Source organism: Streptomyces sp. NPDC012637, from assembly GCF_042954805.1.
Taxonomy (GTDB): Bacteria; Actinomycetota; Actinomycetes; order Streptomycetales; family Streptomycetaceae; genus Streptomyces.
Genome location: NZ_JBIBDS010000006.1, coordinates 1 through 56,497 on the forward strand (window position 1 = coordinate 1; position 56,497 = coordinate 56,497).

The following is a 56,497-nucleotide window of genomic DNA, read 5'->3' on the forward strand; positions in this document are numbered from 1 at the left end:
GACGTCATCACCGTGTTGATCGGGACCAACGACGCCCGAGCGAGCCTTGCCGGCTACCACGTCGACAAGGCGATGAAGCGCAAACAACTCGTCGAACGCCCGTCAGCCGGCTGGTTCCAGCAGTGCCTGGGAGCCGTCGTCGAACGACTGCGAGCGGAGACCGACGCGACGATCGGTCTGCTGTCGCTCCCGGTTCTCGGCCAACAACTCGACGGAGCAGCGGCGCAGGCATCGCAGCGGTACAGTCGGATGATCGCCGAAGTCGCCACCACCAACGGGGTGACATACCTTCCACTCCACGAGCGTCAGATCGAGGAACTCCGCCAAGCGGACCCACCACCGATTCCCTACCGGGAAGTGACCCCCGCAGCGGGCCTCGGCGTCCTCGTCCAACACGCCGTGCTTCGCCGCAGCCTCGACACGATCTCACGGCGTCGAAACCTCGTGCTCACGACCGACCACATCCACCAGAACAGCCGCGGCGCCACCCTGATTGCCGAGGCCATCGACGCCGGTCTCCTGACCCGGAACGCGTAGCTCGTTCCCAAGCCGCAGCCAGACGGACGCCCACTCCTACACGAAGGCGGCGTGCGATCGAGACGCCAGTGCCAGCGGCGAGCACGCCGGCACCGGCGATGCGGCCCCTTGACCCACCTGGCTCGCTTGAGGTGCTCACCACAAGGCAGGGGTCGAACATGGGTTCGCACAATGCTCGGTCATGAGCTGCGGGAGCGATGTGACTCGCAGCGATCGGTGGTCATGCGCAAGAACGCTCGTGGGCGAGGCTCAGCCTCATCGCGAGAGGTCACTGCATCGACGGGGTATGCATTGGCCCGGCGAAGACAGCGAGAGGGAACCTGTGAACGGTGAGGGCCTCATGCCGCAGTGGCACTTCTCGGAGGGTGATGGCCTTCCGGCGCGTCAACTTGTAGAGGGGACCTTGGCCCCCATCGTCGTTCTCGACGCGCAGCTGCGCCATCAGTACGTCAACCCGGCGTGGGCCAAGGTCAGTGGTCTGCCCGCCTCGGCGTTCCTGGGACGAACGCTCAGGGAAGTGCTGCCGGACCTTCAGAGCCCGGACGACGTCCTGGTCGAGGTGCTCGCGGACGGGCAACCTCGGGAGGCAACCATCTCAGGAGCGACAGAAGTCTGCTCGCCGCTGGGACAAAGGCTCTGGCGAGCGGTCTACCACCGGGTGGATCTGCCGGGACAAGGTGCGGGGCTGTGCGGGATCGGCGTGGAGATCAGTAGTCTGCGCCGTTATCTGGACGACCTGGAGACCGCGCATCAGCGGCTTGCCCTGCTGGATGCTGCGGCCACGCGCGTCGGCACGACACTCGACCTTGAAACCACGTGCCAGGAGCTGGTCGACCTCCTGGCCCCCTCACTGACCGACGTGGCCGCAGTGGGAATCGTCGAAGAGGAGTTCACCGGTGCTCCCCCGCCGCTTCCCGGCTTCCTGCGGCTGCGTAAGACCAGGGGTGTGGCGCCTCCTGGGATGGAATGGGTGCTGCGCCAGCTGGGCGGCCCAGGGCCGTACGTCGACGTTCCCCGTGGCGTCGCCACACGGCATTGCCTGGACACCGGGCGGCCATGGCTGGGCAACCTGGCCTCGGACGAGTTGTTCCAGAAGGTGACCGTAGACCCTGAACGGACCAAGATCTTCCGCGCGGCTGGAATCCACTCGTTCCTCATCGCCCCGCTGGTCACGGCGGGCCGCCCGGTCGGCGTCGTCCTTCTGGGTCGGGCCGGCTCATCGCAGCCCTTTCACGACGACGACCTCGTCACGATCCAGGCGCTGGCTGACCGGGCCGCCCTCTCCATCGACAGCGCGCGCCGCTACAGCTACGAACACACCATGGCGCTGGAACTCCAGCGGGCGCTGCTGTCCGAACCCGGCACCCCCCACCCTGCTGTCGAGGTGGCCGCCCGCTACCTCCCCTCCGGCCGCAGCGTCCTCGTCGGCGGTGACTGGTACGACTCGATTCCCCTGCCGGGCTCCCGCACCTTGCTGGTTATGGGTGATGTGATGGGCCACGGCTTCCGGGCCGCTGTGGCCATGAGCCAGTACCGCTCCCTACTGCGCACCATCGCCGCTTCCGGCGCAAGCGTCGACAAGATCCTCGGCGAGTTCGACCGCCAGGTCGCGCACCTCGGCCTTGACCGCCTCGCCACCTGTCTCCTCGTGGTCTTGGATCCCGGGGCGGGCACCTGTACAGCGGCCAGCGCCGGGCATCTGCCACCCGCCGCCGTGCGACCGGACGGCGGCATCGAGGTTCTGTGGCTCCCGGCCGGCCCGCCTATCGGCACCGGACTCGGCGGCTACGAATCGCTCATCGTACGAATGAGCCGTGGCACGACCCTGCTGCTCTACACCGATGGCCTGGTGGAACGACGCGACACAGACATCGACACCTCAGTGCAGGAGCTCGAGACGCTGAACCTGCCAGCGGACGGCCCTCTCGACGACATGCTCGAAACGCTCCTGACCCGCCTGGCGAATGGTGCATACGAGGACGACGTCGCGATCCTCGCCGCCCGCCAGCGCGACGGAGGTGAGTGACCCGCACTGCTCAGTCGATGAGAAGCGCTCAGTAGCTGTTTCTGATCCGGGGGCTTGAAGGCGGTCTCGGTCTCGGTGTGCCATTCGCAGCGGCGGGGCATCGGACGGGTACACAGGAACGGTGAGTGACGAGGGCGAGGTATTGCCCGAGCTGTGCGATCTGTGCGGGACCGTGATCCGTGACAGCGAGGAGTGGGACGCGCTGGTGCCCGACTCCTCGGTGATCCACTCGGAGAACCCGAAGTTCGACGGGAAGCGGTGGCTGTAAGAGGTCCTAACAGAGGCTGTTGATCATGTGACTGTCGGCTTGGCTGCTCGTTGGTCTATCCGTGGCGAAGAGGAACTCCCGGCCGTGGAACGTCTCGGACGAACTATGGCTGCTCATCGAGCCGTTGTTGCCGGTACCGGCGCCGAAGCTGGTGTCGGGGCGGCCGCGGGTTCCTGACCGGCAGGCTCTGTGCGGGATCCTGTTCGTGCTCCACACCGGCATCCAGTGGGAGTACCTGCCCCAGGAGCTCGGCTTCGGATCCGGCATGACGTGCTGGCGACGGCTCGCCGCATGGAACGAGGCCGGCGTGTGGGACCAGCTGCACCTGGTCCTGCTCAAGAAGCTGCGCTCGGCCAGACAGCTGGACTGGTCTCGGGCGGTGATCGACTCCAGCCACGTCCGGGCCGCTCGACGCGGCCCAAAAGCGGACCCAGCCCGGTCGACCGAGCACGGCCGGGCAGCAAGCACCACGTCCTCGTCGACGGACAGGGCATCCCACTCGCCGTGTCGCTGACCGGCGGAAACCGCAACGACGTCACCCAACTGCTGCCCCTGCTCGCCAAGGTCCCCTTCGTCGCCGGCCTGGTCGGACGACCCAGGCGACGACCGGACACGCTGCTGGCCGACCGCGGCTACGACCACGACAAATACCGCCGCCTGGTCTGGGCCCAGGGCATCAAACCGGTGATCGCCCGACGCGGAGTCCCGCACGGCTCCGGCCTCGGCGTCCACCGCTGGGTCGTCGAGCGGACCATCGCCTGGCTTCACGGCTTCCGCCGCCTACGCGTCCGCTGGGAACGACGCGACGACATCCACGAAGCCTTCCTCGGCCTCGCCACGTGCCTCATCACCCACCGACACGTCCAACGCCTTTGTCAGGACCTCTTAGGCCTGTTGGAGCCAACGGGCCTAACCGCACGCCTGTGGAAAACCGCCTCGGGGCGCCGTGACGCCGTCTACTTCCCGGGCACGGGCCACCGCGTCGAGGACGGCGGTGGCCCTCCCCGCGAGATGCCCAGATGGTCAAGTACGCCACCGCGCTCCGGCTCGGCACCGCCGAGGCCGAGCAGGTGCTGCGGCGCTTCACCCGCGGCGGCCCCAAACACCCCACCTATCAGGCCCTCGAAGAACTCGGCCGCGCCGTACGCACGATCTTCGCCACCGCCATCCTCGACCGCCTCCTGCACCACTGCGACGTCGTCTCCATCAACGGCCCCACTACCGGCTCAAGAACCGACTCGCCGCCATCGAGCGCGATGCCAACGTGGCCTGATCAGCCGAAGTAGACGTCTCCCCATCGACATCCCGCCAGCTTCTTAACCGGGCCGGCGGGCGGGCAGCCCCGCCTTGGCACGCCAGTAGTCTGCGTTGCGTGGGTCGGCCAGCCATCCGATCAGGCGTTCAGCGCCTGCACGGAAGGTCTGGGGAAGCAAGGCCAGATCAGCGATGTCATGGCTGAAGACATCGACGTCGTGGGTGGCGTGATCGGCGTCGCACCAGCAGGCAACGTTCACCGCCGCGTCGACCGCGAGCTGGCCTAGGTCTGTCCACACGACCTGGAGCAGGAACTCCATCTGGTCGCCCCCGTCAGCATGCTCAATGACGTCCAGGCCGAGGATGATCGGCGTCCCTGGCTGAGGTCCAGGGAAGACCGCGTGCTCCAGAGCCCATTCCCATTCCGCCCCAGCTTCGTTGACCCGAGCCGCATCAACAGCACGGGCCCCGTCCTTCAGGGATTCCACGCCAGCAGGCGACAGGCCGGGAAACAGTGTGGTCAAGGGGATGTCGTCGAAGGCACCTCGCATCATGCGCCGATCATCAGGTCTCTCCGGCTCACAGGCCAGGGTTTCTGCCCCGAGACTCCCTCTTGTCCTCACAAGACGGCGCTTGGATGGCCGCCAAGCTGAGCACGTTCATCGGCTCTGGCGCCGATCTTGTGATGGCTTTCAGCGCCAGGCCGGATTGCGGCTTGGCAGCCAGGCCCCGAAGAGAGTCTCGTACTCCTCGCCTGTCTCGACAGTGAGCACGAAGTCAGGCACGGTGGCGGAAACCGCAGTATGCAGACGGGCCAGCAAACGGGGGCGGGTGGGAGCTCCAAACCCAGCGCAGCGGCAAGGCGAATCCGCTCGGCGACGAGCTCCGGTTCGTCCCGGCGCTCGTCGCGGCCAAGGTGATCGGCGGCCGTCCGCATGACCGCCAGGTCGCCGGCTCCGGAGAACTTCAGGCAGTCCCGCCAAGACGGCAGCCCAACCATGATCTCCAGTGCTTCGCCGAGGTTCTGGCCGATCAGACCGGCCTGTCCCACGGCCGCGCGTACTCGATGCGTTGAGATGATCATGCGCGGTTCAACGACCGCGCCAACACGGAGTTCTGCCCGCCACCCGACAGACCAGCGCTCGGGCACCGGCCGATTCATCTGGTCCGGCCTCGAGGAACACGGACCGCCCCGAGCCCGGGAATGGGGGCGCGGCCGGCGATCCCGCCTGGGACTGACGGCAAACTGCACCGACGGCGGCCCGATACGCACCGCCGTGGTTTCGGTCAGCCCCGGGCGAGGAGCGGGGCCAGGCGGTAGGTGAGTGAGCCGCGGCTGTAGAGCGTGGACCCGGCCACGGCAAAGGGGACAGAGAGGGCAAGGATGCCCAGGAGTTCGGGCCAGTCGCGCTCCTGAACGCAAGCGAAGTCGTTGTCGTGGAGATGCTCACTTGTGATGCGGGCCTTGCAGTCTCTGTCGTTCTGGCCTGCGGTGTACGGCACAAGGAGCATCACCGCGAACCACGCCCACAGCAGGGCAGCGACAGCGCACAGGCCAAACCCCCAGCCCTGCGTGCGGACGGCTGTCTGCCGAATCCGATCAACTGGCGAGAGATCGAGACGGGAGCGCGAGCGGGGTGTGGTCATGACAGAAGAACCTATCCCCCGCCCCGTCCGCGTCAACGGTCAAGGTCCGCCGTCGAGTTCCTGACGGACGAGCAGGCAGCCCGGTACGGCCAGCATCTCGCTGTGGATGCGGCGCCGGGAATCTCCGCGCGGACGTGAAGAGATCCGTGCGGGCGGTTCGTCAGCCGGCCTTCAGGTAGGCGCCGGCGGGCCCGGCAAGGCGACGGCCGTACTTGCGGTTGATGCGGTCCAGGACCGGCTCCAGGCGCAGCGCGTTCTCCCGGGTGGGGTCGAGCGACATTTGGGTGCCGGGGCCGTCGTCGGCGGGGCGGAGGTCTTCGGCGATGAGGGTGAGGCGCCGGATCCGGGCGCGTTCGAACGCCATGGAGTCGAGGATCCGGAACGTCGCCGTGCGCAGTTCGGCGGTGGTTCGAGGGCGCAGGCAGGGCGCGGGTGCGTTCGGTAGTGGCGCCGCCGGCAAGCCGAACGGCGAGCGTTATCTTGCGGGCGCTCTGGTCGCGGCCACGGATCCGCCCGGCGAGGGTGACGACGAGGTCCAGGAGCGCGGCGCGGACCCGCACGGGATCGTTGGTGTCGATGTCGAAGCTGTGCGAGGCGCTGGTGGACTCCGGCATCCGGGCCGCGGTCACCCCGCGCGGGTCGATGCCACGGGCCCTGGCGCGCAGGGCCTGCCGGCCTTGCCGACGAGGAGGCGGCAGAGCACGGATTCGTCCATCGCCGCCAGGGCGCCGACGGTGTGCAGGCCGTACCGCGTCTAGGTGATGGCCTGGGCGGACCGATCCCGTAGATCGCATCGACCGGGAGCGGCGCCAGGAACTGGGTGACGGCGGGGTGGTCGGGGCAGGTACAGGACGCCGCCAACGCGGGCGGAGGCGGTGGCGGCGGTGTTCCAGGTGTCGGCGAAGCAGGCCGGTGATGACCGCGCACCGCAGCCGGCCACGACGTCGTGAGGGCAAGGTCGCGGCGTCGTTGGATAGTCCACCCCGAGCCGCGCCCCGGGAACGTTGCGCAGGTCCAGCAGGAACTGCGCGCACAGGGCTCCAGCGGCGCAGCGTCGTTGGATGGTACGACCCTGAGCCGGGCCCCAGAGACGTCATGGCTGGTACCTCGGCGCGTGTCCGCGCCTGCTGGGTGGCGAACTGCCACAGGCGCCCGGCTCAGGGTTCTCGGAGGTCGCCCTCGTCGCGGAGGTCCTGGGAGACGCCGATGCCGGCCTGCCGGAGATCGGGCTCGGGGTGCTGTTCAAGGGTGATGGCATCGGGCGGTGGCTGGAGCGGCAGAAGAACCCGGGCATCTGGTCGCAGCTTCTCTTCCCGAGCAACAGGAGCGGCTGTCGAAGCCGGGCGTGAAGCCGCCCGTCACCTCGTACGACGAAGGGGACGCGAGCAAGGGACGGCAGGCGTGACCAAGTCGGGTGAATTGCCTTCTACAGGAAGGATTCATCACTTTCACCCCTGCTAGCAATGTGTCCTGCTTCACTTACTGGAGGGATCTCTCATGCGTTTTAAGGCCAGTAGGGCGGTCGTTGTGGCGACCCTGGTAGCGCTGGCAGTGACTGGCGCGCCGACGAGTCAGGCTCGTGGGCGGCTTGCAGAAGACCTTGTCTGGATGGAGAACGTCGAGACGGGCAGGTGTCTCGACGACAGCCACGGTGGCGGGCTCCGCACGCTGGAGTGCAACCAGCTCCGCTTCCAGCTGTGGCGCGAGCTGCCGTCCGAGCACGGCATCGTGTTGCAGAACGAGGCCACAGGCAGGTGCCTGGACGACAGCGAGGCGTTCAAGCTGCGCACTTACGAGTGCAACGGCGGCACGACCTTCCAGTCCTGGAAGCCTCGAATCTGGGAACAGGGGAATGAGTTCCTCAATGCGGCCACAGGCCTGTGCCTGGACGACAGCCTGGGCGGCGGAGTCCGTACATTCCGCTGCACTGGCGGCAACACGCACCAACAGTGGCGGACCTTCGGAGCCACCTCGCCGAGGTCGTCCGGACCGGTGACATCGGCGAGCGGCTGACCGAACAGCTCGGCCACAGCGGCCACCGCCGCTGGGTGGCCGGCCGAGGCGGGCCGGCCGGCCGCACCACCGTAGAGGTCGGTGTCGTGCACGAGGCCGCCGGGTAGCGGGACGCGAGCAGCCGCGTAATCGCACGCACGCTTCAGGCGAACCGAGGCGGGGCTTCCTGTCCCGGAGGTTCTGCCGTCGGACTCGGAGTCGCGGCGGGAAGCCGACTGTCCCCACCGTAAAGGGTCAGGGCGGCACCGTATTCCCGGCGTAGATGCTCGAAACGGCCCGGGTCGACATGCTGGCCCGTGGCTTCCTCGAGGAGGCGATGGTACCGACTCAGGTTGTCCAGCCGAGAGCTCAGTCTGATGGCGGACCGAACGGGGCGTCGCAGCCACCAGGAGCGGATCCACTCGGCCGGACGGGCGATCAGCGCCTCGGCGTAGCCGCCCACGTCGAGCGGATTGGCGGCCGCGTTGACCACGCCGGGCACGATGTCGATGAGCTGGTCCACCGTCCCGGCCGCGGCCTGGTTGTGCGGGTCGAGGTCGCTGCGCAGGGCGTCCAGAGCCGCGTTGAGTCGATGACGGGCGGCCTTGGCGTCGCCCAGGGTCGAGCCGGACTCAAGAGACTGCTGGAGCTCGGCCAAGGCCCGACGGAGTTTGCGGTGCTGGTGGCGCAAGTCGTCCACGGCCATGGCGATGTCGCCGTGTGCGCGGAGGTGGTTGAGGAAGAGAGCCAGCGCGGGCGGCAGGTACAGCGGGGCCGGGTTCTCGTCCTCGTACACCTCGTCCACGGTCGTACGGAAGCAGTCGGCGACGGCCTCGTAGACGCGGTCCTGGACGGTGCGACGCACATGATCCGTGATGAGGTGGTAGGCCGGTAGCCGGTGGAGGGATGGCAGGAACGGCACGCGGAGATGGGCGGAGACGCGCCAGTAGACGAAGGTGCGCAGATGCGAAACGCCTCCGTATATCGCGCCGCTGTGGAAGTAGCCGATATTGGCGAGCATGGTCCAGCCGAGCATGCGCAACGGATCGGACTGGAGCTCGGGGCGCGAGGACCAGATGCGGCCGGCGGAGAGATCACCCTCCACCTCGCCGCGCATGACCGAAGTGATCCGCCGGCCACGAGGATTCGTGGATTCTCCGGACTCATCCCGGTGGGCGAGCAGGAGGCGGACACTGTTGGCTACGTCTTCTCCGGACGCGAGTCCACGTGGGCTCCAGGGCTCCTGGAACGTTTCCGCGTCGCGCAGGAACCCGGTGAGCTCGTCTGCGATGTTCGCTGAGAGAACGCGGGTGTCGACAGGCCGGAGGATGCGACGGTCGAGCAGGACTTGTCGCAGGGGCAGCGTGTCGGCGTCGTGTGGAAGCTGCGCGTCGAGGACGTAGAGCTCGTCGTAGAGCAGCAGCGCGTCAAGCAGCGTCGCCAAGTGGATCAGACGCTCGGCCGTGTCGGACGTCCTCGCCAGCGGGTGACCCATCCTGATCCGGGGCGCATCAGCGCCCAACAGGAGCCGTGCTGCCTCACACAGCATCGTCTGGTCGATCAGCACTCGACTGGGCTTCGAGGTTGCCACGTCGTCTCCCCCTGCGATGACCGGCCGGACTCACCCGCCCATCTTGCACGATGCGTTCCCGCTCAACTCGCGATTTGGCCAGCTGTGTTCGCCGTCCTCGACAGGCAGCGGCGCGAGGGGGAGCGGTGTTGACGGATACCTTTTGTCGTCGCCGCGCATGGCCAGACTCGTTGCCGTGACAGCCTTGACCCCCGCCACGCCGAGGTTGTGCTCCATGCCGATCTCGGCTGCGTTCTCGACCTGCTCAGAGGTGACGCCAAAGGCCTCGGCGAGGGCGCCGGCCGCCATCGAGCAGGCCGAGCCGACTTTGTCCTGGCAGCCGACCTCGGCGCCGGAGATCGAGGCCCAGCACGGTCGTGGCGGCCGAAGCGCAGCTCGTCGCCGAAGCCGGTGAGTGTCCTGGTGAGGTGCTGGTCTTCACCCAGGGCGGCCACCTGTCCTGGGTGGGGGTCTGACAGGATGTCGGCCTTCGGCGGCCTCGGCGAACCCGGCCGCTGATGTACCAGTACTTCTTCGACGCCCCAACCGAGCCATCCCCGCAGCGCGGTCGTCGACCCCCATGCCACCCGGGACGCAGCCAGCCGCCGTACGTGCTCTGCGCGACCACTCACCGCAGGCGCGCGATGTAGGTCCTCGGCCGCCAGCCGCCGCGGGCCGCCGAACGCGTAGGCAGCACCGGCTCGTCGACGAGCGCACAACTCAGGAAGCACTCATGATGGGGGCTACCGCCCGTCCGGGAAGCCATCGCACGTTGTCACCGGGCGGGCCTTTCGTGCACTGGGCAGGGTGGCAGCCCGTGAACCGGGCGTAAGGAAGGACCCAGGGAACGAGAAAGGGGCAGTCCGGCGGCAGTGCCCCCAAAGCGCAAATCGGCACCGGGCCTCTCCCGCGCGCTCCATACCGGCGCGGGCTGGGAGACAACCCAACCGCGGCTGTGGACGTGCTGGGAAAGTCCTTACGGACTCACAGCAAGCCCCCTCCTCCAGGCAGACCGGCTTGTGAGTCCCGCACTCCTCCGGGATCGAGGACGCGGCGCAGCGGCGCGGTGAACCGCTGCGGCTCACCCGGCACCGAGCCCACGCCGTGGCGGTCGATCTGGTCATCCACCCAGCAGACGCACGCCGCCCAGTGGGCCGTCAACTCCATCCGCCGCACCGCCCTGCGGGACGGCGAAGCCGGCCAGCACGTCCAGCCGCATCGCGGCCAGTCTGCGCTCCTCACGGGGCGCCCACGGCCACGCCCGCCTCCCGTGCCCACCGCACCACCGCCGCCGCCACACCACCCGAAGGGATATCGGTCATCCTCCGATCTCGGCAGGGCTCCAGCAGACAAGCCCGGGAGCCCAGGAGCCGACAGCCATCACCGAAGCCGAGCGCCAGGCCACCCGCGACTTCGTCACCAACCACCAAACCGCCGAACTCCCCTGCGACGACCAGGGCCACCGCCGCGCGGTCTGAACAGACGGCCGATGTGAAAACGGGGTGGCGCGGCGACCGGTTCACATGGTGCGCGGGGGTCAGCGTTCGTACCAGACGTCGATCACGTCACGCCGGCACCGTGTGCCGCCGTGACGTACCAAGTCGGTAGCGGACCATCCGCGCCGGCGCACACCCGCGTCTGCCGCTGGCCGCGCCCCTGACCACGGCCGCACCCCAAGCTCGAGCGCGGCCGCGTGAAGATGATGCCTGTCACAGACCGGGCGGCAGCGCGCCGCCACCAGAGTGGTCGATGACGTTGCCGTTGGAGCAGTTGTTCTTGTGGTTGCCGGTCCAGTCGCTCAGGGCAGGCACCACGGCAAGCTCCTGGACGCACACGTCCGCGGCGGTGAAGTTCCAGTTATTCGCCGCGTTGACTCCGCTGCCGAAGTTGCTGTCGTCGTCGGCGAAGGCAGGCGTGGCGGCAGAAAGGGCCGCAGCGGCCAGCAGGCCGCAGGTGATGATCTTTCGCATACCTCCATCAACGCGGTCCGCTCGCACAGGACACGCGACCACGGCCGAATGGCTGCAGTCCGGGCCTGATCCGCGTCGTGCGCCCCACCGGCTTCGGAGGCGGGGCGGGGCAGAGGGCAACGACCGGCCGGGCGGTGGCATGAGCGGCGTCTCCAGCCAAAGACCGAGCCTGCGCCGGCAGGCCGTGATCATTCTCAACCCCAAGCCGTACCGATCCTCCCCAGAGGCCGGTCCTTAACGCGCCAGTCCTCAGTGGACCGTACGCACGCCGGCGACTGCGACCGCACGCGGGACCCTGCCTACACAGCCGCATCGGTGGAGGTTCCGTCCCGCTCTGGGAGCAGCTCGGGCATCCCCTCCAGGAGCACCACGACAGCGACTACGTCACCGGCCCCGGAACGGCCGACCCACGCCGGGTAGGTGCCGTCCCCAGTGGTCGCGAAGGCCATGAGCTCGCCGCCGGAGGCCTCGTCCCAGGTGCGCTGCATGAACATGGAACCGTCGTCGATGTCCTCGTAGCCGTCCAGGTCCGGCTCCCCCTGGATCAGCCCCCGCTCGAAGAGCTCGATGAGCGGCTTCCAGGCCCCGGCGTCGGCGAAGCAGCCGGTGGCGCCGTCAGTGTCGAAGCCGGCTATCTGCTTTTCGATGAACAGGCGGGGATCGTCGTCCGGACCGAGGGCCATCTCCCAGGTCGCTGCGGGTATCTCGCTGATGAGCAGGCGGACGGCCGTGGCTTGCATGGTCGTGACCTCGGCGTCCCGCCACTCGCAGTGGTAGCTGAAGCGGACCTGGGCCTCGTCGAGTACGTACTCCCCGGGCGGGAGAGGGACCGTGATGCGCGGCCCGTCGCCGTGGTCGATGTCCGGGCCGGAGATGGCCAGCAGCCCGCTGGGCACGCGCAGGGTGCCGACCTGGCGCGGCTCCACGACGGTCATCTCGGGGTGGTACCCGTCGGTCACACGCACCCCGGGCCGAAACAACTCGTTGATGGGCCCGGGCTGCGCGGGGCGCGGTGGACGCCAACAGGTAGCGGGGGCGTCTTCGTCACCTGGCTCTGCGGCCTCGGACACCTCAGCTGCTTCGAACACCGGCGGCTCAATGAGCCCGTGTACCCGGGCCGAGAGCAGCGGCCACTCCCCGAAGGCAGGGCGGCCCATCCAGCGCTCGTCGTCCCGGAGCTTGGGCGAGGTGACGTAGGCGCCGCCGACCTGCCCCTGCCGCTCCTCCGTCCGCAGGCCCCTCCCGTCGGGGAAGAGGTCCAAGGTGATGCGTGGGCACGCCTTGTCGAACTCCGCCATCTCTGGGCCTGTGTAGTACCAGCCGACGGAGTACCGGCGCAGCAGCCGCGACGAGTCGTCCAGCAGCCGCATGTCCACATCGTGAGTGCGGCGACCGTGGGCGTCGTAGACCCACAGCCCGACGTAGTGGTCCCGCCAGGAGACCAGCCGGACTTCCAACGGAGCCTTCCTGGCCGGCTCCCGGTACACCACCACGTACGGAAGCCCGGCAGCATCCCGCTCCCGAGCCTCCTCAGCGGACATCGGCCGCCAGGGCGCACAAGACTCCAGGTCCCACGCCTGCGCGTACCCCACCTCAACGACCACTGCCGCTCCTCTTCGTGCAACCTGCCGTGGCTCTGTGCTGAGCTGCAAGGTAACCGCCGCCTGTGACAACGGCCCTATTGGGCGGGCGGCGGCGGGCCAGCTCCGGCGCCGAGACGGTCGTGCCGGTGATCCGGTCCATGGACCGGACAACGAGAGCTTGCCAGCGTGATCGTTGAGCCGCAGACGCCGCTCTGTCATGGACCGCTCAGACGCATGCGCTCAGTGACTCCCGAACTCATCGGCATTGATCAAGCGACAGGTGCCGCAGTGACTCCCGAAGCCGTCGACAAACGACTCCCGTCCTCGTGTACAGAGCCACAGGAACGGCGGCCGGCAGTCGTAGCGCTCGTCCCGTCCACCCCTCCACCCCTGAACCAGCAGGACTTCCTGCACGTCATGTGGGCGTGGCGGATCCACGTCAGCACGGCGGCGGCCCGGAACCGCCCGCCCCCACACGCCGCGCCACGCCACACTGTCGCTCAGCGGCGGGGACCCGGGTCGCCGGCTCGGCGACCGTCGCTCCCCGCTGCCGACGGCCCATAGGGGTTGGAAAATAAAGTATGAGCGACCTGCTTGGACGAGTCCGACGTCGGCTGCTCGGCTCGACCACGAGCTCTTCCTCTCCCCCTCGGCGTCCCCGCTCGGGAAGCCACCAGGAGCGTCAGGAGGACGCCCAGCACCCCAAGGGAGGGGCGCGGCAGCCGCAGCGTCTGTCCTCCCTTCTGAGCGTGCGCAGCGTGGCCGGCGAGGTGTTCCTCCTGCAGCTGGCCGTCGTGGTGCTGCTCGTCGCCGCCGCGGTGGTGGCGCTCGTGGTGCAGGCCCGGAGCGCCGCCATGGTGGACGCCCGGCACCGTACGCTCGCCGCCGCTGGAACGTTCGCGGAGTCTCCGGGAATCGTCGCGGCCCTCCGCAGCCCCCATCCGAGCGCGGTGCTACAGCCGAGCGCCGAGGCGGCCCGGAAGATCGCCGGGGTCGACGGCATCAACGTGTACACACTCTCCGGGGTCACCCTCGCCCACAGCGACCCACGGCAGATCGGGAAGCACGTCGTCGGCCCCTTCTCCAAGGCGGCGGCCGGCCAGTCCTTCACCGAGACCTTCGAAGGGTCCCTGGGACAGTCCGTGGTGTCGGTGGTCCCCGTCAAGGACTCCGACGGCCGCGTCATCGCCATCGTCTCCTCCCCGGTCACGGTCCAGAACGTGCAGAGCATGGTGAACCGGCAGCTGCCGGTCGTCCTCGGCACCGCAGCCGCGGTGCTCGCCCTGTCCGCGGGCGGAACCGCTCTGGTGAGCCGTCGGCTGCTGCGCCGGACCCATGGCCTGGGACCGGCCGAGATGACGAGGATGTACGAGCACCACGACGCGGTGCTGCACGCCGTGCGGGAGGGAGTGCTGATCATCGGCGGCGGCGGACGGCTGCTGCTGGCCAATGACGAGGCGCGGCGGCTGCTGCGTCTGCCCGTGGACGCCGAGGGCCTCCCCGTCACGGACCTGGGTCTGGAGGAGGGAATCGCCGAGCCGATCGCATCGGGCCGTTCCGCGACCGACGAGCTGCACATGGCAACCGATCGGCTGCTGTCGGTGAACATCCGGCCCACCGCCCCCTACGGGCAGGCCGGGACCGTCGTCACGCTGCGGGACACCACCGAGCTGCGCGCACTCTCCGGCAGGGCCGAGGTGGCCCGCGAGCGGCTGAAGCTGCTCTACGACGCGGGGGTGCGGGTGGGAACGACGCTGAACGTCGAGCGCACTGCGGAGGAACTGGCGGAGGTGGCGGTCCCGCGGTTCGCCGACGTGGTCACGGTCGACCTGCTGGACCCGGTTACGCGCGGCGAGGAGCCGACCGAAGCGAGCACCGAGATGCGCCGCACCGCCGCCGTCGGCCTTCAGGGCGACCACCCGCTCTACCCTGTCGGCGAGCTGATCCGGTTCGTTCCCACCAGCCCCATGGCGGCCGGGCTGGCCGACGGCCGTGCGGTCCTGGAAGCGGACCTGCGCGTCACCCACCGCTGGCGGGACCAGGACCCGGCCAACGCACTGCAGATCCTGGACCGCGGCATCCACTCCTTGATCGCCGTGCCCCTGCGGGCCCGGGGCGTGGTCCTGGGGATGGCCGGCTACTGGCGGGGGCAGGACTCCCCACCGTTCGACGAGGAGGACGTGTCCTTCGCCGAAGAGCTGACCGCCCGGGCTGCACTGGCCGTCGACAATGCCCGCCGCTACACCCGCGAGCACACCATGGCCGTCACCCTGCAGCGCAGCCTGCTGCCCCGGGGCGTACCGGAGCAGTCCGCCGTCGAGGTCGCGCACCGCTATCTGGCTGCCCAGGCCGGTGTGGGTGGTGACTGGTTCGATGTCATCCCGCTGCCCGGCACCCGGGTGGCCCTGGTGGTCGGCGACGTCGTCGGCCACGGTCTCCACGCAGCCGCCACCATGGGCCGTCTGCGCACCGCCGTGTACAACTTCTCCACCCTCGACCTGCCTCCGGACGAACTCCTGAGCCACCTGGACGAGCTGGTCGCCCACATCGACACCGACGAGCAGGAGTGGCAGGGGATCACCGGAGCCACGTGCCTGTGCGCCATCTACGATCCCGTCTCGGGGCAGGTGACGGCCGCCACCGCCGGGCATCCGGGCCCCGCTCTGGTCCGCCCCGACGGAACCGTGTCCTTCCCCGAGGTGCCCGTCTCGCCGCCGCTGGGCCTGGGCGAGGGCCTGCCCATGGAGACCATGACGGTCACCCTGCCCGAAGGCTCGCGGCTGGCACTCTTCACCGACGGGCTGATCGAGAGTCGCGACCGCGATCCGGACGCGGGCCTGGCAGCGCTGCGCGCGGCCCTGGCCGGGCCCGCCCGCACCCCGGAGGAAACCTGCACCGCGGTGATCGACGCGATGCTGCCCACCAGGCCCAGCGACGACGTCGCACTGCTGGTGGCCCGCACCCGCCGACTCGACCCCGCTCGGATCGCCGAGTGGGACGTGCGGCCCGACCCTGCGGCGGTGTCCCCGGTGCGCAACGCCTGCGCGCGCCGACTGGCGGACTGGGGACTGGAGGGGATCGCCTTCACCACGGAACTCATCCTCAGCGAACTGATAACCAACGCCATCCGCTACGGCACCGAGCCCATCCGGGTGAGGCTGTTGTACGACCGCAGCCTGATCTGCGAGGTCTCCGACGGGTCCAGCACCTCCCCACACCTGCGCCGGGCCGAGGCCACCGACGAGGGCGGTCGCGGCCTGTTCCTCGTCGCGCAGTTCGCCGAGCGCTGGGGCACCCGCTACACCGCCCGCGGCAAGATCATCTGGAGCGAGCAGGCCCTCCTCGACTCGGCCGCGCCGCCCGCGATGGATCTCGGGGAGGCGCTCCTGGCCGGGTGGGACGACGAGGGGTTCTGAGAACGCGCCGGTACGGCAGCCGCAGGGAAGACAGCGGACACCACCGTCTGGGACTGCGCTGCCGAGGCCACCGAACGTACGCTGGCCTCGATCAGTACGCGACCGCCCGTTATGGAGCCTTTGTGCCCACACCTCGTCTCCGGACAGCCTTCGTCGCCGCCTGCCTGGTCCTCGCGGCGCCCCTCGGCGCCTGCGGAGACAAGCCCACCACCGCTCCCAGAGCGCCCGCGGTGGCCACCTCCGCCGCGGACGCCGGCGGCATGGCGGCACTGACCACAGCGGCGAAGAAAGAGGGCTCGCTCCACACGATCGCGCTCCCGAGCGACTGGGCCAACTACGGCGCGGTGATCGACGGCTTCGAGAAGAAGTACGGGATCAGGGTCACGGTGGAGAACCCGGAAGGGACCAGCCAGGACGAGATCAACGCCCTGAAGGAGCACAGGGGCGGAGGCCGCGCCCCCGATGTGATCGACGTGGGCGGCTCGTTCGCGCAGTCCGCGGCACGTCAGGGCCTGCTCGCTCCGTACAAGGTCGCCGCGTACGACGAAATCCCCAAGGAACAGAAGGACGACCGGGCCCGCTGGTACAACAGCTACGGCGGTTACATCTCGATCGGCTGTGACGCCAAGCGCGTCACGACCTGCCCCGCGACCTTCGCCGACCTGCGCAAGCCCGAGTACAAGGGCAAGGTCGCGCTCAACGGCGACCCCACCAAGTCCGGCTCCGCCTTCGCCGGGGTCTACGCGGCGGCCCTGGCGAACGGGGGTTCCTTCGACGACATCCAGCCCGGCATCGACTTCTTCGCCGAGCTCAGCAAGAACGGCAACTTCATCCCGGTCGAATCCACCTCGGCCACGATCGCGAAGGGCCAGACCCCGATCAGCATCGACTGGGACTTCCTCAACCTCGGTTACGCCGACGAATTCCGCGAGAACGGCACGGACGTCGACTGGCGGACCGCCATCCCCTTCGACGGCAGCTTCGCCCAGTACTACGCGAGCGGGGTGAACAAAGACGCTCCGCACCCGGCGGCGGCACGTCTGTGGCAGGAGTACGTCTTCAGCCCGGAGGGCCAGAACCTCCGGCTCGGCGCCTATGCACGCCCCGTCCTCATGGACGCCATGGAGAAGGACGGCACCCTCGACAAGGCCGCCGCCGAGAAACTGCCGACGGTGGAGGGCACGCCGACGTTTCCGACGGAGGCGCAGAGGGAGAAGGCGAGAGAGACCGTCAACCGCGGCTGGGCCGAGGCCGTCTCGAGCTGAGGGCCAAGGGCGCTCCTGACCAGGCGTGCACCCATCGGTCCTGACGAGCCGCTCGTGGACTTCCGCCGCGGCGCCGCGGTCGCCGCAATCGAGGCGGGCCCCGGGTCTCCTGGCGGCGCCCTCGGGCCGGGGTGCGGGGTCGATGAGATGCGGGCGTCGTGCCGTCCGGGCAGAGTGGGGAAGGACCTGTTCGTACCGAGGTGGTCCCCCTTGGTCCCGCGTGCTGGAGACGGGACGGAACGATGCGAGGATTGTCGTGACGTCGGAGTGATCGATGTTCCGCAGACGGCCGGCCGACAACAGCGAGGACCTTCTGGGCCGGCTCGGGTCGCTGACCGCCAGGGCTCGGGAGCTGGCCGAGACGCAGCGTTCCCGTGTCGAGCTCGCTGTGGCCCTGCAGCGCGGCATGCTGCCCTCGGACTTGCCCAGTTTTCCGGGCGCCCGGCTGGCCGTCCGCTATGAGCCCGCCAACCACGGGCTCAACGTCGGCGGTGACTGGTACGACGCCTTCTCCCTGCCCGGCGGGCGGATCGGCATGTCCATCGGTGACGTGCAGGGGCACAACATCGAGGCAGCCGCCTTCATGGGACAGGTCCGCGTGGCACTGCGCGCGCTGGCCTCCGTCACCGGAGACCCGGGAGAGCTGCTCGGTCGCACCAACGACCTGCTGATCTCTCTGGGCGCCGACCTCTTCGCCACCTGCACCTTCCTGCGGCTCGACCCCGCTGCCGGCACCCTGGAGTGCGCCCGGGCCGGTCACATCCCCCACATCTGGGCCACCACCGACGGCCGCTCCGGCATCGACGACAGCGAGGGCGGGCCTCCGCTCGGTGTGCTCCGCGACGTCGACTACCCGGCCACGCGCCACCGGCTCACCGCCGGCGGTGTCTTCGTCCTCCTGACCGACGGGGTGGTGGAGGGGCCCTCGCTCCACGTCGACGAGGGTCTGGACCGGGTGACGCGGCTCGCCGGGATCACCGCCGTCGCCGGGCTGGACGTCGACGGGCTCGCCACCGCCGTCATGAAGCTGGCGGCCACAGTGGGACACGAGGACGACGCAGCCGTCCTGGTCGTCGGCCATGACGGCGGTCCGGCCCGGGCGACGGTCGAGGGGTGAAGGGGGCTCGTCCCGGGGTCGGCCTGCCCCGGTTCGGGCAGACCTCGGGCTGGTCCGGCCCGGTCCGGTCGCCACCAGCCGGTCCGGACTCGTGCGGCGGCGCCCGACACGCAGGGGTCCTTGCCCGGTCATGGCGGCCCGGCCGGTGTCTGATGGCTGGCGTGTTGGTTATTCGGCAGTTCCGGCCCTTTACCGAAGCGGCGCTGATTTCGCTGGGCGTGGCGGTCTGCTACTACGCGGCCGGACGGCTCGGCCTGCTGGGCCGCCTCGTCGTCGGAGACGTGGTGGCCACCCCCATCTGGCCGCCCACCGGTGTCGCCGTCGCCGCCCTGCTGCTGTTCGGCGCGCGGGTCTGGCCCGGGATTGCCCTCGGCTCCTTCCTCGTCATCGCCTCCCTCACCACCCCTGGACCCACCACAGTGGTCACCGTGGTGAGCAACACCGTCGCGCCGCTCTGCGCCTTCCTGCTGCTGAGGCGGGTCGGCTTCCGGCTTGACATGGCGCGGCTGCGGGACGGGCTCTCGCTGGTCTTTCTCGGCGGGTTCGGCGCCATGCTGATCAGCGCGACCGCGGGGGTCGGACTGCAGGTGGTGACAGGCTCCCTGGACGGGAGCGAGTTCTGGGCCGTGTGGCTGGCCTGGTGGGCGGGCGACACGATGGGGGTTCTGCTCGTCGCTCCGCTCCTGCTCGTACTCGCGGGGGCGGCCGGACGGTTCCGGATACGGCGCTGGAAGGAGGCGGCCTTTCTGGGGCTGGCGACCCTGGTTCTCGTCCCACTGGCCGTGCTCAGCCCGATGAGCCTGCTCTTCCTCGTCTTCCCCCTGCTGGTCTGGGCAGCGCTCCGCTTCCAGCTCGCCGGCAGCGTGCTGTGCGCGCTCTTCGCGTCCGTATTCGCCACCTTCGAGGCGACCTCCGACCGGGGCGCGTTTTCCCAGCTGTCGGACGTCGAGATCATGGTCAAGCTCCAGACGTTCAACGGTTGCGCCGCCCTGACCGCCCTGCTCCTCGCCTCTGTCATCACCGAGCAGCGTGCGACCCGCCGTTCGGTGCGCCGCGCCTGCGAGGAACTGGCGGAGGTCCTGGAGCACCTCGCGGCGGGCGAGCCCTCGCCGGGTCCGTCGGCGGGGCCCCCGCCCGAGCCCACCGAGAGCCGGGCAGCCCCACCCGGCGGACACCGGGATCCGTGACCCTCCGCGTCCGCGACGGGTCCCTTCAACGGTGGCTGCGGCGCTCACGGTCGGGCGGTCCTCGACCTGGACTACGACGACGCAGCGAAGGTGACGGCCCGGACGAAAGCGATCGTCCCGGTCCACCTGTGGGGCAGGATGAACCACCCGTCCAGCCTCCGCACGTTCGCCCCCAAACAGGGGATCGGCCATGGTCGAGGACGCCGCCCAGGCCGCCGGGTCGTCGCGCGCCGGCGTCCCTGCAGGCGCGGTCGGCGAGGCCGGGTGTTCCAGCATGAAGGACGGCAAAATCTTCTGGAGCGGCGGGGCGGATGCGTTCTGACCGACGGCCCGGCTCTCGCCGCCCGCGTCCGGGCCTTCCGCGGCCACCAGCTGACGCAGCACTCAAGCCAGCAGGTTCACGGTGCTCTGGAACAGGCCAGGAAACCGGGCGGCGGCCGGCGTGATCAAGGGGGCCATGGACGGCTGGTTCCGGATCCAGAGCAGGGATCTCGTCAGGAGGCGGTAGCTGCGGGACAAGCGGCACCAGGTGTGTTCGTAAGCTTGCGGGCGGCCCTCGTGCAGGCAGCGTACGAGGGCGTCCGCCGCCGTCAGGGCGAGGGTGAGGCCCTCGCCGGTCAGCGCGTCGACGTACCCGGCGGCGTCGCCCACGAGCAGGACCCGGCCGGCCGTCCGGGTACGGGCCTGCTGACGCAGCGGCCCGGCGCCCCTGACCGGTGTCCCCTCGGCCGTGCGCAGGCGGGCGGCCAGCGCGGGGAAGCGGGTCAACTGCTCGTCGAAGGGCAGTCGGCTCGAGGTGAGGAGGGCGACGCCGACCTGCCGTGGCCCGAGCGGGGTGACGTAGGCCTCGCAGTCGGCGGACCAGTGCACCTCCACCAGGTCGGTCCACGGCTCGACGGCGTAGTGTCGCCGCAGTCCGTACCGGGGCGGGCGTCGCCGGGTGGTGGCCGGCCGTACGGTCAGGCCGAGCGCGCGCCGGGTGGGCGAGTGCAGCCCGTCGGCCGCCACGAGGTAGCGGGCGGCGATGCCGTCGGCGGTCACGTACGCCTCGGACTGGGACACCTGACGGATGCGGTGCGGCACGACGTGAACGCCGAGCCCGACGGCCCGGGCGGTGAGTGCGTCGTGCAGCACGGTCCGACGTACACCGAGACCGGATCCCGTGCGGAACGCGGCTTCGGCTCGTCGGCCGCCCTCAGCGTCGACGTAGCGGATGCCCCGAAGGCGTCGGCCGGGTACCCGCACGTCGAGGGCGTCCAGGGCGCGTACCGCCGAGGGCATCAGTCCCTCTCCGCAGGCTTTGTCGATGGGCGCGGGCCGAGGCTCGGCGACCATGACGTCGAAGCCTCGTCGCGCTCCGTGGATCGCGGTGGCCAGACCCGCCGGGCCGCCCCCGACGACGAGGAGGTCGATCACGACGCGGCTCCGGCGGGGGCAAGGGAGCGAGAAGGCGCCAGCGCGGTGTTCTCGCATCGGATACGGACGGTGAGCAGGGCCGCGTTCAGGAGCGAGAAGCCCAGGGCTGTCAGCCAGGCGGTGTGCACCAGGGGCAGGGCCATGCCCTCGACGACGACCGCGACGTAGTTGGGGTGCCGAAGGAAGCGGTACGGGCCGGAGGCGACGAGCGGCAGACCGGGGACGATCAGCACCCGGGTGTGCCAGCGGGGCCCCAGCGTTCCGATGCACCACCACCGCAGGGCCTGGGCCGCCAGAGTGAGAACGAGGGCGACCCAGCCGAGCAACGGCAGGAAGGGCCGGTCGGCCGCCCAGGGCTCGACGAGGCAGCCGAGGAGGAGCGCGGCATGCAGGACGACCATGACCGGATAGTGCCCGGCACCGTACTCGCGGGAGCCCCGGGCCCGGCTCCAGTCCCCGTTGCGTCGGGCCACGGCGAGTTCCGCGAAGCGTTCGGCGACGACCAGAAGGACCAACAAGGTGTACAGCGTCACCGTCACTGTCACGAGAGCCTCACCAGGCCAGGAGGACGAGTTCGGAGGAGAAGCCGGGCCCCAGGCCGATCACCAGGCCAGTCGTTCCGGCCGGCGGCCGATCGGTCTGGATGTCCTTCAGGACCTGCAGTACCGACGCGGAGGACAGATTGCCGTGGGCGGCCAGGGCGCGGCGGCTCGCCGCAAGGGCCGAGTCCGGCAGGCTGAGCCCGTCGGCGAGTGCGTCCAGGATCTTCGGGCCGCCGGGATGGCAGATCCACGCCCCCACGTCCGCGGGTTTGAGGTCGTGCACGGCGAGAAAGGACTCGACCTCCTCGGCCACCTGCAGCCTGACGAGTTCGGGGAGCTCCTGGCCGAGAACCATGCGAAAGCCCCATTCACCGACGTCCCACCCCAACAGGTGCTCGGTCCCGGCGTACAGGCGGCTGCGTGCCGCCACGACGCTCGGCACGCAGGACCCGGACGGGCGTGATGTCGTACATGAGGCTGCGGGGGAAAGGTCGCTGCCGACGAAACGCTCACTGCCGCCGGCCACGAGAGCGGCGGCTCCGTCGCCGAACAGGCCACCCGCCACCAGGTTCGCCATCGACGTGTCGGTGCGCTGCAAGGTGAGCGAGCACAGCTCGGTGCAGAGGAGGAGAGCGGTACTGTCCGGCCGGCCGTCGAGGAAGTCGTGGACGCGGGCCAGGCCGACGGCGCCCGCGGAGCAGCCGAGCCCGAACAGGGGCGTGCGCCTGACGTCGGGCCGCAGACCGATCCGTCCGGCGAGGCGGGCCTCCAGAGAGGGGGTCGCGATGCCGGTCACGGTCGTCGAGACGACCAGGTCGACGTCCTCCGGGCGTACGCCGGCGTCGTGGAGCGCCCGCTCGACGGCCTCGGCGCCCAGCGCGACGGCCAGTTCGACGAAGAGACGGTTGGTCTCGCCGAACGGGCCGAGATCACGGTAACGGTCGAGGGGCAGGGCGAGATGACGGCTCTCCACACCGGCCGCGGCGTGCAGTCGGCGCACGAGAGCCCGGTCGGATCCGGGCGGCAGGCTGGAGACGAGGTCTTCGGTGATCTCGTGCTGCAGGTAGCGGTGCGGCGGGAAGGCCGTGCTCACCGCGAGGACGCGGGTCATTCCTCCAACATAGGGACGGTGAGGCGTCGACACCCTCAACCCGGAGATCATGGGCGCGCCGTCGCCTAGCGTGGTGCGATGCGCCCCACCACGGACGAAAGACCCCACCGCCTCGCAACCCCGTCGGTCCCCGGCTCGAAGGAACGCTCTTCCGTCCTCGCTCTGCTGAAGGCGAGTCACCCGGTGCCGGCGGCGACGGTGACGGTCCTCGCAGCGCTATTGGCCACCGCCTTCGGATTGGATCTCGCCTCCGCGGCCCTGGCGGTGGCTGCTGTCGCCGCGGGGCAGCTGTCGATCGGCTGGTCCAACGACCGACTGGACCACCGGCGCGACCGAGCCGCGGGACGCCGTGACAAGCCGCTGGCCACGGGGGCCGCACGGCCGGGCACGGTGGGCGCGGCGGCCTGCACGGCCCTGCTGGTCTGCGTCCCGCTGTCGCTCGGCTGCGGACTCCTGGCGGGCACCGTGCACCTCGGCGGCGTCGCTGCCGGATGGACGTACAACCTGTGGCTCAAACGGACGGTCCTCTCCTGGCTGCCGTACACCGCCGCCTTCGGGCTGCTGCCCGCGTTCCTGACGCTGGCCCTTCCGGGCAGCCCGTGGCCACCTCTGTGGTTGAGCGCCGCGGCGGCGCTCCTGGGGACGGGCGCCCACTTCGCGAACGTCCTGCCCGACCTCGACGACGACCTCGCCAGCGGGGTACGCGGGCTCCCGCAGCGACTGGGCCGGCGCGGGTCCATGGCGTCGGCCGCCGCCCTGGCCCTGGCCTCGTGCGTGACGCTGACGGCCGGCCCCACGGGCCGGGTGACCCCGGCCTCAGCGGGCCCGATCGGCGTGACCCTCGCGCTCTGTGCCGTGGCGGTGGCCGGACCGTCCGCTCTCCTGCGCGGACGCGTGCCTTTCGTCGCCGTCCTGGCCATGGCCGGCCTCGACGCCGCACTCCTGGTATGGGCCGGAACCGCGCCACTCGGCGGCCGGATCGCGCCGTGACCGACTCGAATGCCCCCTCGGCAGCAAGAACGCCGTGGAGAGTGGACGGCCCGCCCCGAGGGGGCGTGCGTGCGGGCATGGGGACGGCGTCCCGACCGGTGGCGCCCCCTTCATGGCCACGTGCGCGGCCAGGCCGTGACCATGGCCGGCCGGCGGCGATCAGCGTCGCGGCGTGCACGGCGAACGTCCGGCCCCTCTTCACGCCCGGACGTTTCCCTTCACCGAGTGACGAGCCACGTCGGGACGGCCCGCAGGACGCTCGCGCTGTGCGACGCGGCGTTTGACCCGGCCGGCTTCCGGCGCCTCGTCGGCGAGCGCGGCCTTCGACCCGGCGACTCGACCTGGCCATGATTCCGATGCCGGGATGGGCAGCGGGGCGGCCCGGACGGGTGTGGCGCTCGGGTGACCGGTGCGCGGGGCACCCGATCATGGCTGCGGTGTCCGCGACGCCTGGCCTTCCGGTGACGATGCGTCGCCCTGTCCACCCCGCGGCCCCGGCCACCCCACGCAGTGAGCCTTCGATGCGTGTCAGTTCACGGAGAGGGCCTCCAGGAGGTCGCCGACCTGCGGGTCGGGCAGGGCGCGGGCGACATCGGCCTGGGCGACGACTCCCACGAGCCGGTGGCCGTCGATGACGGGCAGGCGCCGTACCTGGTGGTCGGCCATGGTGCGCATGATCTCGGCGGCGTCGTCGTCGGCGCCGATGGTGACCGCTTCGCCCTGCGCGAGTTCTCCCGCCTTGCACTCGGCAGGGTCCTTGCCGACTCCGAGGACCTTCACGACGATGTCGCGGTCGGTGAGCATCCCCTTGAGCCTGTCGTCAGTGCCGCAGATCGGCAGCGCTCCGACGCCCATCTGCGTCATCTTCTTCGCGGCCTCGAGGACCGTCTCCTCGGCGCCGATGCACTCGGCGCCCTCCGTCATGATCTCGCGAGCCGTGGTCATCCGACTGCTCCTCTCGGTAGATGTCGTCATGCCTGTGCTCTTGGGCCGGGGTACGGCGCCGGGTGCGGTGGCGGTCAGGAGGAAGGCTCACGGTCGGCGACCGCCGCGAGCCCGGCCCCAGCCGCGGGCGGCCCGCCGACGGTCTCGGAGCCGGCTCTTGCCCGCGGGCCCGCTGACAGCCGCCGGAGGACCGTCCTCCAGCAGACCGAATCTGATCGAGGGCCCGCTCGATGGCCTGCCACGGTGCCGCGCGGTGCCGCGCACTCCTCGCCGCGAGGATTCCTGGGCGCTGTATCCGCTCCGCTCAGCGGGCGCCTTCCCGGATGCCGACCTTTCATGCGGGGTGCTCCCTGGCGGCGGCGAACGGTCTTGTCGATCGCCGGTTCACGGCGCCGGTCGGTCGTCGGAGGCGAAGTCGTTCACCGGGGAGATGGCGGCGGCCGTGTCGGTGCTCGTCATCCGCAGGCCGAAGACTTCCGCCAGCCTGCGTTCCGGAAGTTGGCGAACAGCAACAGGGGCCCCGCATCCGGCTCGTTCACTGCCGTTTCCTTCATGCCGCCTCGCGGACGGCCTCGCCGGTCGGGCATTCGACGCCCCCATCGGCCGACGACCGACCCATCCTCTCGGCAGGTCTGTCCGGCGGTGCACGAGCTCTCGGGACAGAGGGTCGGGAGCGGTCAGTGCCGCGGGGGCAGCCGATGGAGCGTCACGTCGTACAGCCTCGCCCCCACCACCGTCAGGGTCATGAAGGAGCAGAAGGGCTGGCGCCTGCGGTCCGTGGGCGAGCCCGGGTTCAGCAGACGCAGACTCCCGGCGCTGGTGTCCCACGGGATGTGGCTGTGGCCGAACACGAGGACGTCCACGTCGGGGAAGCGGACGGCGCAGCGCCGCTCCCGTCCTGCGGCCGCTCCCGTCTCGTGCACGACCGCGAACCGCACCCCTTCCAGGTCGGCACGGGCGACCTCCGGGAGTCTGCTGCGCAGTCCCGGGCCGTCATTGTTGCCGTACACGCCGATCAGCCGACGGGACCTGGACTCCAGCAGGTCGAGCGTGGCCTCGTCGGTCCAGTCACCGGCGTGGATGACGGCGTCGGCGTCGTCGACGGCTGCCATGAGAGCTTCCGGCAGAGACGCGGCGCGGGCGGGCAGGTGAGTGTCCGAGGTCAGCAGGAGCCGCATGCGTCCCACGGTAGGCCGCCGCGGCCGCTGACGCCCCCGCGGACACGGTCCCCGGCCAGGAGCAGGCGCGCTACGTGGGCCGCGGGAGTCGTCGGCGGCCCACGGTCAGCTCCGTCGGCATGTGGCGCCGCAGGGCGGCCCGGGCGGCGTTGGCGCCCGGCGCGCCGTGCGCACGCCGCCCGGGTGCGCGGACGCCGACGCGAGGAAGAGATCGAGCGTGAGCTCGAGTTCGCGGCGAACGCGCCTGGACGTGAGCACATCAGTTCGGGGCGCGCAAGGCGAAGCGCGCGCCGCGGGTGTGCTGCGGCCCGGCCCGGACACGCCATTGTGGTGATCCGGTCGCCCTACCTAGCGTGGTCGAAGCGGAATGACCGGTCTCCGGATCGGGAACCGCCGCATGCGCATGCACGCCGAAAACCCCCGAAGTGAAAAGGAGTTCGACCATGACGTACGAGCGCCCCACCCTCACCAAGGCCGGCAGCTTCCGCAAGGTGACCGGCATCAAGAACACCGGGCCCAAGGACGTCCTCGGCGGCAAGCAGCTCCTCTGACGTGAGTCCCGTGCCGCCCCGCTGAACGGGCGGCCGGATCACCGGGTGGCGGCCTCCAGCCGCCACCCGACCACCCTGCTTCCCGTACATCGCCGACCGAAGGCCGTAGCCGTGGAAGACTCGCTGTCACTCCATGCCCTGCCCACCTGGTTCGCCGTCCTGCCCGACACCGACGCGGCCGCCGCCGTCGCCGCCAAAGCACTCGCCCACGCCGCCCAGGGTCTGCGCCACCCGTCCGGGCGCCCGTGGCTGGTGGGGCGCTGGGCAGCCTCGAGCATGGTGGTGGGCGAGTGCCGAGGGACCCGCATCGCCGTGCTCGGCGAACACTCCGTCACCGCCGAAGAGGCCCGACGCGCAGCCGCAGCCGCCGAAGGCACGTCCCTGTCGGCGCTCGACCGCATCAGTGCCACCTGGACGGGCAGCTTCCACCTCGTGGCCAGCAGCGGCGGGCGGGTCCGGGTCCAGGGCGGCGTCGTCGGCATGAGGCGGGTGTTCTTCACCAGTGCCACCCTCCCGGCGGTCGGCCGCGTCGCCCTGGCCTCCGACCGGGCCGACGTGCTCGCCGAACTGGCCGGCGCCGAACTCGACGAACGCATGCTCGCCCTCGAACTGCTCACGCTGGGCGTGCCGCACCCGCTGTCGGGCTCCCCTATGTGGAAGGGCGTACACGCCGCGCCCGGCGGCCACTACCTGACGCTCGACTCCGACGGACGGGCCGAGGAGACCCGCTGGTGGTCGCCCCCCGATCCGCACCTGCCCCTGGCCGAGGGCGCCGTGCGCTTCCGGGAGGCGCTCACCGCCGCAGTCGCCGCGCGCACGCGCGGGCGCGAGCTGGTGACGGCCGACCTGGGCGGGCTCGACTCCACCGCCGTGTGCTGCGCCGCCGCCCGCGGGGACGCGAAGGTCGCGGCGTACACCGCCGCCATCCACGACGAACTCGGCGACGACGTGTACTGGGCCCGCCGGACCACCGGGGCACTGGGGACGATCGAGCACCACATCGTCCCCGCGTCCGACCTGGCGATGACGTTCGACGGGATCGACACCCTCGACGACCTCCTGGACACACCGAGCATCCTCACGGTCGACCGCAACCGTCGCATGCACATCATCGCCCTGGCGGCAGCCCGCGGATCGCGCCTGCACCTGACCGGCCTGGGAGGCGACGAACTCCTCGCAGGAGCGCCCGCCCGCCTGCACGCGCTGATGGGCACGCATCCCCTCACCGCGCTGCGGGACCTGCGCGGATACACCGCGAAGTACCAGTGGTCCCGGTGGCGCGTGCTGCGCCAGCTCCTGGACCGCCGCTCCTATCGCGCCTGGCTCGGCAGGGTCGCCCGTGACCTCGAGGCGCCCCCGGCGCCGGCGGACGAACCGCTGCTCGACTGGTCGGCACCGCCGCGCATGCCGGGCTGGGCCACGCCCGAGGCCGTGGAGGCGGTACGCGAGCTGCTCCGCGCGCACCTCCCCGAAGCCGAGCCCCGTGGCCGCGGGCACGGGGAGCACCGGGAGATGGCCGCGATGGACGGCATCTCCCAGTGGACCCGGCACATCGGCCAGATGGCCGCCCCGCTGGGCATAACGGTGGCGGCCCCCTACTACGACGACCGGGTGATCGAGGCCGCCCTCGCCATCCGGCCGCAGGAGCGGATCACTCCCTGGCGTTACAAGCCGCTGATCGTCGAAGCCATGCGCGGCATCGTCCCCGAGGCCAGCCGCACCCGCGGCACCAAGGCCAACGCCACCTTCGAGGAGGAGGCGGGGCTGCGCCGCCACCGCGCCCGCCTGCTGGCCCTGTGCGAGGAGTCGCGTCTCGCCCGGCTGGGTCTCGTCGACGTGGAGGTCCTGCGCGAGTGGTGCCGCCGGGCTCTGTCGGCCGAGACGGAGAGCTACCTGCTGCACCCGACCGTGGCCTGCGAAGTGTGGCTGCGCTCCCGGGAGATGACGCCGTCCTGGACGCGATCCCTGACGGAACGGGAAAGGTGAGGCCGATGTGCACGTTGAAGCCCGGAGTGCTGCTGACCGAGACCGAGTACGGCATGGCCCTGCTCGATCAGAAGAGCGCCGAGTACTGGACTCTCAACCCCACGGCGGCCGTCGTGCTCCGTGAGCTCCTTGACGGCCACGGCACCGAACGGGCGGCGGCGGCCCTCGTCGAACGGTACGAGGGCGTGGACACCGAAGTGGCCGCACAGGACGTCGTGAGCATCGTCGAAGAGCTCCGCTCCGCCGGGCTCATCGCGCTGTAGCCCGCCTCGGCCGACGACTGCCGGCCGCCGACCCGCCGAGTGCCGACTGCCGATGCCGAGTGCCGAGTGCCGAGTGCCGAGTGCCGAGTGCCGACTGCCGACTGCCGACTGCCGACTGCCGACTGCCGAGAGAAGGGATACACAGTTGTCGACCCCGGAAGCCGTTCCCTATCGCCCTCGCTCCGTCCCCCCGGCCCGCCGTCTCGGGGCGCGCATGGTGATCGGCTGCGCCCACGTGCTGGCCATCCTGCCGCCCCAGCGGATCCGGGCTGTCCTGGCTCGGCTCCGCCGCGGAGCGCGGCCCGCCACGCTGGCCGAGGCGGAAGCGGCCCGGGAGACCGTGCTCGCCGTGAGCCTGGCCGCGGGCGGGCACAAGGGCTGCCTGCCGCGGTCCCTGGCCACGGTGCTGCTGTGTCGCTGCCGCGGCCAGTGGCCCACCTGGTGCGTGGGGGTGCGCACCCGCCCGCCGTTCGCCGCGCACGCCTGGGTGGAAGCCGAGGGTGAACCCGTCGGCGAGGGCACGCCGGCCGGATACTTCCAGCGCTTCTTCGCGGTGGAGTGAGCCCGTGACCACTGCGTCGCTCGCCCTCATCGGGCACCTCCGGCCGCAGCGCGGCCGTCTGACGGCGGGTGTCCTGCTGGGTCTGCTCGGCAGCGTGATGGGCCTGGCCCAGCCCATGGCGGCCAAGCAGGTGATGGACGACATGGGCCGAGGAGGTCCGGCGTACGGCCCGGTGATCGCTCTCAGCGTGCTGGTGGCTGCGGGAGGGATCTTCGCCGGCCTCGGGCACTACGTGCTGGACCGGTCCGCGGAGTCGATCGTCTGCGCCGCCCGGCGCCGGCTGATCGACCGTCTGCTGGCGCTGCGCGTACCGGTGGTGGAGCGCACCGAACCGGGGGATCTGATCTCCCGCGTCACCTCGGACACGGCGCTGCTGCGGCAAAGCGCTCCTCAGGCGGTGTCGGCCGCGGTCACCGGCACACTGATCACCCTCGCGACGGTGGTCATGATGGGGCTGCTCGACGCCGTACTGCTCGGCGTCACGCTCGGCGTGATCGCGTTCATCGGCGTCGTCGTCGCTGTCGTGGCCCCGCGGATCGGCCGCGCGACCCGGCATACGCAGGAGGCGGTCGGCCGCATGGGAGCCGCGCTGGAGCGAGCCCTGGGCGCCTTCCGTACGATCAAGGCGTCGGGTGCCGAACAGCAGGAGGCGGGGGCGCTGTACCGGGCGGCCGAGCACGCCCGGCGTACCGGTGTCCGCGCCGCCGCGTGGGAAGCGGTGTCCGCGACCCTGTCGGCGGTCGTCGTGCAGGTCTGCTTCCTGGTCGTGCTGGGAGTGGGGGGCGCGCGCGTCACCTCGGGCGCCATCGGCGTCTCCACTCTGGTCGCCTTTCTCCTCTACCTCTTCGCGCTCGCGCCCCGGATCGGCCAGCTCGTCGAAGGCATCGGCCAGTTCCAGATCGGTTCTGCCGCCGCCGCCCGGATCCGGGAGGTCGAGAGGCTGGAGGTCGAGAAGCTGGAGGCCGTTGGCCACGTGGCCAAGAATCTGGAGGCCGTTGGCCTGGAGGCCGAGGACCAGGAGACCGAGAAGTCGGAGGCCGAGGACGAGCAACACGGAGGAGAAGGAGGTGCGCGCCGGCCGAAAGCGGATCCGCTGCCCGCCCGTGTGGCCTTCCGCGATGTCCACTTCGCCTACCGCCCCGGGCTGCCCCAGGTCCACCACCGTGTCTCCTTCACCGTTCCCGGCGGAGGCCTGACCGCGTTCGTCGGGCCGTCCGGCACGGGCAAGACCACGGTCTTCTCTCTCATCGAACGCTTCTACGACCCGGACGCCGGCCAGGTACTGCTGGACGGGAGGGACGTGCGCCACTGGCCCCTCGCGGAACTCCGCGCAGCCATCGGATACGTAGAACAGGACACACCCGTCCTCGCCGGCACCCTGCGCGAGAACCTGACGCTGGGCGCCGTCGACGCCACCGAGGAAGAACTCCGCCACGCCCTGCGCCTCGTCCGTCTCGACGGGGTGACGGACCGCCTGCCCCGTGGCCTCGACACCGACGTCGGCCACCGCGGCAGCAGGCTCTCGGGCGGTGAGCGCCAGCGCGTCGCGATTGCCCGGGCCCTGCTGCGCCGCCCGAGACTGCTGCTGCTGGACGAAGCCACCTCGCAGCTCGACGCCGCCAACGAGGCGGCACTGCGCGACACCATCACCGACATCGCCGGTCGCATCACCGTCCTCGTCGTCGCCCACCGCCTGTCCACGGTCACCACGGCCGACCGCATCGTCGTGATGGAGGCCGGCCGCGTACGGGCGGTGGGCACCCACGCCGAACTCCTCGAAGCGGACGCCCTCTACCGCGAACTGGCCACCACGCAGCTGCTGGACGGCCGGTGAGCGACGCGGCCAGGACCCGCCACCCCGGCTCGTAGCGCCGGACCTCCCCGTGAACCCTGACCCAAGGTCAAGCCACCGCGGCCTTCGCCGTCCATGGCGAAGTCACTACGACGCCTCCGTCGAGGCTCGGCCCTGGGATCGACCCTGGGCTTGGCCCAGGCGATTGCCTGGACACCCCGCGGGCGGAAAGGTCAGGCCGACCGGGGGCGCTGGGCGACGTGGGACTCGCCGCCCGCGTGCGTCGAGTCCGGTCGCCGGACGCGAGGGGCGGAGTCCGAGATCAGGAGAGGGTCCACTTCTGGCTGCCGGCTCCAGTGCCGGTCTGCCGCACGAGGGGCGCGCCTGGCGTGGACATGCGACGGCCAGAAGACCGTCGCCGGTCACGACATCGATGCTCTTCCAGCGGATGCCCCAGTCGTGGCTTCACGGCTGGATGCGCCGCTCGGCGGCGTCGAACGCGGGCGCGAGCGGGGCCAGGGCCGCGCGGAGCTGGTCGGGCAGTGAGCCGGACGGCACGACGAGTCCTCCGGTGCCGAAACTCGCGGCGGCCTCTGTGTTCCCGGCCGACCGGAGCCAGCCTTCCAGCGCGATGCGAACCGCCGCGGCCACGCTTGCCGCGAGAACGCGAGCCGTGTGCGCTCCGGCGTCGCCCAGGCGTTCGGCAACCACCGCCGTGAGCGGGGGCTCGATGTCGGCGGTGGCGTCGAGGAACGCGTCGCGCAGTGCGGTCCGGGCGGTGATCAGCAGCAGCGCCTGCTGCTCGCGCTCGCCGGTGTTCGTGAACTGCTCGACCACTGCTTGGGTGACGGCGTCGGCCAGCCGTACTCCTGCGGGCCGGGCCTTGACCGCCGCCGCGATGCGCGCCTCCCGGTCCGCGGTGACAGCGGAGACGATCGCCTGCTCGCGGCTGGCGAAGTAGTTGTTGTAGGTGCGCGGCGAGACCCCGGCCGCTTCGGCGATGTCCTCGACCCGTACGTGGTCCGGTCCGCACTCCACGGCCAGGCGCAGGGCCGCCTCGCGTAGTGCCTCGCGCGTGGCCTGCTTCTTCCGCTCTCGCAGCCCGGGTGGTGGTGTCGTCACGGTCTCAGCGTCCCACACAGGGTTGCGTACGCGCAAAGTTGCGTGCACGTAAACTTGCGTGCACGCATTTTTCCTGCCAGCCTCGACTTGCCCGACACCGACAGATGGGGACGTCACCATGCGAGCAAGAGGAATGACCTACGACACCGGGTTCGTCGTGCACGGCCGGATATCCCGTGAGCGCTTCGACCCCGACGTGGTCCGGCGTGAACTCGCCATCATCCGCGACGACCTGCACTGCAATGCGGTCCAGCTCATCGGGGGCGACCCGGACCGACTGGAGCTCGCCGCCGATGCCGCCGCCGAGCTCGGCCTGGAGGTCTGGTTCTCGCCCTATCCGCTGGAGCTGGATCCGGAGCAGGTCCTCGCGCTCTTCCGCGACTGCGCAGAGCGAGCGGAACGGCTCCGGCAGCAGGGAGCCGCGGTCGTGTTCGTCGCAGGGGTCGAGCTGAGCGTGATGAACCGCGGGTTCCTGCCCGGAGAGAGCCCCGAGGAACGGGTCGAACAACTGATGAGCCGACCCGAGCGGCGGGCCGAGGCCATGCGCGAGCTCGGCGTGCGCCTCAACGCGTTCCTCCGCGACGCCGCGGCCACGGTCCGCGAGCGGTTCCAGGGAAAACTCACCTACGCGTCCATCCAGTTCGAGCAGGTCGACTGGACTCCCTTCGACGTGATGACGTTCGAGCTGATCCGCTCCGCCGAGGTTGCCGACCGGTTCCGGGACGCGGTTCGCATCCTGGCTCAAGGCCCGAAGCCGCTCGCCGTCACCGGGTTCGGCACCGCGGCCTACCGCGGCGCGGGCAACCGCGGTGGACGGGTGCTGGAAGTGGTCGAGCACGACCCGGAGACCAAGGCCCCTGTCCGGCTGAACGGCACATACGAGCGTGACGAGGCGGGCCAGGCCGCCTATCTGAGCGAACTGCTGGAGATCTTCGAGACCGAGGGCGTGGACAGCGCGTTCGTGTTCCTGTTCGCCTTGCCCGGCTACCCGCACCGCCCGGACGGTGACCCCCGGGACGACTTGGACCGGGCCGGCCTGGGCATCGTCAAACTCCTCGAAGGGCGTCGAGGGCAGACCTACCCCGACATGGAATGGGAACCCAAGGCCGCCTTCGCGGCAGTGGCGCGGCGGTATCGGAGGTGACCGGCCCGGCGCACCGTGACCACGACCCGGGATCTGCACGGCGGCCCGGTGCAACGGGCGCCGGCCGCCGGGATCAGACCGAAGTGGGCAACCGGGGACGAGGTGTACGGACGCAGCCAGGGGTTGCGCGAGTTCGTGGAAGGCGCCGACGCCGCCGGCTCTCGCGGACGCCGGCGTCACCTGCTGGGCCCGGGCCGACGACGGCCACCGGGGTGCCGCGAGTCCTGCCCGTGTCCCGCACTGGGGTCGACGGGAGACGCTTCCGCCCTGCGCCCCCAGCCCGGCACCGGGCTGGGGGCGCAGCACGTCGGGTCTGTCAGGTGCCGGCCTTCGGGTAGAGCAGGTTCAGCACCGAGAAGTCCTGGGACGACGGGTGCTGGGGGAACTCGGGAACCGACATGCAGCTGTTGGTCGACCCGTTGTGATCCAGCCCCAGCGCGTGGCCCATCTCATGGCACGCGACGCTGCGCCGTGCCGCGTAGGTGTTCGGCGTCACCTGATCGTTGAGCCTCACGACGACCGAACCGTCCACGAAGTACCCGCCGGAGGTGGTGTACGAGGTCTGGCCGTACCAGTCGGTTCCGTAGCTGCCGCTGTAGGTGTGCACGCAGTGCCGGCCGCTGGGGCAGCCGGCTGTGTACCAGCGGTAGTAGGCGTCGATGCCGGGCGCCTGGTACCAGTCGACCTGGGCGTCGCTCACCGGCCAACTGTCGCTGGTGTGGTCGAGGAAGTACACCTGCGGGTCGTTGTAGGCGCCGTAAGACCACTTGGCGCCGCACAGCGCGGACGCGGTCCCGACGATCGGGGAACAGCCGAGCGTCCCGACGTCGGCTGCGGCTGTCGGTTCCGCGTCCTGCACACCGCGGATGCCTTGGCGCCGCAGCGACGCCCTCAGCTCATCGGGCGTGACGCCTGCGGCGGGCTCGTAGATGGCGGTGTAGACGGTGCCGTCCGCTCGTTCCTGCACGACGTACACCGCTTCGTCGTGCTGGGCGGCAGCGGTCTTGGAGTCTGTGCCGCGCACCGGATCGGCAGCAGCTTGCGGCACCGTCAGCCCCAGCAGCATCAGCATGAGGCCGGCCAGTCCGACCACGGGTCTGGCTGCACGTAACATGTCGTTCCCCCCATTTCGACGCCCCCGACCGCGTCCGCGATCGAAGACACGGCGCCGCGAGGAGCAGACTGGCATGTATACGTCAGAGGCGGGGACTCCATTTTCGGGCGACCAATCGCAGAGTGGAATAAGGTGCGGTTGCTGTCGGTGATCTGCGTGCTGCCGTGCCCGAGGGAATCGGACAGACGGTCAGCGGACCTGGGTGAAGCGCAACAAGCGGAACGCCTCAGGACTTGGCCGGCTGACGAGTTCCCTGGGAGCCAGTAAGGGCTTTCCAACCGGGCTGCCGTGTTTACCAGTTGGGCCTACAGACAGGTGAAAGCCGCTGGTAGAAGGGTTTTCGACCAAGAAATCGGTGTCCACCAGAGGCCTCGCACACCGGTTACGCGTCCGGCGTCGATGTGTCCAGTTCTGCCCTACGCTTCCAGTCCACCCGTCTCCCGCAGATTCCGCGGGGGTCGCGGTCATGGCCCGCGGCGGGGTCGACAAAGGGAGTGGCAGGTTTCGAGCCGGTGGGCATGATCGGTCGGCCGTTCCATCACGCCGCCTTCGGGGTTGACCGCTCTCATCGTCCCGTGACCGCTCTCATCGTCCCGCCACCGGCGTGGCAGCGGATGAAACGCGCAAGGCGGTGGAGGCCGCCATCGGCGGCCGATTCGACAGTCACGTCGCTCCCGCCGCGACCTGGTGGACTCGGTAGGGGAAGACCTGGCGATCAACCTGACCGGCCGCGGGTTCTACCGTGAGCGATGACGCGCTGGCCACGTGGTGCCTGGTCAGACAGCAGGTCGACTGGTCGACTGTCGGCCGCGTTCCGCCCTGCGTGCGGCAGCCATCCTCACCCTGGAACGTCAACGCTGACGAGGCTCATTGCCGTTCCAGGGTGAGGGCGGCTCGGCAATGGCCGTCATCCAGTCGAGAACCGTCTCACGACCAGACGAGTCGGCCTTCGGTGAACCGACAGACCGGAGAGTTTCCATCGGCGATCCGCGTCAGCGCCTCCGCCACGGAGTCGAAATACCGGGCCATCGAATCGTACTCGCCCGTGACCGTGATCTCACCCACGAACCAGCTGCCGACGCGCCCGTCCCGCACATCGACGAACTTTCCCCTCCAGCCGTCCTGGTCCGACAGGAACGGGATCCACTCGTTACGCCAGAACGGGTGGTCCGGCTGGTCCGGAGGGTCGAATCCGCAGGACGTGGAGCGGTTCGCGTAGCGCCTCTCCATCGCCTGGATACCCAGAAAAAAGCTTCCCTCGTCGGGAAACCCGTCGAAGCCGCAGCACATCACGTCGTCGTCGAAATCTTCCTCCGGCAGATCCAGATTGTTCTGCAACAGCCACGTCCGCAGGTCCCCATGCAGGGAGATCCCCATCCGCTCTTCGGCTGCCGCGAGCATCTGCTCCGTAGCGGGCCCGGGGAGATCCGCGTGATCGGCCGGCGCGTGCTCCCGAAGAAGACTCATCACACGCGACCAACTCTCAGTCACACTCATCGCCCTCTGCCCTCTCTACAGGGATGTCTCCGTCCGACTACGCCACTGCGGAGGTTTGAGAAGTACCGGCCGGAGAACCTTGCAGGGATGGTACTTCGAGCGTGCGTTCCATCCCTACCCGTGATCGTCTTCCGCCCCGAAGCACAGGGTCGGCCCCTCAGCGAAGTGCCCGCCGACGACATTTCACAGACAAGCCCCTGCGCCCCGGGGGCCCAGCCGAGGAGTTTCCAGGACTCCAGCGAGGGCACTGCGTCACCTGGGCGTCGAAGCCGAAAACACTCACAGATCGAAGGCAGCGAGTCGGCAACTTCGGCCCGGCCGTCCGCGACAGCCGCCCGCTGCCTGGTCGCGGCACTGTCACAGATCTACTGACAGAGGATGTCAGTGAACATGCCGAGACTGGCTCCATGATCTTCGGTTCGCACCCTCGCCGGAACGAGCGACTGCTCGTTTCCGCCGCCTTCGCCACCGCCCTCGGCAACAACGTCCAACTCATCGTCGGCGCGCTGCTCGTGATCCAGGAGCAGCAGACCATGATGGCCGTCGGCTGGCTCTTCATCGCCGTCGCAGGTCCTCAGGCGCTGCTGTCCGCCTTCTTCGGACGGTTGGCCGACCGGTGGGACCGCCGGGTTCTGTGGATGGGCTGCGATGCCGTCAGTGCGGCCGTCGCCCTGGCGCTGCCCGTGTGGCTGGCCTTCGGTGGCACCCAGGGACCGGGGATCTACGCCGCCAATCTGGCGCTGGCTGTCGTCGGCGCCCTGTTCGTGCCGGTCAGCGCGGCGCTGGTCAAGGAGCGGATACCGGCCGATCGGCTGACGCGGTTCAACGCCCGCCAGGAGATGGGGACGCAGGCGGGCATGCTGCTGTCGGCGACGGTGGGCGGCCTGAGCGTCCAGACGCTGGGCGCCGTTCCGCTGCTGGTGTTCAACGCCGGTACCTTCCTCGTGTCGGCACTCTGCGTCGCCGCGACCGGGCGGCGGCCGGACCGGCCGTCGACGGCCCCCGACGCCTCGCTTCGGGCGCCGGTGCCGCCGGGTGCCGGCCGGCCGCTGAAGGTACGCCGTCTCATCCTGCTCTACGCACAGGGCAGCGTGGTCGTCACGGTGTTCAACGCGCTGCTGCCCACCGCCGTCATCGGTGAACTGCGCCTGGGCGCAGCTACGTTCGGCACCGTCGATGCCCTCGGGTGCTTCGGCTTCCTGGCGGCCACGGTCGCCTACCGGATCGTCGGCAAGCGCCATCCGGACCTTCGCATCGCCGTGGCGGGGTTCCTGTTGTGCGCCGTGGGCCTGGTGCTGCAGAGCCAGTTCGGGATCGTCGGCTACCTCATCGGCGTACCGCTGGGTGCCTTCGTGTTCGGGCAGGCCAGGATCGCCTCGCGGACCATGCTTCTGGCGTCGGCCGACGAGGCAACGGTGGGCAGGGCTTTCGGAATCGCCAACGGCGGCGGGCTGGCAGCCACATCCGCGGTGATGGTCCTGGTTGCAGCGGTCACCGACCACAGCGACACCCGCTACGGCTTCGCGGTACTCGCCGCCGTATCGCTGCTGGCCACCGTGTCCGCCGGCCTGCTGCTGAGGACACCCGCCTCAGACCAAGGGGCCCATCGGCGGTGTCATCGCCGCCACCGCCTCGCTGCCCGAGTGCATCGGCGGCCGGCGCAACTGGGACTGGGGCATGCTCCTGCTGCGCGACACCGGCCGAGCAAGGCGGCGGCCGCCGGCGACTCGGCACTCAGCGCCTCGGAGGCAACCACCCCGACGACCGCGCACACCGATGACGGTGACTCTCCGGCAGCGTCTCGGGATTCCCGCGTCCCCGCACAGCCCTAGCTCCGCATCCGATCCGGGCTGCACCAGTGCCTGCAGGTGGCCGAGAAGAGGCGGCTCGCCAGCGCAGCCGCGAAATGCCGCGCGATTCCCCGTGCGGTGACCGGTGCGGGGACACGTGGTGGGTGGGTGAGGGCCAGCGGGCGGCTGCGATGTGGGCGGCTGCGCCGCCTATGCAGTTCCCCGGGCTCCGGGCAGACCGTGACCGTCGAGCGAATCGGAGTGCAGCCGTAGATGTGGGAGCGGTCAGCGCGAAGGGCGCACCCGGACTGCCGATCTGCGTCCAGGAGTCCGGGGTCCCGTTGGAGCCTAAGACGTCGCCGTCGTACCGACCATCGGCGTCCGACCGGCGTAGAGGGACGATGCGGCCGGAGCTGCCAGGTGTCGTGGTTCAGTGCGTTTCCTGGCCTCCCGGTCCCGCAACGGGCGCCCGCTCGTGCGGACATGGCGCGTCGAGCACCGTGCGCGGACCGCCCCGTCCAGCGCCCTCGAGTCACGACGCGCTGAGGAAGACGCCGAGACGGTGGAAGCGGCGGACAGCACGACGGCGCCGGCTCACCCCAGCGGCTCGTGAGTCGGACCACTGACCGGCGTGTCATCTGCCGTAGAGGAACGCCCGGGCGGGTACGAAGACCTCGTGCCCCTTCGGGAAGCGGACCCGTACGCCCTCGCGCGTCCACTCCGTCGACTCCACCCCCTGCTGCCCGAGGGCGGCGTCGACGTCGAGCCAGTGCCCGTAGGCGGGAGTCGGCTGCCTGCCGACGAACAACCGGAAGGTGTCGCTCCCGAAGAGGGTGCTACGGCGGACCAAGGCCAAGTGGTGTGACGCCTCGTCCGGGTAGACCAGCGAAGCCGGGGCAGCGCTGCGGTAGGTCACTTCGTCCTGCGGCCACCGCAGAACGGTGACCAGACAGCCGGTCAGCACAACGCCGCACACCACGCCCAACAGGACCAGCCCCAGCCAGGGCCTGCGGCGGGGGCGTGTCTGCGGTGGGTTCGGGGCGGTCACGGGCATGGGGACGGCATCCTCCGTATCTGTGCGGCTCTGCACCGGCCGCGAGAGGCGGCCAACAGAAGGACGCGAGGGCGCGAACCGAGGTTGCCGACCTCACGCCACCGTCATGACTCCCGCACCGTCGGAGCTGACCGCGGCCGGGGACTGGTGCACGAGGACGGGAAGACCCCCGCCGGTTCCCATTCCGCTCCGCAGTTCGCCGCGTTGCTCACCACGGCCGGAAGCAGCCGCGGCGAGGACCTCCTCCAGGCGGAGGGGATCGCGAACGTCCCGAGGCGGGGCTGATCGTGTTGCCGGGTTTCCGCGCGGTCTCGGCAGTCGGTGGGTTGGGACCGCCCGGCCACTACTGGCTGGCCGGTTCGGCGGCAGTTCGGATGCTGCTGACGGGCGCTCGGTGCAGCAGTACGGGACGGCTTGCCGGTCGGCGACGGCTCTGGAGCGTCCGCGACCTCGCCTCGCTCCGCTGTGCCCTACGACCCGGTCTGCCGGTGCCGCGGTCAGGTGGCGCTGAGGGTGACCACGTCTCCTGACGGGCCGCCCGAGCGGATGTCGATGCGGACTCCGGTGTCCGGGTCGGTGAAGGTCCGGCCCGGGCCGTACGCCGCGAGGTCGAGCGCGGTGCAAGCGGCCGGCGGGGGCGCTGCCGGGTTGCCGTTCATGATCCGGACCGGGCCCTCTCCGGTCGGGGTCGCGGAGTCGACCTTGTAGATGAGGACCCCGCTCGAGCAGGCGGCGGCGTCGTTGTGCTCGGGGCGGCGGGACTCGGCGACGTAGGCCGTGGTCTCGCCGGTGCGCACGACGGCGATCTTGGTGCCGCCGGGGCGTTCCACCGGGGTCAGGCGTACGGTGCGGCGTCCCGGTCCGGAGAGACAGGCGACCTGGTGGTCGCCTGTCCAGCCCAGTTTCCACGAGTGCCAGCCGAGGAACTGCGGGGCCGCACCGGCGATGTCGCCCATGACGTCCCAGCCGCCGACGTACTGGTGGGTGGGGCCGGTGAAGGAGTAGAGGTCGGGCAGGCCGAAGGTGTGGCCGGTCTCGTGGGCGACGACCTTGTGACCCCAGCGCCACATGTCCTGACCGAAGGTCACGGCCCACTTGAGGCGGGTGCCGTCGGCGGTCACTCCCGGCGTGGTGGGGTCGTACAGGTACGTCGGGGAGAACGGGATCGCCGCCGCGGTCCGGGGCGGGACGACGTACACCATGTCGTAGCGGGAGAGGTCCGCGTACGGGTCGGCGGCGGCGATCGCGTCGCGCACGTACTTCTCGTGGGCCTCGAAACCGAGGCCGCGCGCGAATCCGTACGTGGTCGAGGCCGCGGGCATGCGGATCCACTGGTGCAGCGCGTCCATCGAGAGGTGGAGGCGGCCGTGGCCGGCCTTCCGCATCCAGTCGGCGGCGGGGGCGAGGTGGGCGGCGTAGGGCTCGGTGGCGTCGGTGGCCGGCGCGTCGGGGAAGTCGACGAACAGGCTGAGGACCCGCCGGGTTCCGGTGGCCGGCTGGAACCGGACACGGTCGGTGTCGTGTCCTTCGTCGGTCCAGCCGGTCCGGCCGGGCAGCGCGCAGCCTGCGGCTCGGCCGGCCGCGGTGGACGAGGCGGTCGTGGGGGCGGGCGGGGCGGCACCGGCCGCGGGTGCCGGGGCGAGGCACGAGGCGAGGGCGACGACGGCGGCGATCAGGCGCGGTCGGGAGCTCGGGGCGGGCATGTCTCTCCTGTCGGAGCCGGAGGGAAAAGGGTGCGGGGGGGGCGGGTCACGCGCGGCCGGCGGCGAGGTCCATCAGACGGGCCAGCACGCGACCGCCGGAGGCGGAGATGCCGTCGTGTTCCCACTCGTTGGTGACCCAGAGGCGGGTGGCGCCGATCTCGCGTGCCGTGCGCAGCGAGAGGCCCACGTCGACGTACATGTCGTCGTGGTAGGCGACGGCGGCGAGCGGGGTCCGGTTGGCGGCGAGGCGGTGAGGGTCGTAGAGGGGTGGCCAGTCGGTGCGGGCGGCCAGCAGTTCGGCGGCGTCGGCGAAGGGGCGCAGGCCCGCGATCTCCCGGAACATCCAGGGGTAGATCATCTCGCCGGTGAGCAGCAAGGGGTCGGCGTCCTCGGCGAACTCGGGGAAGTCGGTGAGGGCTCGGGAGGCCGCCCAGCCGGTCGGGCTGGCGCCCTGCCCGTACAGCGTCTCCTGGAGGACGGCGAAGAGCGGGTTGTCGGTGAAGCCCGTCAGGGTCATGGTCTGGTGGAGGAAGGTGTCGGTGGGCGTGCCGGCCGGGTCGAGGGCTTCGTCGAGGAGCCAGTGCAGGCGCTCGAACCCGTCACCCATGCCGAGCACGAGACCGAGCGTGCGCAGGCGGCGCGGGGTGAGCCTGTCCCCGTTCGGCAGGCGGACGTCGTCGTTGGCGAGGTGGTCGGCGAGCTCGCGCAGGCGGAGGGCGTCCTCGGGGTAGCGGGCGTAGAAGTCGAGGACCCGGTCGCGGACGCGGGGGTAGGTGCGGGCGTAGACGTCGTCGGCCGTGGCCGAGACGCCGGGAAGGCCGCCGGCGACGTAGCAGGCACGCAGGCCCTCGGGGGCCTGCGAGAGGTAGGTGAGGGTGAGGAAGCCGCCATAGCTCTGGCCTAGCGTCTCCCATGGGACGTCTCCGCACAGTCGTCGGCGGATCAGCTCCGCGTCGGCGACGATCGCGTCGGCGCGGAAATGGGCCAGGTGCGCGGCGAGTCGGTCCGGCGTGGGGAAACGGGTGGCGGAGCGTGCGGTGACCGGGCTGGAGCGGCCGGTGCCGCGCTGGTCGAGCAGCAGCACCCGGTGGGTCTTGAGTGCGTGGGCCAGCCAGCCCGGTGACCCTGCGGTCGGGCGGGGCGACTTGCCGCCGGGCCCGCCCTGGAGGTAGAGCAGCCAGGGGAGTTCGTCGTGCGCGCGGGCCGGCTCGGCGACCTCGCGGGCGAACACGTCCAGAGTGGGTCCGTCGGGCGCCCGGTGGTCCAGGGGAACGGTGAAGGTGTGATCGACGGTCGCGTAGGCGGGGTTCACGGATCCCTTTCGCGGTGCACGGGTGACCGATGGTGAGGTGTGACATTGCATTGCAGTGTGTGCCGTGGCGGCCGGGACGTGCAGCCCTCGGCCGCCCATAACTCCGCGCTATGCCCTGGTCGGACCGCACACCTGGAACTCACAGAGGAAGCGGGCGGGTGTGTCCCGCGACGGGCCGGTCCTCCCGGGGCGCGCATCCCCCCGACGCCCTACCACTTGGTGACGCGGACGGTCTCCCCGTACCCGTCGGCGCCGAGCACCTCGATGCGGACGCGGGCGGTCGTGTCGGTGAACGACTCACCGGCCCAGAAGGGGGCGTCGTCCAGGGGTCGGCAGCCGGTCGCGGGGACGGCGTTCGGCTTCGCGTCGACGACCCGGACCGGCCCCTGGCCGGTGGGGACGGAGGTGTCCACGCGGTAGACCAGCGCGCCGGTCGAACAGGCGCCGCCGTCCGCCTGGACCGCCCGCCGCGACTCGACCACATAGGCGGTACGGGGGCCGGTGGGGATCACCGCCATCTTGGTGCCGCTGCCGTACTCGACTGCGGTGAGGTACACCGTGTCGCTGCCCGCAGAGGCCCGGCACACGACCTGGCCGTCCGTGGTCCAGCCGAGCTTCCAGGAGTGCCAGGCGAAGTACTGCGATCCGGGTCCGCCGATGAGCCCCATGACGTCCCAGCCCGCGACGAAGCGATGCGGGTCGGTGCCGGTGAAGCCGTACAGGTCGGGCAGTCCGAAGACGTGGCCGGTCTCGTGGGCCACGAGCTTGGGTCCCCAGTGCCACATGTCCTGACCGAAGGTCACGGCCCACTTGAGCAGGGTGCCGTCGGCACGGACGCCCGCCGTCCCGGGCTGGTACACGTAGGTGGGCGTGAAGGAGATCGCCGAGGCGTTACGCGTCGCGACGACGTACACCATCTCGTACCGCGAGAAGTCGACCAGCGGATCGGCCGCGGCGACCGCGTCCTTGACGTACGCCTCGTGGGTCTCGTGCGTCAGGCCGCGCGCGAAGCCGTAGTCGGTGGAACTGCGCGGCATGCGCACCCACTGCCGGTGCTGGGTGATGGAGAGCCAGACCTTGCCGCCGGAAGCGTTCCAGAGCCAGTCGGCCCCCGGCGTGAGCTGCGCGGCGTCATCGGCGGGGGCTTCGACGGCGGGCGCGTCGGGGAAGTCGACGAAGATCATCCCGACCCGGACCGTTCCCTCGGGCCGCTTGAAGACGGACCAGTCCGTGTCGTGCCCCTCGTCCGTCCAGCCGGTGGTGCCGCCCAGGGCGCAGGCGGATACGGCGTCCGCGGCCGCGCGGGCCGACGGTGCGGTGCCCGCCAGGAGCAGCAGCAGCGCCGCAAGGAGGGGCGCCCAGTGCAGGGCACGCGGGAAACGGAGGGAAGGGGGCCTTCTCATGCGCTCACGACCTCTCGATGGTTTGACGTGTGACATTTCACATAGCTTGCGGTGGCGCAAGGGTGTCCGGAAGCTGTCGGCGGTCCATAACATCCGCGCCATGGATCTGGAGGTGCGTCATCTACGCGTGCTGTGCACGATCGCCGAGGCGGGCAGCCTCACCCGCGCCGCTGCCTCGCTCGGGATGACCCAGCCGGGGCTCAGCGCCCAACTCCGCCGCATCGAGGCCATGCTGGGTGGAGTGCTGTTCACCCGGGGACAGACCGGGGTCGTCGCCACGCCGTTCGGGGAGCTCGTGCTCGACCGGGCCCGCGCGGTCCTCCCCGGCATCGACGGCCTGATGAGCGACACCGCCCGGATGGTCCGCCGGATGTCCGCCTGCGACCATGTCCGGGTCGGCTCCGTCGGTGCGCCCCTTCTCGGCCAACTCGTCCGGTCCGTCAAGGCCGTCCTGCCGGACGCGCAGGTGTCGACGCGCTGCCAGCACTCCCCCGTCACGCTGCTCGACGAGCTGGCGGCGGACCGGTTGGAGGCGGCGGTGCTCGGTGACCACCCCGAGCAGCGACTGCCGCAGCGCGACGGAGTGGTGCTCCGACCCGTGGCCGTGGAACCGGTGTTCGCCCTACTGCCCTCCTCTCACCCGCTGGCCCGGCGTGAGGAGGTCCCGCTGGCCGCCCTCGTGGACGAGGACTGGGCGGTACCCCGGCCGGACGGCGACCGGACCAGCGAGTACTGGTGGTCCGTGTGCGCGACGGCCGGGCGCCGTCCGTACGCACCGTACGAGGCGGAGGGGCGCCCGTTGATCGAGCTGGTCCGCGCGGGGCTGGCGGTCAGCCTCTGCCAGGCCACGTTCGTGGAGGTCCCCGGCACCGCCGTACGCCCCCTGGCCGGAAACCCCCTGTGGTACCGCCACGTGCTCGCCTGGCACCGCGACGGCCCCCTCGCGCGCCATGGCGGGGACATCCTGCGCCGGGTCACGGCCGGCTACCGGGACATCCGCGCCGCCGCCCCCGCGTACGCGCGCTGGTATGCCCGACATCCGCACTCGACCGGCCCGGGGGTGAGCTGAGCCCAGCCGGTGTTGCGGCCACCACGGATGCCCTCCCGGCGGGTAGGGCCGCCGGGGGCGGCAAACGACGCGAGCGTCTCCCACACGATGAGATGCTGTCGGAGCAGGGCGAGATCCGGCATCCGGCATCCGGCATCCGGCATCGAGGAGGCACAGTGACGGGGTTTTCCGGCTTCGCCGACGCGCTCGACGGTCCGATGTACATCGTCACGGCCGCGTCCGGAGGTCGGCGGGCCGGCTGCCTGGTGGGTTTCGCGTCGCAGAGTTCCATCGACCCGCCCAGGTTCGTCGTGTGGCTGTCGACCGCCAACCACACCTACCGCCTCGCCCGCGCGGCCGAGTACCTCACCGTGCACCTGCTCCACCAGGAGGACCGGGAGCTGGCCGAGCTGTTCGGAGGGAAGACGGGCGACCGGGTGGACAAGTTCGCCGAGGTCGATTGGCATCCGGGGGAAGGGGGCAGCCCCGTTCTGGAGCGCCTCTCGACCTGGTTCACCGGCCGGATCGAAGCACGTGTCGAGGGCGGCGACCACGTGGGCTTCGTCCTGGCGCCCGTGGCGGTGGGCCCGCCGGCGGCCTGCCCACCGGCCCCACTGCTTCGCTACCGGGCACTACGGGACCTCGAACCCGGCCACCCCGCCTGAGACGTCCGCGCGGCACCGCTCAGTCGTCACGGCCCTGTGGCCCGGCCCTTCGTCACGCCCGGGCGTGACGCCCGCCGCTCGGAGACGGGCGCCTCGGCACCCGCGGCCCTGTCGGTGTCGCTGTCACCGCCGGTGTCTGTCTCCGTGTCCGTGCCCGCGTCGGTATCGGTATCGGTATCGGTATCGGTGCCCGCCTCGGTATCGGTGACCGTGCCCGCGTCGGTCCTCGTGTCACTGTCCGCTTCGGTCCCGGTATCCGCGGCCAGTCGTGCCAGGTCCGTCGTCAGCGAGGCGAGCCACGCCATCGTCGCGTAGTAGGCGCGTGGTGCGCCCGGCGGGTCGACGGCCGGCGTGGAGGAGGCCGTCGGGGCGTGGAGCGGTTCCGGTGTCTCCGCGGTGTCCCCCGTCGGGTCCATGCGGGCGGAGGTCAGCAGCATGCCCGCAGCCACCCTGTCGCCGGTGCGGATGACGGATTCCGCGGCTTCCCCGCCCAAGGGCGGAATCACGACCGGCTCGGCCGGTACGAGAAGCCGGTCGGCGCCCCACAGCGTGTGGTGACCGGCGATCAGTGCGGCCTGCCAGTCCGGGCGGACGGGCGGCGGGCCGGGGCCCTGGGGTTCGCTCTGGTACTGCGCGTACGCCGACTCCGCCATGACCAGGGCATGTTGCAGGCTGCGGTGCCCCGGCGCCGTGACCACCGGCACGCGCCGCCCGCCCGCCGCGATCTGCGCCGTCGTGGCCACCACGATCTCCGCGGCGATCCGCAGCAACACCGCGACCGAGCGCCGCAATTCGTCATGGGCGCCCCGCGGCCAGGCCAGCAGTCCGAAGACGGCACCGATCGCGCTGCCGGCCAGCACGTCGAGCAGCCGGAACTCGGCCAGCCGCCAAGTGGGCGGTGCCAGCTGCGCGAAGACCAGCGCGACCACCACGGTGAACAGCGCCTGCGCCCAGCCGATGCCCTTCACCGGCCCCAGCGTGAAGGTCACCAACATCAGCGGTGGGAGTGCCACCGCGTACACCTCGATGTCGGTGCCGACGAATGCCAGCAGCGTCGCCGCGACCAGCGCGCCGACGAGAGTGCCGGTCAGCGCCTTGCGTTCCGCCGTCCGGGTTTCCCGCACCGTCGTCCGCGTCAGTGTCAGGGTCGCCAGCAGCACCCAGAAGCCGTGCGGGAGCGTGTCGATGCCCGCGATCAGCCGGGCGGCCGCCAGGGCCAGACTGAGGCGTACGGCGTTCTGGAAGAACACCGACCGGCCGCCCGCGTGGCCGGACAGCCGCCGCCACCACAGCCGAGGTGCCCGTTGCCGCGCGTACCAGAACCGGCCCGGCGCCGGCGCGTCGGCCGCCCGGCCCCGTACGGCGATGTCGGCCGCCGTGGACATCGCGAGCGCCGCGTCCGCCACCTCCAGGAGCGCCGCGTCACGGCGCAGCGCGGCGGGCGAGCCGTCCTCGGTCGCCGCCAACACCCGACGCGCCTGCTGCAAGCGGGTGTGTGCCCGCCCGTCGGGCGCGCGGCCCCTCAGTCGGGCGGCGGTTTCCCGCGCCACCTCCGCCACCGCCCGCAACGGGTCCGGTTCCCGCGCCCCCTCGACCGTCGCCACCGCGGCCTCGTCACCTCCGGCCGCGCCGGCCTCGGCCCTGTCCGCGCCCCGGTCGTGCGCGTCCGCCTCCGAGGCCGCGTTCGCGTTCGCGTTCGCCGGGATCTCCGCGGCCGGCGGGGGCGGCGGGAGCACCGTCAGTCTGCCGAGCAGGGTGCGCGTCGCGAGGCCGGTGTGGGCCAGAGCCCTCTGCCGTACCCCCGCTCCGGCCGGTCGTTCCGCCTCCGGTACCCGGGAGGAGCGGAGCTCCGTGCTCAGGGCGCGGGCGCTGCGCAGCGCTGCCTCCGGAAGCGTGTACGGGGCGGTCCGCAGCCGATCCGCGCAGCGGGCGGCGCCGTCGGCGGCCCGGGCGGCCCGTTCGCGGTAGGGCAGGGCCGCCGGCTCGGGCAGCAGCGTCATCTCCGCGATGATCAGCAGGACGAGCCCGACCGTCGCGCCCGCGAGTCGTTCGCCCAGCGAGCCGGGGTCGTAAGGGGGGAAGGACGGCAGGATGTACATCAGCTGCAGTCCCGTGGCCGCGCCCGCGAACCGCGGTCCGCCGACGGCCGTGAACGCCAGCGCGAACCCGATGACCAGCATCCCGAGGACCGCGCTCCATGTCCGCACGGACAGGTAGGTGCCGAGCGTGACCAGCACCCAGCACACCGGCACCATGCCCAGCAGCAGTACGGCCCGCTGCCGTCCGGAACCGGGGAGATGGGAGAGCCCGGCCATCGCGACGGCGCCGAACAGCGCGTACGTGGCGCCGATCGCCAGGTCGAAACCGTAGAGCAGCACGTAGAACCCGGCGCCCGCGGCGATCGTGACGCGCAGCGCTCCGCGCGCTGCCGCCCGGTAGGCGGGCGGCAGCCGTGGCGAGAGCGGGCCACCCATGCCCCCAGGATCGCCCGCGCGGCGGCACCCGGCACGACGGGCCCGGCCGGGCCCGCGGTCCAGGGGCGTCGGCGCCGCGCGCGGATCGCCGAACGGCCCGGCGGGTCACCGCGCGGGGTAGCCCGCCGGGCGGCCCCGGGGGCAGGCTGGTGCTCATGAACGAGCTGCGCGGTGCGGGTGTCGTCCTGCGCCCTTCCGGCCCCGGGGACGTCCCCGCCCTGGCCGCCATCCGGACCACTCCCGAGGTCCGGGCACGCTGGCGCGGCAGGGACGACATGGCGGCGGAGGTGGCCTCCGACCTCGCGGATCCGGCCGTCCACTGCCTGACGGTGCTCCACCACGACCGGGTCGTCGGAATGATCCAGTGGTACGCCGAGGAGGACCCGGACTACCGGCACGCGGGAATCGACCTGTTCCTCGATCCCTCGACGCACGGCAGGGGTCTCGGCACCGACGCCGTCCGCACCCTGGCCCGCCATCTGATCGACGACGTCGGCCACCACCGTCTCGTCATCGACCCGGCGGCCGACAACGTCGCTGCGATCCGTTGCTACGAGAAGGCGGGCTTCCGGCCGGTCGGCGTGATGCGGCAGTACGAGCGGGACGCGGACGGCAGCTGGCACGACGGGCTGCTCATGGACCTCCTGGCGTCCGAGCTGGTGCGGTGACCCCGGCTCGTCCGGCTCGGGGGCGGGCGTACGTGCTCAGGGACGGGCGTACGTGTCGTGCGCTGCGGGGTCGGCACGGCTCGTCGTTCCGTATTCCCTGGTCAGCGGCGTTCCGCCCGGCCTGGACAAGCCGCCTCGCCGCCTGCCCGTTCGAGGACGGCGGTGATCCGTGTCCTGGCCGGCCGGCATCGCTCAGTGGGCGGCCAGCACCGCTGCCAGGCCGATGAGCGCCGGAACGGTCTGCACGAAGAGGATCTTGCGACTGGCCGTGGCCGCACCGTACGCACCGGCCACGGCCACGCAGACCAGGAAGAAGACCTTCGCCTGGAAGCCCACCGGGTCGGCCGCCACCGCGCCCCACACCAGCCCGGCGGCGAGAAAGCCGTTGTAGAGCCCTTGATTGGCCGCGAGCGCCTTCGTCTCGGAGGCGAACGCGGCACTGGTACCGAACGCCGCACGGGCTCGCGGACCGGTCCACAAGAACATCTCCAGAACGAGGATGTACACGTGGAGAGCGGCGATGAGCAGTACTGCGACGGTTGCGAAGATCGACATGGACGTCAGCCTCCCACATGACACCCCGGCCCGGCCCGGCCCGTCCGTGCGGCAGCCCGGGTGCTGATCGCCGGCGGCGGGCACGTCGTCGACGTCTGCCCGACCGCCGGCTGTGCCGCCGACCGCATCGCCGGCCGCCGCGGGGCCGCCTGGCGCGGAGGGAGCCCGGTCCCCTGCCGCCGGGTCCGGCGCCTTCCACTCGGCCCGCCCGGCGACGCACGGACCGGTCCGGCGCACGCCGGGCGGGCGAGGCGCCGGCCCGGTTCGCTGCCTCTCCCCCGTCAGCGGGTGGCGAAGGAGTGGACCGTGGTCGAGCGGTAGGTCTGTCCCGGGCGGAGCACCGTCGACGGGAAGGACGGCTGGTTGGGCGAGTCGGGGAAGTGCTGGGTCTCCAGGCAGAAGCCGTCACCCTGCCTGTAGACCTTCCCGGAGGAGCCCGCCAGCGTGGCGTCGAGGAAGTTCCCGCTGTAGAACTGCACGCCCGGCTCGGTGGTCGCGATCTTCATCACGCGGCCGTGGACGGGCTCCGTGACGGTCACGACGTGCTGCGGCACGTCGGTGAGTCCCTTGTCGAGCACGAAGTTGTGGTCGTAGCCACGGCCGGACACGACCTGCGGGTGCGCGTCGCGGATGTCCCGGCCGATGGGCTTGCCGGTGCGGAAGTCGAAGGGGGTGTGCGCGACCCCGGCGAGTTCGCCGGTCGGAATGAGGGTGGAGTCGACGGGGGTGTAGCGGGAGGCGGCGATCCTCAGGGTGTGGTCGAGGATGCTGCCGCTGCCTTCGCCGGCGAGGTTGAAGTAGGTGTGGTTGGTGAGGTTCACGACGGTGGCCTTGTCCGTGACGGCCTCGTAGTCGATGCGGAAGTCGCCGCGCGGGGTGAGGACGTAGTCGACCCGGATGCGCAGGGTGCCGGGGTAGCCCATCTCGCCGTCGGGGCTGACGTAGCGCAGGGTGAGGCCGGTGTCCCGCCCCCGCGCGTACGGCTCGACGTCCCACACTCGTTTGTCGAAGCCCTTGTCGCCGCCGTGCAGACTGTTGGGGTCGTCGTTGATCGGCAGTCGGTACGCCGTGCCGTCGAGCGTGAAGGTGCCGCGCGCTATGCGGTTGCCGTAGCGGCCGATGACGGCGCCGAAGTACGGGCTGCCCGCCACGTAGTCGTCGAGGTCGTCGAAGCCCAGCGACACGTTCGCGTACCTGCCGTGCCGGTCGGGGATCTCGAGGGCCTGGACGATGCCGCCGTACGACAGCACGCGCAGCCGGGTGCCTCCCTGGGCCACCGTCCAGCGGTGGACGGGTGTGCCGTCGGGCAGGGTCCCGAACAGTTCCTTCGCCGGTCGTCCGTCCGGTCGTTGCGCGCCTCCCGCGGAGGCGAACGCCGGGGCCGTCCCCATGGCGGCCGCCGCCAGTCCGGCGGCGCCTGCCGCCATCACCGTACGTCTGTTGATCGTCATGTCGTTGTCGCTCCTCAACGTCGAATGTTCGGTATTTCGGACTGCGTTCGAAGTGGCGGGCCCGGTTGGCCGCCGAGCCCGCCGCGTCGGCCCCGCCCGGAGGCGGAGCGGTGTCACGTCGTCAGCGCTGCAGCGTCAGCAGTCCCGGCCGGTAGGGCCACAGGCCGTAGTCGCCGCCCGAGTTGGGGTCGCGTCCCTGGTAGAGGAAGCGCAGGTTGCAGGGATCGACGGTCATGGTCTGGTCGGGACCCGTGCGGATCAGTTCGCCGTGGCTGATGTCGTTGGTCCAGGTGGCGCCGCTGTTGGCCTTGCCGGCGAAGGGGTTGGTCTCGGTCGCGGCCTGGGGTGTCCAGGAACCGTTCAGGCTGGTGGCCGTGAACGAGCGGAAGTACCGGCCCTGCGCGCCGTCCGCCTCGACGATCATGAGGTAGCGGTCCTGGCCCTGGAGCTTGTAGACCTGCGGGGCTTCGAACAGGTTCTTCACCGTGTCGCTCATGACCGTCGTGTACGACGAGCCGAAGCTGCCCGGGAAGTTCCCGATCGGCATGCCGGCCCGGTAGATCTTGCCGTTGTCGCCGGCGAAGAACAGGTAGATGTTCGTGCCGTCGGCGATGAGCGTCTGGTCGATGGGCCCGGTTCCCGAGTCGGCGATGCTTCCCGAGAAGAGTTCCTGCTCCGCCGACCAGCCGTTGGGGTTGGTGGGGTCGCTCGACGTGCGGTAGGAGAAGGCGGTCCTGCCCCACTGGTAGGCGAGCACCCAGATGTTCTTCGGCGCGAAGTAGAAGAGCGTGGGCGCGACGGTGTTGTTCGCCATCGTGTTCTGGCCGGCCGAGGCCATCTCCGACCAGTTGGTGAAGGGAGTGAAGTTCATCGAGCCCCAGCCCTTGCCCGTCCCCGCAGCCCCGTGCGTCGTCGCGTAGACGAGGTTCCTGCCGTTGTAGGGGACGACGGTGAAGTCCTTGAGCGACGCCCATCCGGACTTCGGCTGCGCCAGCGCGCCCGTCGACGTCCAGCGGTACGTCGACGGCAGGGCGCACACGCCGGGGGTGCCGGCGCCGACCTTGACGAGCTGCCACTGCTGGTTGGCGCCGCCCCAGTCGTCGTACTGGACGATGTTCGCGCCGTCGGCGGTGGAGGCGCCCTGCACTTCGAGGGCCTTGCCGCTGTGGCGCGCGACGAGCCTCACGTGGCCGTCCGGGCTGTCGGCCAGACGCCATTGCTGGTTGGTGCCGTTCACGTCGGTCCACTGGACGATCGACGCGCCGTTGGCGGTGGATCCGTTGGAGACGTCCAGCACCTTGCCGGAGTGGCGGGACTTGAGGCGGTAGTAGCCGCCGCCGGAGTCGACGAACTGCCATTGCTGCTGGTTCTGGTCGTTCCTCGTCCACTGGGTGATGCGGGCCCCGTCGTTCGTCGCCAGGTTGTAGACGTCAAGGGCCTTGCCGCTGTTGCGGTTGACCAGCACGTACCAGGCGTTGGTGTCGACGGTCGCCGCGCCGGCGGGCTGGGCTCCGAAGAAGGTGGCCAGGAGCAGCAGGGGCGTGAGGACGGCGAGCAGGCGTTTCAGGGGGACGGGTGACCGATGGTGTAACCGCATCAGGGTTGCTCCTTCAAGGGGTTGGAGACGGGATAGGTGTGGAGGCGGCCGCACATGCCGAAGTGCTGGTGCTCCGGGCGTTCCAGTCGTGAGACCGCGCCGTGGCCGAGGTGGGAGAGGTCTCCGGCCTTCAGGGCCTCCAGTTGACGGCCGGTCGTGAGGGCCGTCGCCAGCGGGCCGTCACGCCAGCGGATCCACCAGGCGCCGAGGAGGTCGCTCTTCAGGCGGTGGGCCGCGGCGTGGAACTCCGCCAGACCGCCTTCGCGCAGGGCCAGGAATCCGTCGAGTGCCAGGTCGCGGCGGCGGCGCGCGGCCGCGGCCGGGTCGCCGGTCAGGGCGGCCGCCGCCTGGTAGGCGTCGGGATCGGCCAGGACGCGCGGAGGGAAGGTGAAGACCGCGTCTCCTGCCTCGGGAAGTCCGCTGTTCTGCATGAGCACCACGAGGCGCAGGCCGCCGCCGTTGACGAGCCGGTGGATCGTGCCCGGGGTGAACCAGACGACGTCGCCGGGGTGCAGCGGGGTGTCGGCGAAACCGGTGGTGGTGAGCGTCTGGACGCTGCCCGTGCCGCTGATGACGACGTACGCCTCGGAGCACACGAGGTGCATGTGGGGCGTGCCCCCGCACAGCCCGTCGGCGGCCTCCCAGTCGTACACGGTCAGCCCGGAGATCCCCACGCCGCCGGGCAGCGGGGTCACCACGGGTGTTCCGCGACGTGACGGGACAGGCGCGCGGGGGTCCACGCGCCGTCGGCCACGACGATCCGGTAGCGGCGCGACAGGGTGTCGCCCGGCCCCAGCGGCAGTTCCGTGTCGAACGCCAGGGACGGGTTGACGGCGGGGAAGGGCTCGGTGCGGACGAACCAGTGGCCGGGCGCGTCCGGATCGTCCAGGAACAGGAGTGTGGAGGAGCGGTCGACCTCGTCGTGGGTGCCGACGAAGGCCAGCCAGTCGCCCTTCTCCCCCATCGCGGGGCCGATCGCGTCGCCGCCGTCGAACGCGCGCGGACCGCGCCAGAAGAGGCCGGAGTATCCGGCGAGCTCCCGGCCCTGTGTGCCCGGGCTGCCGAACAGCAGGGTGGTGTCGTGGACGTTGGTCAGCGCGGTGGTGACCTCCAGGGTCCAGGAGTCCGCCTCGACGTCGCGTGCGGTCAGCGTGCGGTGTTCGTCGATCCAGTGCTCCCCCGCCATCGTGTGCCAGGCCAGCTCCTCGGTGATCACGGCACGGCCGTGGCCCGTCTCGGCGGACAGGGTGAGGCTGCGCATCGTGCCGAGGTTCGGCAGGTCGACGTAGCCCTGGCCGCGCAGGTAGGTGCCTCCGCCCCAGAAGTTCTGCCCGGACACCCACGACGCCGTCATCTGGATGCCCTTGTGCCAGCGATGGTCGTGCGGCCGGTATCCGGTGACCACGTCGCCGGCGAGCGTGCGCACCGGATGCAGGTAGGGCTTCGGCGCCTCGAAGGGGTCCATGACGGGCCGGTGCACATAGCGGAAGAGGTCGACGCCACGCGTCCGGACGATCAGCTCGTCCTCGTTCCTGAGGAGTTCGAAGGTCACCGGAACACCTCCGGTTGCCCGCCGTTGAGCGCCCCGTAGAACGGGTCGGCCGCGTCGATCTCGCCGCGCAGGACCGGCAGGCCGGTGATCGCGGCCTTGTACAGGGCGGTGACCAGTTCCATGGTCGGCCTGCCGAGGTCGGGCCGGAGGCCCGCCTCGTAGCCGTCGAGGAAGGCCGCGAGCTGGGCGGAGTGCGAGCTGGGCAGGTCGTCCGGCGGTTCCCATGTCGCGCCGGGCGACCTGCCGGTGAAGGTCCAGTCCGCGTTGGAGTAGCCGTACAGATGCCGCAGCTCGACCGTGGCGTCGGTGAGGTCGAAGCGCAGGTAGCTCTCCTCGCGGGGGGAGAGGACGCTGTTGACGACCGTCGCGATGGCCCCGTTCTCGAACCGGACCAGGGCCGTGGAGACGTCCTCGGTCTGGACGTCGCGCTCCAGGCGGCCGGCCATGGCCCGTACCTCGGCCCAGTCGCCGAGCACCGCGAGCATCAGGTCCATCTGGTGGATGCCGTGGCCCATCGTCGGACCGCCGCCCTCGCTCCGCCAGGTGCCGCGCCAGGGCACGTCGTAGTAGGCGTCGTCGCGGTACCAGGCCGTGACGCACTGCGCGACGAGGGGGCGGCCCAGGCTCCCGGCGGCGATCCGCTCCCGCAGGTACCGGGCGCCCGATCCGTACCTGTGCTGGAACACCGCGCCCGCGGCGGCGGTCCCCTCGGCGGCCTGGATCCGGTCGAGCTCGGCCAGCGACAGCGCCACCGGCTTCTCGCACCACACCCACGCCCCCGCCTCCAGGCAGGCCACGGCCTGTTCGGCATGCAGGTACGGCGGTGTGCACAGGTGCACGACGTCCGGACGCTGCTCCTTCAGCATCGTGGGCAGGTCGGTGTAGACCGCGGGAACGCCGTGTTCGGCCGCGAACGCCTCGGCGCGCGCGGCGTCCACGTCGACGGCTGCCACGATCTCGGCCCGGTGCGCCTGCGCCCGGAGAGCGGGTACGTGGCAGATGCCGGCGATCCCGCCCGTCCCGACGATCGCCGTCCTGATCATCCGCCCAGCACCTTCCTGATCGCGTGGTAGGCGGGCTTGGGCTGGAGGTTCTCGTCGTACGGCAGCGCGGCGCCCTCACCGGGGAAGACGGCGGGGATCCACGAGTACTTGTCGGTGTAGTCCCAGATGGTGACGCCGACGCACTTCCGGACCTCCAGGCAGGCCTTGACGTAGTCGGCGTACCAGGTGGCCTGGGTGGCGAGCTTCTCCGGGGTCGCCGGGAGGTTCATCCGGATGTCGAGCTCGGTGACCGCGACCTCGACCCCGAGGTCGGCGAAGCGCTGCATGTTCTGCCGGACGCCGGCGGGGAAGCCGTACTGGAGTGCCAGATGGCCCTGGATGCCGAAGCCCTCCACGGGGACGCCGTCCGCCTTCAGCTGCTTGATCAGGGTGTAGTAGGCGTCGCTCTTGGGGCCGATCCCGTCGACGTTGTAGTCGTTGAGGTACAGCTTGGCGTGCGGGTCGATCTCGTGGGCCCAGCGCAGGGCGTCGGCGATGTAGCCGGGACCGAGCGTCTTGTAGAAGATCGACTCGCGGTAGGTGCCGTCCTCGTTGAAGGCCTCGTTGACGACGTCCCAGTGGATCACCCGGCCCTTGAAGTGCCGGACCTCCGTCTGGATGTGGTTCTTGAGGACGGCACGCAGTTCGTCGGCGGTCCAGCTGCGCCCGGTGAGCCAGGCGGGGAGCTGGCTGTGCCAGACGAGGGTGTGGCCGCGGACCTTCTGGTGGTGGTCCTTGGCGAAGGTCATGACCTCTTCGGCGGCGGTGAAGTCGAAGACGCCGGGCCGGGGTTCCGTGGTCTCCCACTTCATGGCGTTGCCGGGGGTGGTCTGCCCGAACTCGCTGCCGAGGAGCTTCAGATAGGCGGCGTCGGTGAACTCGGGGTTGTCGGTGGCCGATCCGAAGTACTTGTGGTGCTGCTTCGCCAGGTCGGCGAGTGTCCTGGGACGGGGCTCGGCGGTGGCCGGCGCGGCGGCGAGGCCGGCCGCCAGGCAGGCGGCGGCGGACAGGGCGATGAGGTGACGGGACACGGACATGGACATGGTCGACTCCTCGATCGAGGGTTGGGAGGGTCAGTCGAGGACGATCGTGGTCAGCGCGCGGGGCGCGAGCTTCGCCGTCAGGGTCGTGCCGTGTGTGGAGGCGATGTCGGCCGGCGTGATCGAGCGGGTCTCGTCGGTGACGTAGCCCTCGGGGTGCCGGTCGTGTCCGCCGCGGAGGGAGAAGGCGGCGGAGCGCTCGGTGGTGGCGGTGTTGAGGATCTCGACGACGCGGCGGCCGTCGGCGTTGCGGAAGGCCGTGATCTGCAGTGCCGGGTCGGTGTTCGTGACCGGTACGCGGACGGCGCCGGGGCGGATGAACCGGCTGAAGGCGGCCAGTGCCCAGTACCGCTTGGAGACCCGGTAGGCGTCACCGGGGTTGGCGAGCTGGATGAGCCCGCGGGTCGCGCCGAGGGACGCCCCGGTCCAGTAGACGTAGGCGTTGGCGTTGCCGACGGTCAGGGTGTTCTGGATGTCGGCCGCGACGGTGAGGCCGTCGTAGCCGCTGCCGTCGTCCCAGTTCTCGTTCCAGGTGGAGCCGTCCGGCGACCACTCCGACATCCACACGTGCTTGTCGGTGGGCTGCGGGACCGTGGTCGGGCCGCTGTAGCGGTGGCCGGTGACGGTCCGTACGGCCTTGTCGGCCGCGGGGTCCGCCTCGATGGCCTCGGTGTAGGCGACCTGCCGGTCCCAGCCCGCGGCGTCGCAGCAGACGAGCCCCGTCTTCAGTCCGGATGCGCGCACGGTCGGCCCGAGCACCTTGAGGAAGTCGACGGCCTGCTGCGGGGTGAACCTCATCGAGGCGTAGGTCGCCGTCCAGTCGGGTTCGTTGGTGAATCCCAGGTCGGTGATCCCGATGCCTTCGCGCTGGTAGAACTTCGCGTACTGGACGAGGTAGTTCGCGTAGGCCTGGCGCCATTCGGGGCGGAGTTCGCCGCCGTCGTTCTCGCTGTTGTTGGTCTTCATGAAGGCGGGGGCGCTCCAGGCGTCGGCGAAGAACCGTTCCACGCCGTACGCCTTGGCCTCCTTGGCGAGCCAGACCTGGCCGCCGTCCCAGCCGTCCCACACGTACTTCGGCGTGGCGTCCGGCCCCCCGG

47 protein-coding genes and 6 pseudogenes (1 of these 53 cut by a window edge) are annotated in these 56,497 nt (G+C 70.9%); 24 read left to right on the top strand and 29 right to left on the bottom strand.

Translation table 11 applies throughout. The annotated features are described in order from the left end of the window. The 6 genes and pseudogenes from ACFY8W_RS23185 to ACFY8W_RS23210 form a co-directional block, all read left to right on the top strand. Positions 1 to 537: GDSL-type esterase/lipase family protein (locus ACFY8W_RS23185; protein ID WP_391108318.1), on the top strand; the 537-nt coding region annotated here is incomplete at its 5' end. Between the two features lie 340 nt (positions 538 to 877). Further along, positions 878 to 2,563 (top strand): SpoIIE family protein phosphatase, encoded by a 1,686-nt coding sequence (locus ACFY8W_RS23190; RefSeq protein ID WP_391108320.1) that lies wholly within the window; start codon positions 878 to 880, stop codon positions 2,561 to 2,563. A gap of 121 nt (positions 2,564 to 2,684) precedes the next feature. Then, positions 2,685 to 2,831, top strand: coding sequence for a hypothetical protein (locus tag ACFY8W_RS23195; protein ID WP_391108323.1), 147 nt, complete (start codon positions 2,685 to 2,687; stop codon positions 2,829 to 2,831). 61 nt (positions 2,832 to 2,892) lie between these two features. Then, a pseudogene (locus tag ACFY8W_RS23200) lies at positions 2,893 to 3,689 on the top strand (IS5 family transposase); the annotation flags it as partial. A gap of 158 nt (positions 3,690 to 3,847) precedes the next feature. Continuing rightward, positions 3,848 to 3,988: pseudogene (locus ACFY8W_RS23205) on the top strand (Tn3 family transposase); the annotation flags it as partial. After that, positions 3,986 to 4,104: pseudogene (locus tag ACFY8W_RS23210) on the top strand (ATP-binding protein); the annotation flags it as partial. The pseudogenes ACFY8W_RS23205 and ACFY8W_RS23210, both read left to right, overlap by 3 nt. A 43-nt stretch (positions 4,105 to 4,147) precedes the next feature. Here ACFY8W_RS23210 and ACFY8W_RS23215 read toward each other — a convergent pair. From ACFY8W_RS23215 to ACFY8W_RS23230, 4 genes and pseudogenes are all read right to left on the bottom strand, one after another. Then, on the bottom strand, positions 4,148 to 4,639 hold the full coding sequence (locus ACFY8W_RS23215; protein ID WP_391108326.1) for a hypothetical protein: 492 nt from the start codon (positions 4,637 to 4,639) through the stop codon (positions 4,148 to 4,150). 733 nt (positions 4,640 to 5,372) lie between these two features. Beyond that, positions 5,373 to 5,732, bottom strand: coding sequence for a hypothetical protein (locus tag ACFY8W_RS23220; RefSeq protein WP_391108329.1), 360 nt, complete (start codon positions 5,730 to 5,732; stop codon positions 5,373 to 5,375). A 160-nt stretch (positions 5,733 to 5,892) separates the two neighbouring features. Next, complete coding sequence (locus ACFY8W_RS23225) at positions 5,893 to 6,096, bottom strand: hypothetical protein (protein ID WP_391109705.1); 204 nt, start codon at positions 6,094 to 6,096, stop codon at positions 5,893 to 5,895. 46 nt (positions 6,097 to 6,142) lie between these two features. After that, positions 6,143 to 6,829: pseudogene (locus tag ACFY8W_RS23230) on the bottom strand (hypothetical protein); the annotation flags it as partial. Positions 6,830 to 6,996: 167 nt separating this feature from the next. Between ACFY8W_RS23230 and ACFY8W_RS23235 the strand changes: the two are divergent. Both ACFY8W_RS23235 and ACFY8W_RS23240 read left to right on the top strand, forming a co-directional pair. Next, positions 6,997 to 7,137, top strand: a complete 141-nt coding sequence (locus ACFY8W_RS23235) for a hypothetical protein (protein ID WP_391108332.1) — start codon at positions 6,997 to 6,999, stop codon at positions 7,135 to 7,137. Positions 7,138 to 7,340: 203 nt separating this feature from the next. Further along, a complete protein-coding gene (locus ACFY8W_RS23240) occupies positions 7,341 to 7,745 on the top strand; it encodes a ricin-type beta-trefoil lectin domain protein (RefSeq protein ID WP_391108334.1) in 405 nt (134 codons plus the stop codon). 142 nt (positions 7,746 to 7,887) lie between these two features. On the opposite strand, the gene ACFY8W_RS23245 is transcribed toward ACFY8W_RS23240, so the two are convergent. The 4 genes and pseudogenes from ACFY8W_RS23245 to ACFY8W_RS23260 form a co-directional block, all read right to left on the bottom strand. After that, entirely contained in the window at positions 7,888 to 9,315 is a 1,428-nt protein-coding gene (locus tag ACFY8W_RS23245; protein WP_391108336.1) for a hypothetical protein, read from the bottom strand. Positions 9,316 to 9,462: 147 nt separating this feature from the next. Then, positions 9,463 to 9,660, bottom strand: a pseudogene (locus ACFY8W_RS23250) (L-serine ammonia-lyase, iron-sulfur-dependent, subunit alpha); the annotation flags it as partial. A gap of 1,343 nt (positions 9,661 to 11,003) precedes the next feature. After that, positions 11,004 to 11,264 carry a hypothetical protein gene (locus tag ACFY8W_RS23255; protein WP_391108338.1) on the bottom strand — a complete coding sequence of 87 codons (261 nt, stop codon included), beginning with the start codon at positions 11,262 to 11,264 and terminating at the stop codon, positions 11,004 to 11,006. Between the two features lie 299 nt (positions 11,265 to 11,563). Continuing rightward, on the bottom strand, positions 11,564 to 12,721 hold the full coding sequence (locus tag ACFY8W_RS23260) for a DUF4241 domain-containing protein (RefSeq protein WP_391108340.1): 1,158 nt from the start codon (positions 12,719 to 12,721) through the stop codon (positions 11,564 to 11,566). Positions 12,722 to 13,596: 875 nt separating this feature from the next. Here ACFY8W_RS23260 and ACFY8W_RS23265 point away from each other — a divergent pair. The 5 genes and pseudogenes from ACFY8W_RS23265 to ACFY8W_RS23285 form a co-directional block, all read left to right on the top strand. Continuing rightward, positions 13,597 to 16,263 (top strand): SpoIIE family protein phosphatase, encoded by a 2,667-nt coding sequence (locus tag ACFY8W_RS23265; RefSeq protein WP_391108343.1) that lies wholly within the window; start codon positions 13,597 to 13,599, stop codon positions 16,261 to 16,263. 122 nt (positions 16,264 to 16,385) lie between these two features. Next, complete coding sequence (locus ACFY8W_RS23270; protein WP_391108345.1) at positions 16,386 to 17,528, top strand: extracellular solute-binding protein; 1,143 nt, start codon at positions 16,386 to 16,388, stop codon at positions 17,526 to 17,528. Positions 17,529 to 17,802: 274 nt separating this feature from the next. Then, positions 17,803 to 18,645, top strand: coding sequence for a SpoIIE family protein phosphatase (locus tag ACFY8W_RS23275; RefSeq protein ID WP_391108348.1), 843 nt, complete (start codon positions 17,803 to 17,805; stop codon positions 18,643 to 18,645). 152 nt (positions 18,646 to 18,797) lie between these two features. Beyond that, positions 18,798 to 19,832, top strand: coding sequence for an MASE1 domain-containing protein (locus tag ACFY8W_RS23280; RefSeq protein WP_391108351.1), 1,035 nt, complete (start codon positions 18,798 to 18,800; stop codon positions 19,830 to 19,832). 138 nt (positions 19,833 to 19,970) lie between these two features. Continuing rightward, positions 19,971 to 20,168: pseudogene (locus ACFY8W_RS23285) on the top strand (hypothetical protein); the annotation flags it as partial. Between the two features lie 48 nt (positions 20,169 to 20,216). Here the strand turns inward: ACFY8W_RS23285 and ACFY8W_RS23290 are convergent. From ACFY8W_RS23290 to ACFY8W_RS23300, 3 genes are read right to left on the bottom strand one after another with little or no spacing between them, the layout of a single operon-like run. Beyond that, complete coding sequence (locus tag ACFY8W_RS23290) at positions 20,217 to 21,248, bottom strand: lycopene cyclase family protein (protein ID WP_391108354.1); 1,032 nt, start codon at positions 21,246 to 21,248, stop codon at positions 20,217 to 20,219. Next, positions 21,245 to 21,781 carry an isoprenylcysteine carboxylmethyltransferase family protein gene (locus ACFY8W_RS23295; RefSeq protein ID WP_391109628.1) on the bottom strand — a complete coding sequence of 179 codons (537 nt, stop codon included), beginning with the start codon at positions 21,779 to 21,781 and terminating at the stop codon, positions 21,245 to 21,247. The genes ACFY8W_RS23290 and ACFY8W_RS23295 overlap by 4 nt, the downstream gene beginning before the upstream one ends. 19 nt (positions 21,782 to 21,800) lie before the next feature. Then, the gene (locus tag ACFY8W_RS23300; RefSeq protein WP_391108356.1) at positions 21,801 to 22,901 is read right to left on the bottom strand and encodes a 3-oxoacyl-[acyl-carrier-protein] synthase III C-terminal domain-containing protein; all 1,101 of its coding nucleotides are present in this window, start codon (positions 22,899 to 22,901) and stop codon (positions 21,801 to 21,803) included. 78 nt (positions 22,902 to 22,979) lie between these two features. Here ACFY8W_RS23300 and ACFY8W_RS23305 point away from each other — a divergent pair, with 78 nt between their 5' ends. Continuing rightward, a complete protein-coding gene (locus ACFY8W_RS23305) occupies positions 22,980 to 23,891 on the top strand; it encodes a UbiA family prenyltransferase (RefSeq protein ID WP_391108359.1) in 912 nt (303 codons plus the stop codon). A gap of 528 nt (positions 23,892 to 24,419) precedes the next feature. Here ACFY8W_RS23305 and ACFY8W_RS23310 read toward each other — a convergent pair. After that, positions 24,420 to 24,836, bottom strand: coding sequence for a CBS domain-containing protein (locus tag ACFY8W_RS23310; RefSeq protein WP_391108362.1), 417 nt, complete (start codon positions 24,834 to 24,836; stop codon positions 24,420 to 24,422). 677 nt (positions 24,837 to 25,513) lie between these two features. Then, positions 25,514 to 26,014 carry a YfcE family phosphodiesterase gene (locus ACFY8W_RS23315; protein ID WP_391108365.1) on the bottom strand — a complete coding sequence of 167 codons (501 nt, stop codon included), beginning with the start codon at positions 26,012 to 26,014 and terminating at the stop codon, positions 25,514 to 25,516. A 443-nt stretch (positions 26,015 to 26,457) separates the two neighbouring features. Between ACFY8W_RS23315 and ACFY8W_RS23320 the strand changes: the two genes are divergently transcribed. The 5 genes from ACFY8W_RS23320 to ACFY8W_RS23340 all read left to right on the top strand — a co-directional run bounded on the left by ACFY8W_RS23320 (position 26,458) and on the right by ACFY8W_RS23340 (position 31,210). Next, entirely contained in the window at positions 26,458 to 26,565 is a 108-nt protein-coding gene (locus ACFY8W_RS23320) for a keywimysin-related RiPP (protein ID WP_158688462.1), read from the top strand. Positions 26,566 to 26,676: 111 nt separating this feature from the next. Continuing rightward, positions 26,677 to 28,551, top strand: coding sequence for a lasso peptide isopeptide bond-forming cyclase (locus ACFY8W_RS23325; protein WP_391108368.1), 1,875 nt, complete (start codon positions 26,677 to 26,679; stop codon positions 28,549 to 28,551). 5 nt (positions 28,552 to 28,556) lie between these two features. After that, positions 28,557 to 28,814, top strand: coding sequence for a lasso peptide biosynthesis PqqD family chaperone (locus ACFY8W_RS23330; protein WP_391108371.1), 258 nt, complete (start codon positions 28,557 to 28,559; stop codon positions 28,812 to 28,814). A gap of 214 nt (positions 28,815 to 29,028) precedes the next feature. Then, positions 29,029 to 29,376, top strand: a complete 348-nt coding sequence (locus tag ACFY8W_RS23335) for a lasso peptide biosynthesis B2 protein (RefSeq protein WP_391108373.1) — start codon at positions 29,029 to 29,031, stop codon at positions 29,374 to 29,376. Between the two features lie 4 nt (positions 29,377 to 29,380). Continuing rightward, positions 29,381 to 31,210, top strand: a complete 1,830-nt coding sequence (locus ACFY8W_RS23340) for an ABC transporter transmembrane domain-containing protein (protein WP_391108376.1) — start codon at positions 29,381 to 29,383, stop codon at positions 31,208 to 31,210. 423 nt (positions 31,211 to 31,633) lie between these two features. Here ACFY8W_RS23340 and ACFY8W_RS23345 read toward each other — a convergent pair whose 3' ends face one another. Continuing rightward, a complete protein-coding gene (locus ACFY8W_RS23345) occupies positions 31,634 to 32,290 on the bottom strand; it encodes a TetR family transcriptional regulator (protein WP_391108379.1) in 657 nt (218 codons plus the stop codon). Between the two features lie 133 nt (positions 32,291 to 32,423). Between ACFY8W_RS23345 and ACFY8W_RS23350 the strand changes: the two genes are divergently transcribed. After that, positions 32,424 to 33,434, top strand: a complete 1,011-nt coding sequence (locus ACFY8W_RS23350; RefSeq protein ID WP_391108381.1) for a hypothetical protein — start codon at positions 32,424 to 32,426, stop codon at positions 33,432 to 33,434. Between the two features lie 316 nt (positions 33,435 to 33,750). On the opposite strand, the gene ACFY8W_RS23355 is transcribed toward ACFY8W_RS23350, so the two are convergent. Further along, positions 33,751 to 34,506, bottom strand: a complete 756-nt coding sequence (locus ACFY8W_RS23355; protein WP_391108384.1) for a matrixin family metalloprotease — start codon at positions 34,504 to 34,506, stop codon at positions 33,751 to 33,753. 969 nt (positions 34,507 to 35,475) lie between these two features. Continuing rightward, on the bottom strand, positions 35,476 to 36,045 hold the full coding sequence (locus ACFY8W_RS23360) for an SMI1/KNR4 family protein (protein ID WP_391108387.1): 570 nt from the start codon (positions 36,043 to 36,045) through the stop codon (positions 35,476 to 35,478). 407 nt (positions 36,046 to 36,452) lie between these two features. Here ACFY8W_RS23360 and ACFY8W_RS23365 point away from each other — a divergent pair, with 407 nt between their 5' ends. Then, on the top strand, positions 36,453 to 37,877 hold the full coding sequence (locus ACFY8W_RS23365; RefSeq protein WP_391108389.1) for an MFS transporter: 1,425 nt from the start codon (positions 36,453 to 36,455) through the stop codon (positions 37,875 to 37,877). Between the two features lie 592 nt (positions 37,878 to 38,469). Here ACFY8W_RS23365 and ACFY8W_RS23370 read toward each other — a convergent pair. From ACFY8W_RS23370 to ACFY8W_RS23385, 4 genes are all read right to left on the bottom strand, one after another. Beyond that, entirely contained in the window at positions 38,470 to 38,889 is a 420-nt protein-coding gene (locus tag ACFY8W_RS23370) for a hypothetical protein (protein ID WP_391108392.1), read from the bottom strand. A 497-nt stretch (positions 38,890 to 39,386) separates the two neighbouring features. Further along, positions 39,387 to 40,592: a M6 family metalloprotease domain-containing protein gene (locus ACFY8W_RS23375; RefSeq protein WP_391108395.1), complete on the bottom strand. Its 1,206-nt coding sequence runs from the start codon at positions 40,590 to 40,592 to the stop codon at positions 39,387 to 39,389. 46 nt (positions 40,593 to 40,638) lie between these two features. Further along, the gene (locus ACFY8W_RS23380; protein WP_391108397.1) at positions 40,639 to 41,904 is read right to left on the bottom strand and encodes an alpha/beta fold hydrolase; all 1,266 of its coding nucleotides are present in this window, start codon (positions 41,902 to 41,904) and stop codon (positions 40,639 to 40,641) included. Positions 41,905 to 42,113: 209 nt separating this feature from the next. Further along, entirely contained in the window at positions 42,114 to 43,307 is a 1,194-nt protein-coding gene (locus tag ACFY8W_RS23385; protein ID WP_391108399.1) for a M6 family metalloprotease domain-containing protein, read from the bottom strand. 100 nt (positions 43,308 to 43,407) lie between these two features. On the opposite strand from ACFY8W_RS23385, the gene ACFY8W_RS23390 reads away from it, so the two are divergent. After that, a complete protein-coding gene (locus tag ACFY8W_RS23390; RefSeq protein ID WP_391108402.1) occupies positions 43,408 to 44,376 on the top strand; it encodes a LysR substrate-binding domain-containing protein in 969 nt (322 codons plus the stop codon). A 155-nt stretch (positions 44,377 to 44,531) separates the two neighbouring features. Continuing rightward, complete coding sequence (locus tag ACFY8W_RS23395) at positions 44,532 to 45,020, top strand: flavin reductase (protein ID WP_391108405.1); 489 nt, start codon at positions 44,532 to 44,534, stop codon at positions 45,018 to 45,020. A gap of 26 nt (positions 45,021 to 45,046) precedes the next feature. On the opposite strand, the gene ACFY8W_RS23400 is transcribed toward ACFY8W_RS23395, so the two are convergent. Continuing rightward, complete coding sequence (locus tag ACFY8W_RS23400; RefSeq protein ID WP_391108407.1) at positions 45,047 to 47,494, bottom strand: FUSC family protein; 2,448 nt, start codon at positions 47,492 to 47,494, stop codon at positions 45,047 to 45,049. 155 nt (positions 47,495 to 47,649) lie between these two features. On the opposite strand from ACFY8W_RS23400, the gene ACFY8W_RS23405 reads away from it, so the two are divergent. Further along, positions 47,650 to 48,162: a GNAT family N-acetyltransferase gene (locus tag ACFY8W_RS23405; RefSeq protein WP_391108410.1), complete on the top strand. Its 513-nt coding sequence runs from the start codon at positions 47,650 to 47,652 to the stop codon at positions 48,160 to 48,162. Between the two features lie 192 nt (positions 48,163 to 48,354). Here the strand turns inward: ACFY8W_RS23405 and ACFY8W_RS23410 are convergent, their stop codons facing one another. From ACFY8W_RS23410 to ACFY8W_RS23445, 8 genes are all read right to left on the bottom strand, one after another. Continuing rightward, positions 48,355 to 48,717: a DUF1304 family protein gene (locus tag ACFY8W_RS23410; RefSeq protein WP_391108413.1), complete on the bottom strand. Its 363-nt coding sequence runs from the start codon at positions 48,715 to 48,717 to the stop codon at positions 48,355 to 48,357. A gap of 281 nt (positions 48,718 to 48,998) precedes the next feature. Further along, complete coding sequence (locus tag ACFY8W_RS23415) at positions 48,999 to 50,168, bottom strand: galactose-1-epimerase (protein WP_391108416.1); 1,170 nt, start codon at positions 50,166 to 50,168, stop codon at positions 48,999 to 49,001. Between the two features lie 121 nt (positions 50,169 to 50,289). Continuing rightward, positions 50,290 to 51,765: a non-reducing end alpha-L-arabinofuranosidase family hydrolase gene (locus ACFY8W_RS23420; RefSeq protein WP_391108419.1), complete on the bottom strand. Its 1,476-nt coding sequence runs from the start codon at positions 51,763 to 51,765 to the stop codon at positions 50,290 to 50,292. Next, positions 51,765 to 52,460, bottom strand: a complete 696-nt coding sequence (locus ACFY8W_RS23425; RefSeq protein WP_391109631.1) for a cupin domain-containing protein — start codon at positions 52,458 to 52,460, stop codon at positions 51,765 to 51,767. The genes ACFY8W_RS23420 and ACFY8W_RS23425 overlap by 1 nt, the downstream gene beginning before the upstream one ends. Then, a complete protein-coding gene (locus tag ACFY8W_RS23430; RefSeq protein WP_391108422.1) occupies positions 52,457 to 53,317 on the bottom strand; it encodes a DUF6807 family protein in 861 nt (286 codons plus the stop codon). Before ACFY8W_RS23430 ends, ACFY8W_RS23425 begins: the two co-directional genes overlap by 4 nt. Further along, positions 53,314 to 54,360 (bottom strand): Gfo/Idh/MocA family oxidoreductase, encoded by a 1,047-nt coding sequence (locus ACFY8W_RS23435; protein ID WP_391108424.1) that lies wholly within the window; start codon positions 54,358 to 54,360, stop codon positions 53,314 to 53,316. The genes ACFY8W_RS23430 and ACFY8W_RS23435 overlap by 4 nt, the downstream gene beginning before the upstream one ends. Further along, positions 54,357 to 55,403, bottom strand: coding sequence for an endo-1,4-beta-xylanase (locus ACFY8W_RS23440; RefSeq protein ID WP_391108426.1), 1,047 nt, complete (start codon positions 55,401 to 55,403; stop codon positions 54,357 to 54,359). The genes ACFY8W_RS23435 and ACFY8W_RS23440 overlap by 4 nt, the downstream gene beginning before the upstream one ends. A 30-nt stretch (positions 55,404 to 55,433) precedes the next feature. Continuing rightward, positions 55,434 to 56,497, bottom strand: the 3' portion of a protein-coding gene (locus ACFY8W_RS23445; RefSeq protein ID WP_391108429.1) for a glycoside hydrolase. The gene runs 295 nt beyond the window's last position; only the last 1,064 of its 1,359 coding nucleotides appear in the window; its start codon lies off the right edge, out of view — the gene reads right to left on this strand; the stop codon is at positions 55,434 to 55,436.

What these genes read in the sequence shown, in the direction of transcription:
- ACFY8W_RS23420 (WP_391108419.1), bottom strand. Translation starts at nt 51,765, where the DNA reads ATGCGGTTACACCATCGGTCACCCGTCCCCCTGAAACGCCTGCTCGCC.
- ACFY8W_RS23280 (WP_391108351.1), top strand. Translation starts at nt 18,798, where the DNA reads ATGGCTGGCGTGTTGGTTATTCGGCAGTTCCGGCCCTTTACCGAAGCG.
- ACFY8W_RS23440 (WP_391108426.1), bottom strand. Translation starts at nt 55,403, where the DNA reads ATGTCCATGTCCGTGTCCCGTCACCTCATCGCCCTGTCCGCCGCCGCC.
- ACFY8W_RS23435 (WP_391108424.1), bottom strand. Translation starts at nt 54,360, where the DNA reads ATGATCAGGACGGCGATCGTCGGGACGGGCGGGATCGCCGGCATCTGC.
- ACFY8W_RS23220 (WP_391108329.1), bottom strand. Translation starts at nt 5,732, where the DNA reads ATGACCACACCCCGCTCGCGCTCCCGTCTCGATCTCTCGCCAGTTGAT.
- ACFY8W_RS23255 (WP_391108338.1), bottom strand. Translation starts at nt 11,264, where the DNA reads ATGCGAAAGATCATCACCTGCGGCCTGCTGGCCGCTGCGGCCCTTTCT.
- ACFY8W_RS23350 (WP_391108381.1), top strand. Translation starts at nt 32,424, where the DNA reads ATGACCTACGACACCGGGTTCGTCGTGCACGGCCGGATATCCCGTGAG.
- ACFY8W_RS23310 (WP_391108362.1), bottom strand. Translation starts at nt 24,836, where the DNA reads ATGACCACGGCTCGCGAGATCATGACGGAGGGCGCCGAGTGCATCGGC.
- ACFY8W_RS23305 (WP_391108359.1), top strand. Translation starts at nt 22,980, where the DNA reads ATGCGCCCCACCACGGACGAAAGACCCCACCGCCTCGCAACCCCGTCG.
- ACFY8W_RS23335 (WP_391108373.1), top strand. Translation starts at nt 29,029, where the DNA reads ATGGTGATCGGCTGCGCCCACGTGCTGGCCATCCTGCCGCCCCAGCGG.
- ACFY8W_RS23355 (WP_391108384.1), bottom strand. Translation starts at nt 34,506, where the DNA reads ATGCTGATGCTGCTGGGGCTGACGGTGCCGCAAGCTGCTGCCGATCCG.
- ACFY8W_RS23410 (WP_391108413.1), bottom strand. Translation starts at nt 48,717, where the DNA reads ATGTCGATCTTCGCAACCGTCGCAGTACTGCTCATCGCCGCTCTCCAC.
- ACFY8W_RS23375 (WP_391108395.1), bottom strand. Translation starts at nt 40,592, where the DNA reads ATGCCCGCCCCGAGCTCCCGACCGCGCCTGATCGCCGCCGTCGTCGCC.
- ACFY8W_RS23385 (WP_391108399.1), bottom strand. Translation starts at nt 43,307, where the DNA reads ATGAGAAGGCCCCCTTCCCTCCGTTTCCCGCGTGCCCTGCACTGGGCG.
- ACFY8W_RS23240 (WP_391108334.1), top strand. Translation starts at nt 7,341, where the DNA reads ATGGAGAACGTCGAGACGGGCAGGTGTCTCGACGACAGCCACGGTGGC.
- ACFY8W_RS23400 (WP_391108407.1), bottom strand. Translation starts at nt 47,494, where the DNA reads ATGGGTGGCCCGCTCTCGCCACGGCTGCCGCCCGCCTACCGGGCGGCA.
- ACFY8W_RS23215 (WP_391108326.1), bottom strand. Translation starts at nt 4,639, where the DNA reads ATGATGCGAGGTGCCTTCGACGACATCCCCTTGACCACACTGTTTCCC.
- ACFY8W_RS23365 (WP_391108389.1), top strand. Translation starts at nt 36,453, where the DNA reads ATGATCTTCGGTTCGCACCCTCGCCGGAACGAGCGACTGCTCGTTTCC.
- ACFY8W_RS23320 (WP_158688462.1), top strand. Translation starts at nt 26,458, where the DNA reads ATGACGTACGAGCGCCCCACCCTCACCAAGGCCGGCAGCTTCCGCAAG.
- ACFY8W_RS23225 (WP_391109705.1), bottom strand. Translation starts at nt 6,096, where the DNA reads ATGGCGTTCGAACGCGCCCGGATCCGGCGCCTCACCCTCATCGCCGAA.
- ACFY8W_RS23300 (WP_391108356.1), bottom strand. Translation starts at nt 22,901, where the DNA reads ATGACCCGCGTCCTCGCGGTGAGCACGGCCTTCCCGCCGCACCGCTAC.
- ACFY8W_RS23330 (WP_391108371.1), top strand. Translation starts at nt 28,557, where the DNA reads ATGTGCACGTTGAAGCCCGGAGTGCTGCTGACCGAGACCGAGTACGGC.
- ACFY8W_RS23275 (WP_391108348.1), top strand. Translation starts at nt 17,803, where the DNA reads ATGTTCCGCAGACGGCCGGCCGACAACAGCGAGGACCTTCTGGGCCGG.
- ACFY8W_RS23190 (WP_391108320.1), top strand. Translation starts at nt 878, where the DNA reads ATGCCGCAGTGGCACTTCTCGGAGGGTGATGGCCTTCCGGCGCGTCAA.
- ACFY8W_RS23405 (WP_391108410.1), top strand. Translation starts at nt 47,650, where the DNA reads ATGAACGAGCTGCGCGGTGCGGGTGTCGTCCTGCGCCCTTCCGGCCCC.
- ACFY8W_RS23390 (WP_391108402.1), top strand. Translation starts at nt 43,408, where the DNA reads ATGGATCTGGAGGTGCGTCATCTACGCGTGCTGTGCACGATCGCCGAG.
- ACFY8W_RS23360 (WP_391108387.1), bottom strand. Translation starts at nt 36,045, where the DNA reads ATGAGTGTGACTGAGAGTTGGTCGCGTGTGATGAGTCTTCTTCGGGAG.
- ACFY8W_RS23370 (WP_391108392.1), bottom strand. Translation starts at nt 38,889, where the DNA reads ATGCCCGTGACCGCCCCGAACCCACCGCAGACACGCCCCCGCCGCAGG.
- ACFY8W_RS23315 (WP_391108365.1), bottom strand. Translation starts at nt 26,014, where the DNA reads ATGCGGCTCCTGCTGACCTCGGACACTCACCTGCCCGCCCGCGCCGCG.
- ACFY8W_RS23415 (WP_391108416.1), bottom strand. Translation starts at nt 50,168, where the DNA reads ATGACGATCAACAGACGTACGGTGATGGCGGCAGGCGCCGCCGGACTG.